Source organism: Flagellimonas amoyensis, assembly GCF_003058265.1.
GTDB lineage: Bacteria > Bacteroidota > Bacteroidia > Flavobacteriales > Flavobacteriaceae > Flagellimonas > Flagellimonas amoyensis.
The window spans coordinates 173015-220897 of sequence record NZ_QBUK01000010.1 but is presented as its reverse complement, the minus strand read 5'-3'; the positions used below and the strand labels follow the sequence as shown (position 1 = coordinate 220897).

The window sequence follows — 47883 nt, the reverse complement described above, 5'->3', positions numbered from 1 at the left end:
GATTACGGTTGCGGCACCCTGGGCGATATGGGGGTCCATATCTTCGATACCCCCTACAATGCCCTGCAACTGGACGTTCCGACCACCATAACCACACAGTGTAGGCCAACTAACGGTTTCGGATATCCAGAACAAAACACCGTGACTTACGAATTCCCTCAAACACCCTACACGACCAAGACCTTAAAATGGGTCTGGTATGATGGCCCCGGTGCGCCTGAAATGCACGAAGACCTTTTGTTACCAGGAATGGAAATGAAAAAGGACAAGAAATCGGATGATAAGAGCGTAAAAGACAAAATCTCACTGGATGCAGGCGTGGCCGCTGAAAATGAGCTTCCGGAACAGGGCGCCATGTTCATAGGGGAAAAAGGCAGGTTGTTGCTCCCCCACTTCATGCAGTTGCCCAAAAAAATCGTGAAGGGCAAGTATGTGGACATCTCCAAGGAGATCGCCAAGGTATCGGCGGCCAATAACATGGGGGAGCCCATCCGCAACTATGACACCGAGGGGCCAAAGCACTACCACCAGTTCGTGGATGCCTGCTTGGGCAAAGGAGAGACCACTGCGCCATTCGATTATGCGGCACGGTTGACCGAGACCATACTTTTGGGCACCATCGCGGGCCGTTTTCCCGGGGAGACCTTGCACTGGGATGCGGAAGCGGCACGGTTCAAGGAAGAAAAGGCCAACCAATACCTGTCAGGGGATTATCGGGATTTTTAAATCAGAATGTAAATGTCAACCACCCCAGAATATTGGCTAAGTGGTCCGATACCTAATATACCTCCGCTCTTGCAGCCTGCAGCACATGCATTGCTGCAGTCCGTTCGGGAGGTGAAGATCTATATGGTAGATTTCCCAGAGGACAGCCTTTGGGAAACTCCCATTGGCCGTGCCTCAGTTGGTTTTCATCTACGTCATATGACCGGGGTGTTGGACCGTATGCTGACCTATTCCGAAGGAAAGACGCTGACGGAAGAGCAATTTGAATTCTTGCGAAATGAAGGCAATGGACAAAATGCACCATCATCCCAACAATTGATTTTTGATTTTGAACATAAGGTCAACGAGGCATTACAGGTTTTCAAATCAACTCCTGAATCCATCTTGACCGAAGAACGTTTTGTGGGGCGAAAAAAGTTGCCCTCCACGGTGATCAGCCTACTTTTTCATGCTGCTGAACATAGCCAACGACATGTGGGACAAATGTTAGTCACCATAAGTTTTTTGAAAAGTCACCTGTAACATTTCCCCTCAATTTCATACTTATCTAACGCAAGTATTCCACTTTTTTAATACATTGAAGGACAAATAAACTAAAAACACTACCATGGATATTTTTGGAAAGATCAAAGAAAAACTCAGTAACGAGTTTATTGATATTATTGAGTGGCTTGACTACACCGACGACACCATTGCGTATCGGTTTGAGCGCTACCAGAACGAGATCAAGAACGGTGCAAAACTGATTGTCCGTGAAGGGCAGACGGCCGTTTTCATCAACGAGGGTCAACTCGCCGATGTGTTCTCACCGGGCACCTACGACCTCACCACCCAAAACCTGCCCATTTTGGCTACGCTGAAAGGGTGGAAATATGGTTTTAACTCTCCTTTCAAAGCTGAAGTTTACTTTGTAAACACCCATTTGTTCACCGATGAAAAGTGGGGTACGAAAAGTCCTATCACCCTGAGCGACGACCGTTTTGGTTTGGTAGAAATCAGGGCATTTGGTACGTACGCCTACAAAGTGTCCGATGCCGGCAAGTTCATCAAGGATATTGTGGGCACCGATAGCAACTTCACCAATTTTGAGATCAACGAACACCTGAAGAGCTTGATCGCCACCCGATTTACGGATACGGTGGGCAAGGCAAATCTTCCAATTGAATTATACGCGGCCAACACCACCGAGCTTTCCGATACGTGTCGCGAAGTGATGGCGCCGGAGTTCCAAACGGTGGGTATTTCCTTGGAGAAATTCTATATCGAGAACGTTTCGATGCCCGAAGAACTCAAAAAAGAGATTTTCGAATACAGCCGAATCGACAAACTGGATCTGGACAAATTGGCCAAGTTCAAGGCTGCGAAGGCCATCGAGGCCGCTGCCCAAAACGAAGGCGGAACTGCTGGTGCCGGAATGGGAATGGGAATGGGCTTTGTGCTTGCCCAACAAATGGGGAACCTGATGGGTGGTGCCACACAAGCGACACCACAAGCCACAGGTCAACCTGCTGCTGGGGCCATACCTCCACCAATGCCTGCGCAAACGCTTTACTATTATGCCGTGAACGGGGCTCAGCAAGGACCTGCAACCTTTGAGCAATTGCAATCCCTTTTTGCCAACAGGACCATCAATCGGGATAGCTTGGTATGGAAACAAGGCATGGCCGCTTGGACCGCCTTGAAGGATGTGGAAGAATTGAAATCGTTCTTGGGAGGCAATACCCCACCACCATTGCCAGGACAATAATTTGTTACTGTCATACTGAGCGAAGCGAAGTATCTCTTACAAACTACAGATTCTTCGCTTCGCTCAGAACGACACCAGCAAGCATTCCTTGAAAGGGACCCATCATTTCACCAGAATGACAAAAGGCTATTGGAAGAGACCGTAAAAAAATCAGAACTCAAAAAAGCCTGTGCCAATTGTGGCGCTGAGCTCAAATACAAACCCGGGACTACCCATGTCAGTTGTGAGTACTGCGGGCATGAAGAAGTCATTTCGGTCAACGAAAATGGCTTTGAAGAACTCGAACTATATCCCTATCTCAAGGAAATGGGGTCGCAACGGCATAGTGAGGAAATCTCAATGCTGCATTGCAAAAATTGCGGGGCCGACCAACATGTGGAGGAAAACTATAAATCGCTCCATTGTGTATACTGTGGCCAACCTTTGGTTGTAGAAGATGCCTACAAGGAAAGTTGGATCTTGCCAGGGGCCGTTTTGCCATTTCAGATTGATAAAAACCAGTCGTTTCGCATTTTCAAGAACTGGGTAAAACAATTGTGGTTTGCCCCCAACAACCTGAAAAAGGCTGCTTTGGATCCCCAATTTACCAAAGGGCTCTATCTCCCCTATTGGACCTTTGATGCGCAACTGTATGCCTCCTACATAGGTCAACGGGGGGAATACTATTATGAAACGCGAAGGGTTCGCGATTCCAATGGAAAAATGGTGACCCAGCAAGTCAGGAAGACACGTTGGTATCCTGCATCGGGTCAAGTTTCCGGTTTTGTGGACGATACCCTGATCAAAGCTTCGCAACAAAAATCGGGAAGGATTCCGGGAAAGATTGCCTATTGGGATTTAAAAAAATTGCAACCGTTCAGCAGTGGTTTTCTATCCGGTTTTGTGACTGAAAAATATACCATTTCTTTGGATGAAGGCCACCTGCATTCCAAGGAAGTCGCCCGTGACATTGCTAACCGATGGTGCATGCAGGACATTGGGGGCGATACCCAAAGGGTGACTTCCATGGACATGAAACTGTCCGAAGAAACTTTTAAGCATATTTTGTTACCCGTTTATGTAAGTGCCTATCGCTACAACGGCAAGGAGTACAACTTTTTCATCAATGGGGAAAACGGGAACATTTCAGGTACGCGACCTTATAGCTTTTGGAAGATTTTCTTTGCTGTGCTGTTGGGTCTGATTGTGATTGGAGTGATTGTTTTACTGGCTAAAAAGTAGCTCCAGGTCAGTTCGAATGATTTCAGAAGGAAATGGTACCTGCCTGTCGGCAGGCAGGTCGAGAACCTCACACATCTCGATACAAAATCGCCATGCGATTCCACTCGATGTGACAAATTGTTGAATTTCTTAATCCTCAAACACCAGACATACCGGATTGGGCAATGCAGTTTCGTTCAAATAGGTAAGGGTACCCTTTTCCGCATTCCGTTTAAAAACGGTAATGTTGCTTGATTTTTGATTGGCAACCAACAAAAATTCCCCTGTGGGATCCATGGAAAAATTACGGGGCCAATCCCCGTGAACGGATTCCCTTCCTGCCAAGGTCAATGTCCCATTTTCAGGATTTACGGAAAAGAATACGATGGTATTTTCTCCCCTGTTGGAACCGTACAGGAATTTGCCATCAGGAGACAAATGAAGGTCTGCACAGGCATTGTTTCCCTGATAATTGGAATCCGTTGTTTCAATCAATTGGGCTTCTTGATATTGGCCCTCTCCATCTTTTTCAAAAACGGAAATAGTACTGTTCAGTTCGTTGATGACATAGAGCATCTTTCCACCTTCACCAAAGGTGAAATGCCTAGGACCTGCGCCATCAACGAAGGGTAGACTTGGTTGGGAAGTTGGAACAAACTCTCCATTTTCCGCTTTGTATCTTTTTACGGCATCCAATCCCAAATCGGTAACCATCAACCCATCGGCTGTAAATTGGGCCATATGGGCATGGGCGGTTTTGGTGGTGTCCAATACTTTGTGATCGATAATTTGTGGGGCATCCCCCAATGAACCATCAGCGTTCAATTTGAAAACGGCCACATTGCCGCCTGTATAATTGGCCACGGCCAAATGACCATCCCCCGAAAGCGAAACATGGCATGGATGTGCCCCTTGGGTACCCATACTGTTCTGGATTTCCAACACCCCATCCTTCAAAGCAAAAGCGGTAACCCCGCCTCCCAAACTATCAAAATCGGCCGTTTCTTGAACGGCATACAGGTTTTTATGATCTTTGGAAAGGGCCAAATAGGAAGGATTGGTCAATTTGGCTGCCAACTGTTTTTGGGTCAACTCACCGGTTCCAGCATCGAAGGTATAGGTATAAATGCCTTCGCTATCGCCATCGGTATAGGTGCCAACAAAAAGGGTGTACATGGGTTTTTCTTCAGGTTTTTCTTTACAGGCCAATGCAAAAAGAATCATCAGACTGGCAAAAAATACATTTTTCATGTTTGTTCAGTTAGGCAACCAAATTACACATTCTTGTGAAAGAATTCCGTTACCCTAAATCCTTCTTTATTTCTTTGGCCAAATAAATGCCCGTGACCACTGTGGCTAACACATCGGCAATCGGAAACGAGAGCCACACCCCGGTTTCTTGAAAAAACTCGGGAAGCAAAAGAATGAGCGGTATAAAGAAGAATCCCTGTCGGGTCAAGGTCAGCAATAAGGCCGGAATGGCTTTTCCCACCGCTTGAAAATAGGCTGCCCCAATTAACTGGAGGGCAATGATTGGCGTGGCGGCGAAGACCAAACGCATAGCGAAAGGGGTATGTTCCAGTACAAATTGGTTGGTGGCCAGCTCTTCCGGTGACAACCCTGGTCGATTACTCAAGAATAAGGCTGCAAACTCTCCTGGAAAAATCATCAATACCACAAAAACCAAGGTGGCCACCAATGCTGCATACTTGATCGCCGTATAGATGGACTCCTTGACACGAGCAAAATAACTTGCCCCATAATTGTACCCTGCAATGGGTAAAAAGCCTTGTGTGACCCCAAAAACAGGAAATAGGGCAAACATCAACATACGCCCGATAATGGCATACACCGCCACCATGGGTTCCCCGCCCAGATTGTACAAGATGTTGTTCATCAACAGGTAGGTGATACTGGTAACAGCTTGTCTTGCCAAGGTTACAAAACCCAAAGAACTTATTTCACGAAGTATGGCCGGGTCCAACCCAAAATGGGATAGACTTATTTTCAATTCCGAATTTTTGGACAGAAAGAAGTAAAGAATGTAGCCAAAACATAATAAGTAGCCCACCGTAGTGGCCCATGCGGCACCTTCCATTCCCCAATCAAATATGTAGATGAATACATAATCCATCAACAAGTTGCCCACGGATGGAATGATCATGGCGATCATGGCAAACTTGGGTTTCCCTTCGGCACGGATCACTGTGTTTCCCATCATACAAAGGGCCAAAAAAGGCACTCCGTACAAAATGATGGTATAGTAGATTTTTGCAGGCTCAAAAATGGAACCCTTTCCTCCAAATGTAGGAATCAAGCTGTCCACATAATACAACCCAAGGGCCACCATGGTCACGGTGACCAAAAGGGTAAGCGTAATCTGGTTGCCGAAGGTTTTTAGGGCCTTTTCGTGATTGTTGGCGCCCAAAGCACGGGAAATGATACTTGACCCACCGATACCGATGGCCATCCCCAATGCGGCAATAAAAAAGGAAACGGGCAACACCACATTGATGGCGGCAATGGCAATGGAACCTATCCAATTGCCTACAAAAATGGAATCGACCAACACGTTCAGCGACATCACCAAAATACCGATGGATGCCGGAACGGCCTGTTTGATCAATAATTTTCCGATGGGCTCTTTCCCGAGTTCGTCAGAGGTAACTTTGGCCATGCCAAGGATTGTTGGTTATGTAAGACTAGAGTGAACTAACCGTTCGCTCAAATCTACAACGCATCCACCAAATTATCTTTGTTCTCGGTGAGTTTTTTGGCGATGCTGTCCCAAAGTCCAATTCTGCGTTCCAAAGCTTTTTTGCTAAAGTGGAAAACCTCTTCCCATTTTTGCTCATCGGAACCACAAAGGGCCTTGATCATTTTGACCGCCAAAGGTCCGTGTTCGTCACCGTCCAGCTCAATATGTCTTTTCAAGTAGTAGGAAAGTTTGGCGTATTTGCTTGGACCGTTTTCTCCGGATTGTTCAATGATGCCCAAAAACATATCCGGGATCAAATCTTCCCTTCCGAAGGTAAAGGCGGCAGCAATGATATGGGGTTGTTGGGTATTTATGGCCTCAAAGGTGAATTGCAAAAAATCTTTTTCCGCTTGGTCCAGATTGGTGTTTTCAATTTGATGGGATATGTGCTCCAAATCGGTAAATGTGGAGATTACCTGTAATACTTTGGATGTATCGGCCTCCACTTCTTCCATGGCATCCAAGTACATTTCAAAATGGCTTTTGGCCACGCCTAATTCGTTGAAATCACTTTCCTCTTCCAACACGATCTCGTTGATGAATCGGGCCACGGAAGCATCCGAAGCTGGTTTCCAAGGCAGGGCGGTACAGGTCAAATGTTGTTGCAAGGCTTTCAACAACGACATAAAATCCCATACGGCATACACATGGCTTTCCATGAAGGTCTTGATATCCTCCACCGATTCCAGTTGGGCATATAGGGGATGGTTTTTCAGTTGGTCGCGCACCGCTTTTAAGTGCTCCTCCAAGTGTTCAATTTTCATAAAGCAATTTTCTTTTTCCGGTATTATTGAATGTGGTATTCGGGAAGGACACCGCTTTTCTCCCATTGCTTGATCCATTCGGCCATCAATTCGGCCCAATCGTCACGGTCGTTCAAACAGGAAATGTGGATGTAATCCCCTCCCCCTGCTTCTTGGAACTGGTGCTTACCTTCCATGGCTATTTCTTCCAAGGTTTCCAAACAGTCGCTCACAAAGGCCGGGGTAATCACCGCCAATTTCTTGATTCCTTCTTTGGGCAATCTTTCAAATTCCTTGTCGGTAAAGGGCTGTAACCAAGGATCACTGCCCAAACGGGATTGGAAAGAGGAACTGACCTTTTCCTCGGGGAGTCCCAATTCTCTTTTTACCAATTCGGTGGTGTCCAAACATTGGTGCTTGTAACAGGTATGATGGGCAACCGAGTTGGTCTGGCAGCATTTGCCGTCCAATTTACAATGTGATTTTGTCGGGTCCGACTTCTTGATGTGGCGTTCCGGGATACCGTGATACGAAAACAGGATATGGTCGTAATCAAAACCCTTCAACCCTTCAGCGATACTTTTAGATAAGATCTTGATGTAATAGGGGTTGCTGTAAAATGCGGGCAGGGTGGTCAGTTGCATCCCAGGGAAAAATTCGGCCTGCACTTCCATGGCCTTAACCACCACGGTTTCGTAGGACGACATGGCGTAGTGCGGATACAAGGGCACCAAAAATACCTCATCCACCCCTTTTTCCTTCAATTCCTGCAATCCTTCCTTGATGGACATGGAGCCATAACGCATGCCCAAGGCAACAGGCAGGTCAACCTTTTCCTTCACCTTGGCCATAAACCGTTGGGAAATCACGATCAAGGGCGAACCTTCTTCCCACCAAATTTTGGAATACGCTTCTGCGGAACGCTTGGGGCGTGTGTTCAAGATGATTCCACGAACGATGATGTTCCGCAAAACGGGGTTCACATCGATGACACGCTCGTCCATCAAAAATTCATCCAAATACGGTTTCACATCTTTTGCGGTGGGGCTGTCGGGCGAACCCAAGTTCACCAATAAAACTCCTTTTTGCACGGCTTTCTATTTTGAGCAGCAAAAATACAACACGCTTCGGACTTGGGCCTTGGCCTTCCAAAATAGTTTTTAATGATGGAATAACGAATCTCGATTTTGTTCAAGGACAGCGCCTGTGGACAATTCTCCTTATTTTTGTGGATATGGAGTCTTTTTCTGATACCGTTTCCAAAGAATCCCTGATCTATTTGGGCAGTGCCCTGCTCGTTCTGGTGCTCTTATATTGGATGGTTTCCATAGCCCTCAAAAGAATGGGCAAAAGTCCCAAATATTTGTTGCCATCAGGGTCTTTCCGAAAATTGGCCGTCCCCTTGCTTTTGATTTTTCTCTCCGTATTCCTTCGGATGAAACCGCTCCGCGAGCTTTTGAGCCTGGAAGATGCCGGTTTTTGGTTCCGAAAGGCCAGTACACTGTTGTTCATTTTTGCGATGAGTTGGGCAATGATTGCTTTGCTGAAAATCGTTAAACAAATTGTGATCCGCAATTACGATGTCGGAGTCGCGGACAACCTGAAAGCACGAAAGGTCTATACGCAATTCACCATTTTGGAACGGATCTTCATTTTCATCATCATTCTGCTGGCCGTTGGTTTCGCGTTGATGAGTTTTCAGGAGATACGGGAATTGGGGATCAGCATCTTTGCTTCGGCCGGGGTAGCTGGGATCATTATCGGTTTTTCGGCCCAAAAATTCATCGGCACCATATTGGCGGGCATCCAGATTGCCATTGCACAGCCTATTAAATTGGATGATGTGGTGATTGTGGAAGGCGAATGGGGCCGCATTGAGGAAATCACCCTGACCTATGTGGTGGTGGCCATTTGGGACAAGCGCAGATTGATCGTGCCCACGCCCTATTTTATCGATAAGCCCTTCCAGAATTGGACCAAGACTTCTGCCGATATCTTGGGTACTGTGTTTTTGTTCGTGGATTATGACGTTCCTTTTGATAAACTTCGAGAAGAACTCACTCGCATACTCGAAAACACCGATCTTTGGGATGGCAAGGTGAATGTCTTGCAAGTGACAGAATCCAAACCTACCTGTGTAGAGGTTCGCGCTTTGATGAGTGCCAAGGACTCGCCCACCGCTTGGGACCTTCGCGTGCATGTGCGTGAGCATTTGATTGTTTATTTACAGAAAAATTATCCGGAAAGCGTCGCCCGAACAAGGGTGTTGCTGGACAACCAAAATGACTAAGCTCCTTCATTCTTCAACACTTTATATTACCATTCATCAAAAAAAATGGGGGTAACCTGATTGGTTTTTTATCTTTAGTGGGACTAAACCATGCACATGAAATATCCAGCAATTTTATTATTGGCTTTAACTGTTCTTTTTGCATCGTGCTCCAGCGATGGGACGTCTGACCCCATAATTGATGACAATGAAGATCCGACTGGTGAAAATCCTCAAGAGGAAGAACCAAAAATGGTCACTTACTTTACTTTTGAAGTTTTAGATAGCACCGCTGATACAGATGATTGGATCATCATCCACGATGAAAATGGTAACCTATTGGACTTTAAGCAGTTTGAATTCGATGACACTTTTGATTTTCAAGTTATGGAAGGAGAAATACAACCAAACAATTTCACCATAACTTTATTCAGTTACACAAATTCTATTGAAGGTCAGATGTTGCATACCATCAAATCGTATCCGAACATATCCTTAGGGTCACACTGGAAATATACCTTGAGTCCTGGAGCAAACAATCATGTTCCGAGAAACCCATCCACAGGCAGTTTCAATGTTACTGTGGTGAATGTAGTATCTCCAAAATACCAATGGATTTCAGATAAACAAGGGATTCTTGTTGCAACCAGTGGTCCTGTCCTACCAGGTTTTACCAGCACCGAATCCCATGAAAATATTCAGCTCTATGACAACCCCGACTTCTTCTATACCATATATGATTCTAGCAATGATCTAAAATACTATGTCATTGAAAATCCTACTGATGGGGAGGAAATAACCTTAGATTATTCAGACTTTAAATCTTTTGACAGTTATTTGGAAGTTGAATTGCCCAGCACAACTTCAACCTATAGTCTATCATCAATTTCAGCTGTTTTTGATGATGACCAACCAATCAGTCTGAGTGGTGGAAAATTTACTTCCTATTTTTTTGGAGATAATAATCCACCTGCCCCGCTCAAACTTGGATACTTAAATTCTTACTCGAAATATTTGAGCATTATAAGTTATAATACGGATGAGTTTGTATACGCCTACACAAAATTTGGTGATAAGCCCGATGAAATTGTTATCCCAGAGAACAAATGGATTACTGTCCTAAACGAATCCATTTACAATCATGAATTTGAAACCAATCTGGATTTTCAATTGAAAGATGTCTTGTGGGAAATTAAGGAGGGTGAACCCTTTGTGGATTTGGTCCAAACAACTTGGAACGTATATTCTTCCCCAGATTTTTCAGGAACAATCGGTCAAATCCCCGAAGAAATACAAGAAGCCTATCCGAACTTGAGGATCGAAGACCTGAATTTGACCTCAACATCCCTACATTTGGACTTTATCACCTACCCTGACTTAATACAGGTCGAGTTCATTGATCCAGAATTAAAAACATATTATAAACCCCATGAATATTTCAGGTTTAAGCATTAGAACATATCATATCGCTTTATGTCTACTCGTCGTTTGGGTGTTTTCACCTAATGCCTTAGCCCAACAAATCACTTGTTCCCCAAAGGACAAAACGCTTTTTGATTCGAAAATGGCTGCTTTGGAGAAGACCCAAGCCAGCAGTTTGGGCGATACGATCATGGTCGTTGGAAAATCCTTTTTGGGCATTCCCTATGTTGAAAAAACATTGGAGATTGGCGACACCGAAACCTTAGTGGTGAACTTTAGCGGATTGGATTGTACCACTTTTGTGGAAAATGTGATGGCCTTCAGCCTGATGTTGAGAGATCGGGAAATGGATTTTGACGCTTTTGTCAAGAATCTAGAGACCATTCGGTATAGAAACGGAAAAATGAAAGGATACTCTTCACGTTTACACTATTTTACGGAGTGGATTCGAAACAATCAGAAGAAAGGTTTGGTGAAGGATATCACAGCGGAAATTGGCGGTGTGGAACTGAAAAAACCCATCGATTTTATGGGAACACACCGAAACCTGTACCCCTTTTTGGCCAGTGACGAGAACTTTCAGGCCATGCAACAAGTGGAACAAGATCTCGCCCGGGAAACTTTGTGCTATTTGCCCAAAGAAGACATCCAAAGCAAGGAACATCTGATCCAATCTGGGGACATTTTAGCTCTGGCCACTTCCATCAAAGGGCTGGATGTGACCCATACCGGAATTGCTATCCATCAGCCTGATGGTCGGTTGCATCTACTGCATGCCTCCAGCAAAAACGGAGAAGTGGAAATCAGCGAACTGCCTTTGGCAGATTACCTCAAGAACATTAAAAACAATATTGGGATCATTGTGGCAAGGCCTACCTTACTTTCGCTTTAAACACCACTCGATAGCACCCAAAAGGTGTTGGCGAAAATCGGGTTCATCATAGGAAGCTTCGGTATGGCCCAAACCTGTATAAAAAACCCTGCCCCCATCGTATTCATGGTACCAGGCAATAGGGTGATTTTCCCCATTGGTGCCTCCTTTATAACTGGATTCATCCAATTTTAGGAGCACATGCACATTGGGATTCAGGTCCTTGAAATTGTACCATTCATCAAAATGCATCCAAACATCTTGTAAATGGACCGTGGAAGGATGTGTTTTGTCAATCACATCAATTTTGGCCTTTTGTTGCTCTGGATGGTTCACAAAATAACCCCCCACCAATTTGCCATACCAAGGCCAATCGTATTCGGTATCGGAGGCGCCATGTACTCCCAAATAACTCCCCCCATTTTTGATGTAGGATTCAAAGGCCTTTTGTTGGGCATCGTTCAGCACATCCATGGTCGTGTTCAAGAAAACGATCAGCTTGTAGTTTTTCAGGTTTTGTGGGGTAAAATCTTCACCGCTTTCTGTTTGCAGGGCGATAAAACCGTTTTTCCTCCCTATTTCACGAAAGGTCTGTACGCCCTTTTCTATGGATTGATGTCTAAAACCGGCTGTTTTGGTAAAAACGAGGGCCAATTCTGGCATTTTGGCTTCCTGGCTTTCTGTGGAAGGATTGTCCTGGGCGGCCGCTTGGATCATTAAGACCAGACCAAAAAGGAGCGATGCAATTTGTTTCATGTTGCTTTTTTATACGTTTGAAGTTACATATTTTTTGGGTGTGGTGCCGAACTTCTTTTTGAACGAGGCTATAAAATGGCTTGCCGTACTGTAACCGACCTTGAGTCCCACATCGTTCACATTGTGCTTGCCGGATTCCAACATTTTGCGGGCATACTCCATCTTATAATCGAACAAAAAGCCATAAACGGAATCGCCATAGATCTGTTTGAACCCCTCCTTCAATTTTTTAAGTCCCAGCCCCACTTCTTCGGACAATTCTGGCAACGTTGGGGGTTCCGCCATACGCGATATGATGATTTCCTTGGCCATTTTAATCCTTCTAACATTGTCCTCATCGGCCAGATAAGGGCATTGCTCCAGGTCGGCATCCTCGGTTTTGTTGAAATAAAGGGAAATCAACTCGAACACCTTTCCTTTTAAATACAGCTTTTTGATGGAAGGATGCAAGTTGTAGTTCATCAACTGGCTCAGGACCACGGCGATGGCCGGCGACACCATTTCTTGGGAATAGTATTTCTTTTCCTTGTTGTCATCGCTCAAAAATGGGATGTAATCCGCTTCATCGGAAAACAACGAATGGAATTTCCGGATCGTCATCACCACGGACAACAGCCACGAGTTGGGCGAAACCACCAGATCCAACGGAAGGTCCTTTTGGGTGTTGTACAGCAAAAGGGAGTTTTCCTCGTTCACCTCCAAATAATAATTGCCTTCGTTAAAATTGAACCGGGACCGGCCCTTCAAACAAAAATGGAATTGGATGTAGGAACTGTCGATATCCCTTGTGATGACCTTGGGCTCTTTGGTATCGTTCTGGATTTTCAGGATAAAAATCCCATCTTCCACCAAAATTTCATCATAGGAACCTTCAGCGATATTTTTCATATGGATTCTTTGCGTTTGTTTTCAAATCCGTTAATTTAGAATCGCTCTAAATTAAATCGTGTTTCATCAAATTTACCAATAAAATCAATGCATCAGCAGATTTTATGTAAAATTTAAACCTTGGATATCGACGCAATCCCTCTATAGTTCCGCTAGCGTTATTTTATACGAATGAACACTGTTAATTTTGTGCTGCGATTTTATCCTTTATGAGGAACTACCATATTTCAAAACATAATTCTTTCTACGCCGTCGGGTTGAGTTACAAGAAGGCAGATGCAGAGGTGAGAGGAAAGTTCAGTCTGGATGTTCCTGCCATTGACCAAATTTTGGTGAAGGCGAAAGAATTGGGAGTGGATGGCCTTCTGGCGATATCCACCTGCAACCGAACCGAACTGTACGGTTTTGCACAACACCCCTATCAACTCATCAAACTGCTTTGCGACCAAACGCAAGGTACCGTGGAAGAATTCCAGGAAGTGGCCTACGTGTACAAGAACCATGATGCCATTTCACACATGTTCAAAGTGGGCACGGGTCTGGACAGCCAGATTTTGGGCGATTTTGAAATTATCAGCCAGATCAAACAAGGGTTTTACAGGGCCCGAAAGTATGATATGGCCAACCCGTTTTTGGAGCGCCTGTGCAATGCGGTGATCCAAGCCAGCAAACGCATCAAAAACGAGACCGAGCTCTCCTCCGGTGCCACATCGGTGGCCTTTGCATCGGTAAAATATATCTTGGACAACGTTCCCAACATTTCCGAAAAGAACATTCTTTTGTTCGGAACAGGGAAGATCGGAAGGAACACTTGTGAAAACCTGATCAAGCATTCCAATAACTCCCACATCACCTTGATCAATAGGACCCGGGAGAAAGCGGAGGACATTGCCGGAAAGTTCCAACTGACGGTCAAGGACTATGGCGACCTACAGACCGAAATCCGCAAAGCGGATATTCTGGTCGTGGCCACCGGGGCCCAATTGCCCACCGTGTCCAAAGCCTTGATTCATCCCAAAAAACCATTGTTGATCTTGGACCTCTCGGTTCCCAAGAACGTTTCGGACGATGTGCTGGAACTGGAGAATGTTTCTTTGGTGCACCTGGACCAGCTCTCTCAGATCACGGACGATACGCTGGCCAAACGAAAGGCATATGTTCCCAAGGCCGAGGCCATCATAGAACAGGTGAAAAAGGACTTCCTCAAGTGGCTGGAAACAAGAAAGTTTGCACCGGTCATCAACGCTTTGAAGGAAAAACTCAGGACCATGAAGGCCGAAGAAATCGATTTTCATTCCAAAAAATTGACCGATTTCAACCAAGATCAGGCCGAGATGATTTCCGACCGTATCATCCAAAAGATCACCAAGCAGTTCGCCAACCACTTGAAGAGCGCCGATGCAGATACCGAGGACAGTCTTGAACTTATTCAAAAGGTGTTCCAGTTAGAACTCGATTCGAAATGAGCAAGATCATACGAATAGGCACCCGCGACAGCGAACTGGCACTGTGGCAAGCGACCACTGTACAGGAAAAACTTGAAAAATTGGGGTACGACACCACTTTGGTGCCCACCAAATCCATGGGCGATCAAGTGCTGGACAAACCCTTGTACGAACTGGGCGTGACCGGAATTTTTACCAAGGCTTTGGATGTGGCCATGTTGCAAGGGCAGATCGATATCGCCGTGCATTCCATGAAAGATGTGCCCACCCAATTGCCCAAGGGCATTGTACAAGCTGCCGTATTGGAGCGCGCCATCACCCACGATATTTTGGTCCACAAAGGCTCCTCTTTTTTGGAATCGAGTGCTCCGGCTACGATTGCCACTGGAAGCCTACGACGAAAGGCCCAATGGCTGAACCGGTTTCCCAACCATCAAGTTGTGGATTTAAGGGGAAATGTGAATACCCGTTTGATCAAACTCATTGAAAACGATTGGCAAGGCGCCATTTTTGCCCAAGCCGGGCTTGAACGTATCAAATTGCTGCCCAAGGATGCCATTTATTTGGATTGGATGATACCCGCGCCGGCACAGGGAGCCATGTTGGTGGTAGCCATGGAAACCGACAAATATTCACGCGAGGCCCTTGCCAAGCTGAACGACCCCGATTCAGAACTGGCCACCAAAATAGAGCGCGACTTTCTACGGACATTGGAAGGAGGCTGTACTGCCCCAATAGGTGCGTTGGCACAGATTAAAGACCAAAAGGTATTTTTTGAGGGCGCTGTATTTTCTTTGGATGGAAAAAAGAAGGTCGAGATCAAAAAAGAGGTGAAATTGTCCGAAGCCAAAGGCTTTGGGGAAGTATGCGCCAAGGAAGTTTTGGCCAACGGCGGGGACAAATTGATGCAGGAAATCAGAAATGAAAACAGTGCTCTCCACTAAAATACTCACCCCGTCCCAAAAAGAACTGTTCCTGAATTCTGGCCTGGGTCTGGTGGAATATGATGCCCTGAAAATCGAATTCCTCGACACCAAAATACCGTTGGACCATCAGAATTATATTTTTACGAGTAGGAATGCCGTAAGTGCCTTTCTCCAACAAACCAAAGGTTTGGACCTTTCATCTTTCAATGTTTTCTGTGTTGGGGAAAAAACCAAATCACTTTTGGAATCCAATGGACTGCAAGTAGTCCAAATGACCGAATATGCTTCGGATTTAGGTGAATTCATCGTGGAAAACCATTCAACTGAAGCCTTCGTGTTTGTTTGCGGGCAGCAACGAAGGGATGATCTCCCACATATCTTTTCTAAAAATAACATTTGGTATAAAGAAGTTGTCGTTTATAGCTCCATCCTCAATTCAAAAGCCTTTTTTACGGATTTTGAAGGGATCCTGTTCTTTAGCCCAAGGGGCATCCAAAGCTTTCTTTTGGAAAATACCCTGAAAAACAGCACCTTGTTCTGCATTGGGGAAACCACAGCATCCGAAGCCAAAAAATATTCGGAAAAAATTGTAATAGCCAACAAACCAACCGTGGAAAACGTGTTGGTCCAAGCCATAAAAGAATTATCAATTAAAGGGGACTGAGTGTAGTCGAAGTTCCCATACAGAGTCAAAAAGATTCCTGCCTACGCAGGAATGATAAATTAAAATATATGATCAAAAATGATTTGTTCCTTAGGGCATTGAAAGGTGAGAGCGTGGACAGGCCTCCTGTATGGATGATGCGTCAAGCCGGTCGCTATTTGCCAGAGTTCATGGAGCTCCGCAAAAAGTACGACTTCTTCACAAGATGCCAGACCCCGGAATTGGCTTCAGAGATCACCGTGCAACCCATCCGAAGATATGGTATGGATGCTGCAATCCTCTTTAGCGACATTTTGGTGATTCCGCAGGCCATGGACATCGAAGTGCAGATGAAACCCAATTTTGGACCTTACCTGCCCAATCCCATACGCACCAAGGATGACCTCGAAAAGGTCATTGTTCCCAATATCCAGGACACGTTGGGCTATGTGATGGATACCATAACCTTGACCAAGGAAAAATTGAACGATGATATTCCGCTGATCGGCTTTGCAGGATCACCGTGGACCATTTTGTGCTACTGTGTGGAAGGACAAGGGAGCAAAAGCTTTGACAAGGCCCGTGGATTCTGTTTCACCCAACCCGAACTGGCGCATCAACTCCTCCAAAAGATCACCGATACCACCATCGCTTATCTAAAAGCGAAGGTAAAAGCGGGAGTGAACGCCGTGCAGGTGTTCGATTCCTGGGGAGGGATGTTGTCCCCCACCGATTACCAAGAATTTTCATGGCCCTACATCCAACAGATCGTGGATGCGCTGAAGGATGAGTCCCCAGTCATTGTTTTCGGAAAAGGATGTTGGTTTGCCCTCAAGGAGATGGCGATATCGGGAGCTTCCGCTGTGGGCGTGGATTGGACCTGCTCTGCCAAAAACGCAAGGTATCTGTCCGGTGGCAACATTACCCTGCAAGGTAATTTTGACCCGGCCCGGTTGCTGTCCCCTCCCGAGAAGATCAAAACCATGGTACATCAAATGATCCGTGAGTTTGGAAAGGACAAATATGTGGTGAACCTGGGCCACGGTATTTTACCCAATATCCCATTGGAAAACGCGAAGGCGTTCGTTGATGCCGTAAAAGAATATCAGGAGTGAACCCATTTTCAATAGTAAAACGGGTTAATTTCAAATATATACTGAAAGGTATTTTGTTGGGGATGGGCAGACCATTGTTCATTGTCCCGACGATAAAGGCCACTAAAGACTGTATCAAAATTTCCACGGCGCATTATGGTAAGCTGCACCATAAAAATGGTCCGGCCAATGCCTTCAGGCACGCACTTTGGAATTATTTGATTGCAAAAAGGTGCCTGAAATGGAACAAAAAAGAAGCCGTGGCCACTGACTGGGCCAAAAAGGTCACCGATTGGCATGAAGAAGCTTTTCCGAACAAAGCATTGGCCAAGGCGATGGATTTGCACAACAATGCGGTGGGACGGTTCATTTTTGAAGGGAATTCCGAAAAATCAGAAAAGGAAATCATTTCCATTCTTCAAAAAATGACCTTGGAATCTATTAAAATTGAAGAGACTACCCATTTATCAGCCTTAAAAGACCAATTGGTACATATTATTGAATCATGAAGGAGAAATTTTACGATTACATTCAAAAACTACAGGACACCATTACTTCCAAACTAGAAGAAGTGGATGGAAAGGCCTTGTTCCAGGAAGATCTATGGGAGCGTCCGGAAGGTGGTGGTGGCAGGACCCGTGTGATAGAAAATGGTGCCGTTTTTGAAAAAGGCGGTGTGAACATTTCCAAGGTTTTTGGGGAATTGCCCAAAAGTATGCAAACCTATTTCGGGGTCGAGGATGCCGATTTCTTTGCCTGCGGTCTCAGCTTGGTCCTTCACCCCAAGAATCCGATGGTACCGACCGTGCATGCCAACTGGCGCTATTTTGAAATGTATGACAAGGAGGGAAAAATCGTTGACCAATGGTTTGGTGGCGGACAGGACCTTACTCCCTACTATTTGTTCGAGGAAGACGCCAAACATTTTCACCAAACTTGTAAAAAGGCCTGTGATGCCCATCATCCCGAATTTTATCCCGCCTACAAAAAGAAATGCGACGACTATTTCTGGAATGCACATCGTAACGAGGCCAGGGGCGTGGGCGGTCTGTTCTTTGACTATTGCAAAGCAACCGAAACCATGGGCATGGAAGACTGGTACAAGTTTGTCACTGAAGTCGGTGACAGTTTCCTTGAGGCTTATATACCAATTGTTACAAAAAGAATGGAACTTCCATATTCACAAGAGAATAGGGACTGGCAAGAGATACGCCGGGGACGCTATGTCGAGTTCAATTTGGTACACGACAAGGGCACCCTTTTTGGACTACGGACCAATGGTCGCATCGAAAGCATTTTGATGAGCCTGCCCCCCCACGTTCAATGGCGGTATGACCATCACCCAGAAAAAGGAAGTGAGGAGGAAAAATTGATCCAAGTGCTGCAAAACCCAAAAGATTGGGTTTAATACGTAGTTTTGTTCCAACGACCCATACATTAAAAAACCAAGATATGTACCCACTCATACGCACCCGAAGACTCCGTACCTCAGCTTCCATTCGAAGATTGGTTCGCGAGACCATTGTGACCCCAGATGATTTTTTGGTCCCCCTTTTTGTGACCGAAGGCAAAGGTATTAGGGAAGAGATTCCCTCCATGCCCAACTATTTTCGCCTCAGCTTGGACCAACTGGAAAAAGAAGTGAAGGAACTATGGAACATGGGATTATGTTCCGTGCTGCTTTTTGTAAAGGTCGATGACAAACTGAAAGACAATAAGGGCACCGAGGCACTCAACCCCAACGGATTGATGCAGCGTGCCATAAAAACCGTCAAAAATGCCTGTCCCCAAATGTTGGTGATGACCGATGTGGCCCTAGATCCTTTTTCCTCTTACGGTCATGATGGTATCGTGGCCGAAGGACAGATCTTAAATGACGAGACGGCAGAAGTATTGGCCGAAATGAGTGTGTCCCATGCACAAGCCGGGGCCGACTTTGTAGCTCCAAGCGATATGATGGACGGACGCATCCTTACCATTCGCGAAGCTTTGGAAGACGAAGGTTTCACCAATACGGGAATCATGGCCTATTCCGCCAAATATGCCAGTGCCTTTTACGGTCCGTTCCGGGATGCGCTGGATTCCGCACCTGTGGATATGGCCAATGTTCCCAAGGACAAGAAAACCTATCAAATGGATTATGCCAATCGGTATGAAGCTATTCGGGAAACCCAATTGGACATCGATGAAGGTGCCGATATCGTCATGGTAAAACCCGGACTGTGCTATCTCGATATCGTCCGTGAAATCCGTAACGAAGTGGATGTTCCGGTTGCCGTTTATCAGGTTTCAGGCGAATATGCCATGGTAAAGGCCGCAGCCGAAAAAGGGTGGTTGGACCACGATGCCGTTATGTTGGAACAATTGACCGCCATCAAAAGGGCCGGGGCCAACATCATTGCCAGTTATTTTGCCAAAGACTTTGTTCGCTCACTAGGATAGCCCATGAAGAAAATTATCGTATCGTTTCTGTTTTTTGTGCTTTGTTTACATTGGGGTATTGCCCAACATGAACTTATCCATGCCCTACCCTCAACATTAGGGTTCAACGAGGCCTATATCGACCAAAAGGTCGATTCCATCATGGAAATGGGTATCAAAAACGAAGCCTTTCCCGGGGCCCAGGTCCTAGTGGCCAAAAACGATACCATCATTTTTCACAAAGCATATGGGTTTCACACCTATGACAGCATCCAGCCCGTGGCCCTCAACGACCTGTATGACCTGGCCTCGGTGACCAAGATTACCGGTCCGTTGCCCGCCTTGATGAAGTTGGTGGACGAGGGCAAACTCAACTTGGATGTCCCATTCAGCACCTATTGGAAACCCTGGAGAAAACAAAAGGACAAAAAGGACCTCACCCTCCGTCAAATATTGGCCCATCAGGCCGGATTGGAACCCTACATTGTATTCCTTCAGAAAGTAATGCGAAAGGGAAAGCTGAAATCCCGTTTTGTGCAGCAGTCGCCCAACAAAAAGTTCATCGGGCAAGTGTATGATACCCTTTACATCAACCATCGCTTCGTGCGGAAAATGGACCGCATCATCAACCGCTCCGATGTTTCCGAGGAGAAAAAATACGTGTACTCGGGGCTTACTTTTCTCATCTTTCCCAGATTGATCGAACAAATCACCGGAGCGGACTATCAGACCTACCTCCAAGATAATTTTTATGGGCCTTTGGCCTGTCACACTTTAGGCTATTTGCCCAGTACCAAACACTATGCGAACGCCATTGTCCCCACCGAGGTCGATACCCTATTTCGAAAAACCTTGGTAAAAGGATGGGTCCATGACGAAAATGCATCGTTGATGGGAGGTGTTTCTGGCAATGCAGGGCTCTTCGGAACGGCCGATGACCTCGCCAAGATCATGCTGTTCTATCAACATTATGGTGCCACGAATGGTCAGCAACTCATTTCCGAGGCAACTGTAAAGGAATTCACCACGGTCCAATATCCTGAAAATGACAATTACCGAGGACTGGGTTTTGACAAGCCCCTGCTGGACAACGCCACACGTCCTTTGGAAGAAGCCTACCCTTCTCCTTTGGTATCACCGGAGAGTTTCGGCCATTCCGGTTTTACGGGCACTTTTGTTTGGGCAGATCCCGTTAAAAAATTGACCTATATTTTTCTGTCCAATCGCGTATATCCCAATAGAGACCACCGAAAATTGTATAGTTTGGATATTAGGCAGGCACTTCAGGATGTTTTTTATAAAGCCGAGGCCATCCAGCCTGAAAATTGATTCCTATTCGCTATCTTGGTACTCAAGCTATAACAATCCATGGGACTACTGATTTTTTACGCCCTGATTTCAATCTTTTTTTCCTTTTTGTGCTCCATTTTGGAGGCCGTGCTGCTCAGCATCACCCCAACGTTCATCAATGTGAAAAAACAGGAAGGGAAAGAGTATGCCTCCACTTTCGAGTTCCTTAAAAAGGATGTGGACAAACCCTTGATTGCCATCCTTACCCTGAATACCGTTGCACATACGGTGGGCGCCATTTTAGTGGGAGTGCAGGCCAAGGCGGCCTATGCTGAAATGTACGGAGCCACCGAACGCACCATCTTGGGGTTCCAGTTTACCGAAGACCTTATGGTGGGGCTTGTTTCCACCGTCATGACCATTTTGATCTTGGTCACCTCCGAGATCATTCCCAAGACCATTGGGGCCACTTTTTGGAAGCAATTGGCCAACTTTACGGCAAAATCCCTCACCGTCATGGTGTTCATCATGAAATGGACCGGCCTTTTGTGGGTACTACAGTTGTTCACCAAACTTATCGGGAAGGGCCACCATGGCAGTGTACTGAGCCGAGAAGATTTTACGGCGATGACGGAGATTGCCCATGAAGAAGGTGTCTTTCAAGAATCGGAATCCAAGGTCATCAAAAACCTGCTCCGTTTTGAACAGATTAAGGCCAAGGATGTGATGACCCCGAGGACCGTACTCAAAATTGCCTCGGAGGACATGACCATCAAAGAATTTTTTGAGGCGAACCGGCCTTTGCGCTTCTCCAGGATTCCCCTCTACAAGGACCGTATGGACAATATCACGGGCTTTTTCCTGAAAGATGAACTCTTGGAGGCCATCATCAATAAAAAAGGCAATGAAAGCCTCTCTACCATCCGAAGGGATATTTTGGTGACCATCCGATCCAAACCCATTCCCGAGCTCTTTGAGAAGCTCGTGGAGAACAGGGAACACGTTTCCCTAATTGTGGACGAATATGGTTCCGTGAGCGGTCTGGTGACCATGGAAGATGTGATAGAGACCCTCCTCGGATTGGAGATCATGGACGAAAGCGACAATGTGGAAGACCTCCAAGTACTCGCCAGAAGGAACTGGGAGACCCGCGCCAAGCGTTTGGGAATCATTGAAGGAAAAAATAAAGTGGACTGATGGAAATCGCTTATTTACAAACTCCTGTGGGAATTGCAGAGTTTCAAGGCGATGAAGAAGGACTTGCTTCCATATCCATTTTGGATGAAAATAAACCGATTGGGATAATTCCAGCCGTTCTGGAAGACGCCGTCTATCAACTCCAGGAATATTTTGAAGGTTCCCGCCGGCAATTCGACCTCAAACTGAACCCTTCGGGCACCGATTTTCAAAAAAAAGTGTGGGAGGCCCTACTTGAAATTCCTTTTGGAAAAACCGTTTCTTATTTGGACCTTTCCAAAAAGTTGGGAGACGTAAAAGCCATTCGTGCAGTAGCCTCGGCCAATGGCAAAAATCCACTTTGGATCGTGGTGCCCTGTCACCGCGTCATCGGAACCAACGGAGACCTCACTGGCTATGCAGGTGGACTGCATAGAAAAAAATGGTTGTTGGAACACGAGAGCCCTGCCAAGCAGACAGCTCTTTTTTAAATTTTTACCATGCTTTACAAACTTAACCTGGACCATATCCTCTTCTTGGATATTGAGACCGTACCTCAAAGCCGGCTTTTCACCGACCTTGATGAGACTTCACAAGTGCTCTGGGAACAAAAAACACAGTACCAACGAAAAGAGGAGATCAGTGCGGAGGATTTTTATGAACGTGCCGGCATTTGGGCCGAATTTGGCAAGATCTTATGTATTTCCGTCGGGTATTTTACCTTCAAAGGGGATTCCAGGAGCTTTAGGGTCACTTCCTTTCACGGGGAGGAGATCCAGATCTTAAAACAGTTCAAACAGCTTTTGAAGGACCATTTCAGTCAGACCAAGCACCTACTATGTGCCCACAATGGCAAGGAATTCGATTTTCCGTACATTGCCCGTAGAATGGTCATCAATGGCATCAACCTGCCCTACAAATTGGACCTTTTTGGGAAAAAACCATGGGAAGTCCCTCATCTGGATACGCTGGAGCTATGGAAATTTGGGGACTACAAGCACTATACCTCGTTGAAACTATTGGCCCATGTGCTGGGCATCCCTTCCCCCAAAGAGGATATGGACGGAAGCATGGTGAAAGATGTGTTCTACGAGGAAAATGGCCTGGACCGAATCATCACTTATTGCGAATTGGATGTGGTGACTACGGCCCAGATATTTCTGCGCATGCGGAATGAGGAACTGTTATCTGATGAGGAAATTGTTAAAATTATCCCCTGAAAAGAGATAGTTTGAATGGAGCTCGACTGCCAAACTCTTTATTAATTAGCTAATTTTAAGGTTTACTGTGTATTAGAGTTGTAGAACAGTTCAAAGCAAAAGGTAATAAACATTGGAAATTCAACAGCATTTATTCCTCTTTTCCGCGTTAATCGGGTTTTTGATTGCCCTCGCCTTGTTGTCAAGGATTTTTACATCGAAAAAAGGTGATTTCTTCATCGGAATTGTGGTATTGATACTTGCAATTGAACTACTTTTTTCATGGGGTGCCCAATCAGGAATCAATAATAGTCCCAATATATTTCCGTATTGGATGCTATTGAACTATCTGCTTATTCCACCCAGTATTTGGTTATTTATCAAATACCAAACCGATGATAATTTCAAATTTCAAACCTGGCATTTATGGCTTTTTCTGCCTGCTTTGATTGCTTATGCCTTGGATATTTGGTCTAAGGCAGCTTCCATTTCTTTGATCAATTACCCCATATGGGTTTGGTTTTCAGAATACGTGCCACTCATTGGATCGATATGGGTACTTGGCCAGTTTTGGGTCGCATATTATGCGTTGCATCTGGGAAAAGATTTCACGTCACAAAAAAACAGCATACTGCCCCAATTTCGATTTCTAATGCTAATGTCAAGTCTTTCCTTCGTTTGCCTTACATGGCTACTATTTGAATTTATAGGGTTCAAGCATTATGAAATAATTGAATACACTTGTATTATACTTTTTCTTGGTTTGGCCTTTTTAAATTTTCTTGAAAATCAAACCTTCCCCCCATTGGCACTGGAAGACAGAAACCGTGAGTTTCCAAATTATGATGACCAACATAATTTAGTTCTGTTGGAAAAGACCATGCAGGAACATAAACCCTATCTAAATCCCAATATCCCCTTGAAACAATTGGCACTTGAACTGAATCTTCCTGCCCGATATGTTTCTTTCCTCATCAATCAATACCACCATAAAAATTACAAAGAGTTCATCAACACCTACCGGATTGATGCATTTCTGGAAAAAGTAAAGTCTGGAGAAAACAAAACAAAGACCCTTTTGGGCCTGGCCTTGGAATGTGGATTCAGTTCAAAGTCAACTTTCAACCAAGTCTTTAAAAATCATATGGGCAAATCCCCTTCGGAATACATCACCTGATCTGATTTTTACCCAAATGTGTCCAAAAACACGTTTTCACACTTCCCAAAACACGTTATAGGTCGATTACCTCTATTGAATAGTATTTCTTTGACCAAAAACTAATGATGAAGTATCTAATTTCCATTTATGCATTCCTAATCGTTCTTGTAAGTCAAGCACAAGAAGACAATCTGAACATTCATTTCCACAAAAACATTGAATTCCTCGGGTATATTATTGAACTTGGGGACCCATCGGATAACGATCCCAATCATCCAATTTCAAAACTCATCCATCAATATCCGGAAAATAGAACTAAAAAGTCACTAGAAGAGATTTTCGGCATGGGAGCCGATATCGATTATGGTGTTTTCATTTCATTGATGTACAATTTACCCGAATTCCCACTTGCCCCAAACTATCTATTACCCGAAGAACAAGCAACTGAATTGGGTTTTGAAACCGAAGAGGAATTGACCTTTATTCAAACACTGGTCCAAAAAGTCGATGCATTTTATTCGGAATCCCATTTTGAAACGATTTGGGCCAATTTGAAACCCTACTGTGACTCTACTTTGATTCAAATACACGAATTCAATGAAATTCCATCAATTATAAAGGAAATAGAATCCTTTTACGAATCCTCTTTTACTCAATATGATATTGTACCAAGTCTAACCATTTGGTCAAGTCCTGGTTGGGGAGGAGCGAATGCGAATGGAAGCACTGCAAGGTTTATTCTTGGGCCCATAGAAAAGGATTATATTTTTAAAAAGGAAGGCTTTCAAAGCCTTGCCATCCATGAATTCGGGCATGCATTTGCGAACCAGATAGTACTTCAACATGATGCCGAACTTAAAAAAACAGAAGCGTTGTTTCTTCCTATTAAGGCGGATATGGCTCCTCAAGGTTACTCCAACTGGAAAACTTGTGTCATAGAACACTTTGTCAGGGCCGGGGAAGTCATAATCTTGGAACAATTGAAGAATCCAAACAGAAGCGAAGCACTGTTGCACGAATACAGAGATAATCGAAAATTTATATATCTCGACTCCATAGTCCAAAAGCTTAAGGAATATAGGATATCCAATAAGGTTGACTACAAAAAATCGGTAAAGTCTATTTTACTGGACCTTCACGATTCATATTTGAATCCCTAATCATAACCGACGATGAGATCAAAAAAGTATGACGGGATCATCGTCATGCTGAACTCGTTTCAGCATCTCACATATTGCACAATTTTAAGGCTTAGGAGGCCCTGAAATAAATTCAGGGTGACGGAAGGAAGCGAAAAATCTAAAAAAGAATGATCGGAAGGAAGATCAACTTCAGGAACTTTTCCAACTTTCGGGTTTCCCCATTAAAATGGGGATTGATTTGAAAGGATTCCATAGCAATCAGTTTTTGTAGAATTTGGTGCTCTTGATTCCAGAGTAATCCTGCACTACTAGCACATACAGCCCGGTAGACAGGGAGGACACATTGATGGAACCCTGCGTCTTGCCATTTTTTATGGTGTTTCCGGACGTGGTGACAATGGTGTATTGCGCATCTGGGGAAAGTTCTGCCTCCACGGTCAAATAGTCCACAGCAGGATTGGGGAAAACGGAAATGTTCAGCTCTTGGGGGTAGCTCAATGGCACCAACTCCATCATCTGAGTCCCTTCTCCCTGAAATTCAAAGGTGATGGTCTCCGAAAATTCGGAAACGGCGTTCTCGGCACAAATGGAGCGGACACGGGCCTCATAGACCTTGCCATTTTCCAATCCATTCAGTTCAATCTGGTTCTCCCACACCAACTCGGTCATCCAAGAATCTTCATCCAAACTTTTATACTGCAGTTCGAAGAGGGTCTCTTCTGCTTCCTCCCAAGAAAGGGTTGCTCCTTCATCGGTGGATGACGCCAATGCGAAATCTGTGGGCTGCTCTATGGAACATTTGGAAATTTGGGCCCCGGAAACGATAAGTGAAAAATCCTGAAATCCGTTCTTAAGCCCCCCTTTATGGGTAATGGTGATGGTATATATGCCTGAAGCATTGCCAATCTCGACCCTTTCGTAGGGGTCAACTTTGTTGTCCCCTTTGGTGGCGGCGTCGTTCGCTTTGGCGGGATTTAATTTCCAGGGCAAATACGTTTCGCTGTTTTTGGTGATCCTGATATCGAGATCGTTTGTCAAGGCAGCTATAGTACTGTTCAAGTCGCCCTTGTTCACATATTCGCTTTCGGGGTCTGTCCAAGAAATGGAAGCCATCAAGGGCTCGTTCCCGTTTGCCGATACGGTGATGGAAAAGCTTTCGCCATCGGCCAAGGTCTCCTCGTTCACCAATGTGGTGTATTCTTTGTTCTGTAGTACCTCAGCGGCCGTTTTTGCATTGATGACACCCCAACCCATTTTGTAATCGGGTCCTTTGGCATCCACATCATCTGCCGTATGGAGTGCAAGACCCTTCAGCGTGGCCGCTTTCATATAAGTGCCAAAAAGTTCTTCGTGGTATTGTTGCAAAAGCAAAAGGGATCCAGTGACACCAGGAGCGGCCATGGATGTACCCGAAGATACTTGATAGCTGCTGTTCGTGGACGAACTTGTGGAAAGGATATTGGACCCATCCCCGGCAAGATCCGGCTTCACCCGACCGTCATCCACTGGTCCAAAACTACTGTATCCTGCCACGGTGGCCTTGACCAATTCTCCTTTGCTGCCAATTTCTGTATTGGCCCCGGCAATCGTTAACCCATTTTTGGTGGTCGTGAATCCTAGCAACAGATCAAAACCATCTGCTGTCTTCCCAAAATTTGGACTTGCATTGTCGTTGGAGTTTTGGGCATTACCAGCAGCCGTTACCATAAGGTAATAGGGGGCATTGTACATGATCTTGTCCCAATCTTGCGTCACCTTGATGTAGGCGCCAAAGTACCAATCAGGGACACTTTTGGAAAGTATGCCATAGGAATGGTTGCTCAACAGCAATCCATTCACGGCCGCTTCCGCGACCTCAATTTTGTCCTTGGTCCAATCGTGGGTCATGGCATTGGCACCATAGGCAACTCCCTTGGCATTGGGCTCCACGCCGGAGGATATGAGGTTGCCCGTCACCAATGTCGCATGTAGGCTTATTTCACTGGACCCATCGGCATTGTTTGCCCTGGCATCGAACTCTTGGTGCGTGGTCAGTGCCACACCGGAATCCCAAACCCCTACTTCCATTCCGCCACCGTTCAATCCAAGGTTCAAAAGACCTTCATTGTACAGGGTGTGTGCTCGGGAAGTTTGCGAAGCTGGGTCGTTCAGGGTCGTGTAAAAAAGAGGAGTGCCATCGGTTCCGATGTCCCTCAACTCGATTTGGGAACCATCGTTTGCTTTTTCGGTCTGTCTGTATGCCTTTGAAGCAATCAGTTGACCGATCATCGTTTTCTTTGATTGATGTTCAGCTTCCCATTCAGCTATGATGGAAGTGATATTTTGTTGCTTATATGTAGCACGAATTTGGTCTTTGGCCTTTTGGGATTGACCAAAAGAGGAGAGAATGCCCAAAAATGAAACCAAAAAGAGTGAGATTACTCTTATAGTTTTAGTGGGTGTTCCGTAGCACATAGTTAAGTTTAGGTAAGGTTTGGACTACGAATGTATTGACATTTATCAACATTATCGACAAAGCACCATTTTTTTCGATGAAATGTCCTACACTTTTCTTAAAGCTGTGGTGAAAATCGGATTTTTTGATGTGTATTACTTTTCCTTCATTTGTCGTGGGCCTCTTCTAAAACCACATAAACGGGAAAATGATCGCTATACCCTCCCAAATACGTCTCCCCGGCAAAGGTCCTGAACGGATTTCCCTTATACTTTCCCTTCCATTCTTTCAGAAATCTTGGGGAGAAAATTGCTGCTTTGACAAAGCTGTGATTGTTGGGTAGATGATCCAAGAAGGTATGGGAAAGAAGGATCTGATCAAAAAGGCTCCATGTCCTTTTATAATTGGCACTGCCTGATGCCGGTGAGAGCAGTTTTTTCATAGGGTTGATGAATCGTCCGGTATCCATCAATGTCTGGATGCTCTCGGCATTGGGATCGTCATTGAAATCCCCCATGATGATACAGTTGGGGGCGTCCCCTTCGAGGGAATCCACTTTGGCAAGAATGGTCTCCGCTGCCTTCACCCTCTTATAGCTCGTGATCTCCGCCCCTTCCCTACGCGATGGCCAATGGTTCACGAACACATGCACTTCTTCTTGGTTCAGCTTTCCATGCACATAGAGAATGTCGCGGGTAAAATCCCGTACTCCGTTCACATTGTCCACCAATAACGGGAGCGTCTCCGCATTCAAAACCTTAAAATGTTTCTGCTGATAGATCAAGGCCGTGTCAATGCCACGTTCATCGGGCGAGTCAAAATGGACAAAGTCATACGGAATTCCTTTGAGTTCCTTTTGCTCCAAAACGGACTTGATCACAGCATTGTTCTCCACTTCCGCAATGCCGATCAGCACGGGAGGCCTGCTACTTTCCTCTTTTCCTATTTCCGATAGGGCCCTTGCAATTTTACGGGCCTTGTTCCGAAACTTGGATTCGTTCCACTTCCGAAAACCCTCTGGCGTAAAATCATCATCAAGACTGTGCGGATCATCCTTGGTGTCGAAAAAATTCTCAAGATTGTAAAATGCGATGGTAAACTTGTTCTCTGGACTATACAATTTGAAGTATTCTTTTTTGGGATTGGATCAATATTAGCCCAAAGTACAAAAATCAGCTTCCAAAACATTGTGTAGATTTGCACTTTAATCCCATTTGATGCTAGAAAAGAAGTCGATAGATTATGAGAAGGCCGTGCTGGTAGGTGTGATCAACCAAGCACAGGATGAATCCAAGGTAACGGAATATCTGGACGAGCTCGAATTTTTGACCTATACGGCCGGAGGCGAGGTCGAAAAAAGGTTTGTGCAACGCGTGGAAGTGCCCAACCCCAAGACCTATATCGGTGCCGGAAAAATGGAAGAGGTGGAGCGCTATGTCAATGAAAATGAAATAGGTGCCGTCATCTTCGATGACGAACTCACGCCTGCACAACAGAAAAACATTGAAAAGATACTCCGGTGCAAGATCTTGGACCGGACGGGGCTCATCCTCGATATATTTGCCCAAAGGGCACAGACCAGTTATGCCCGAACGCAGGTGGAACTGGCCCAATACGAATACCTTTTGCCTCGGTTGACAGGTCTTTGGACCCACTTGGAAAGACAGCGTGGGGGTATCGGGATGCGTGGTCCGGGTGAAACGGAAATCGAGACGGATAGACGGATCGTGCGGGACCGCATTGCCCTGCTCAAAAAGAAACTGGCCAAGATAGACCGCCAAATGGAAACCCAAAGGGGCAACCGAGGGGCCTTGGTGCGTGTGGCACTGGTGGGCTATACCAATGTGGGCAAATCCACCTTGATGAACGTCATCAGCAAGAGCGATGTATTCGCGGAGAACAAGCTTTTCGCCACACTGGACACTACAGTGCGCAAAGTGGTCATTGGCAACCTTCCCTTTTTGTTGAGCGATACCGTAGGTTTTATCCGAAAACTGCCCACTCAGTTGGTGGAAAGTTTCAAAAGTACCTTGGACGAGGTACGGGAGGCCGACCTGTTGTTGCACGTGGTGGATATCTCGCACCCCAATTTTGAGGAACACATTGACTCGGTGAACCAAATTTTGGGTGAAATAGACAGTATGGACAAGGAGACCATTATGGTCTTCAACAAAATAGACCAGTACACCGCCGAGACCATTGATGAGGACGACTTGGTAACGGAACGGACTTCGGCCCACTTCACCCTGGAGGAATGGAAGAACACCTGGTTCAACAAAATTGGGGACCGGGCCCTTTTTATTTCGGCACTGAACAAGGAAAATCTGGACGAGTTCAGGAAGCGGGTATATGATGAAGTCAGGGAAATCCACGTGACCCGTTTTCCCTACAACAACTTCCTCTATCCCGAACAACTGGACGAATACTAAAACCGTTCGGGACAAAGTGTCTCCCTTTTCCGGTCAAATGTTCCCCTAGCGCCTTTCCACCACAGTTTTTGGACAGTTCACAACAAAAATTTAGGGGTTAGCCATGTGCGGACTACTTTCACATTGTTTTTAAGTCATTTAGTGTCGAACCTTGATCTATATGATCTTAACCTACTTAGACCATGGTCTTAAAAACTTGAAAAATCATATTTCACCCCACAAAAAAGCCCTCTAAAAGAGGGCTTTTTAGTACCTGTAATTAGGCTTAGAACTTATAGCTCAAGCCCAAGGTCCAATACGTTTGCAGTTCATTATCAATTGTATCGAACGTGGCGGCCGGGTCAGGGGTCGGGGCATTGTTCACGATATAGTTGAGGGTTTCTTGCTTGTTGCTCCTCAATCCAAAATCAAATCCTACCCCGATCATCTTCCAAAGGGAATAACTGAAGGAATTGGTCCATGTCCAGTTGCTCAGATCACTGCTCTTATAGCTCTGGAACATGGAAAGGTTGCTCTTGAAGCTCACGGCGCCCAATTGCTTGGTATAATCGGCCACGATCTTGGCACCCATGGACGATTCGAAGATGTTGTCCTCGCTGCTGAACACAAAGTTGTAGTTGAGGGGATGGATCACCACGACAAGGTCGGATATGGGCGTCCAAGTGGCACCGACACCAAAATCCAGATAACCGGGATCGTTAAAATTGCTCAAAATGGTGGTGCGGTATTCTGCTAAAGCCGAAATGGCAAATTTCTCGCTCAGTTTCCTTCCGTAAAGGGATGAAATGTTGAAGACATCCGTGGCCTGTCTGAAGCTATCATCATCGGTCGGGTCGTCCTTATCGTCCAATTTTACCCAAGTGAGGTTCACATTGGCTGCATTTCTCCAAAAAAACTTTTCTTCCTGAAGGTTGGCAAAGGCATTTACCGTAAAGCCGATGTTCCCCGATGAGTTGTTGGGAATGCCTTGGGCAAACCAGTTGTTGAACTGGGAAAGGCTTCCTCCGATGGTACCAAAGGCACCTATTTTCCATCCGGGCAGGGCATCCAATTGTTTTTGCAGTGCGTTCACACGGGACTGGATGGCGGCAATGGAATCTTTTTTGGGGGCGATTTGGGCTTTCAGTTCTTCTTCGGTCTGCGCAAAGGTCAATGCCAAGACAAAGAAGGCCATAGCGGTCAAAAGCGATTTTTTCATAGTATGGAGTTTTCTGTTTAGACCGCAAAAGTAAGAAAAGTCACCTTAGGGACATAGCTACTTCCGCTTATAGAGCGGCACGGAGGAACAGGCCTCGCCATACATCACACTTTTGGCCACCTGTTGAATTTTGGTCATAGCCATGATATAGGCATTCGCAGGAACGGGTTTGTGGGAGCATCCTTTTATGATGACGGGCTTATCCACAAAATCCGAAACATCCAGATTCTCCAAAATGGTCTGGTAGAGTGCAGTTTCCAAATCTTCTGGACTACCAACCACCACTTTTTTGGCAAAGGGCGCCAATTTGGAGGAAACCAACATAAAAGCCCATCCGGGAACAATGGCATCGGTGGAGCAATGCAACGCAACATAAGCGTCTTGATAGAGGGTCCAATCGTGGGCCTCCACATGGTCCCTGAATTCCTTTTCCCGCAATATGATGCCCTCGTACAGCCAGTCCTTGATGTCCAGGGTCTTTCTTTCCCCTTTTGGATAATAATCCTCCAGGTCAAAAGTGACCAATTTACTCTGGGCTACCCTATTTATGATTTCTTCTTCCATCTTTTTCATTCCCGCGAAGGCGGGAATCTCCTTTAGCTTATTTAAATACGCCGTGCTCCTTCCCCAAAGTGAGGACAACTATCATAACACCCCTGAAGTCCCCTCAAGGGGACAATTACAGAAGTCCGAGTTCCAATTTGGCCTCTTCGCTCATCAATTCCTGCGTCCATGGGGGATCAAAAGTGATTTCCACTTCCACATCCTTGAGCTCATCTATGGACTTGACCTTCTCTTCTACCTCAACCGGTAAACTTTCGGCCACAGGGCAGTTCGGCGAGGTGAGTGTCATCAAGATCTTGACATCGTATTCCTCGTTTACGAAGACATCGTAGATCAACCCCAGTTCATAGATGTCCACTGGAATCTCAGGGTCATAAATGGTCTTCAGGACCCTTACTATTTTTTCGCCCAAGTCTTGGGTATCTATATTGGTTTCTTCGCTCATCTTGTCTAATTTATCTGTGTTTGATAGGCCACCGCATACAGTTTCATCTGCTTGATCATGCTGACCAGACCGTTGGCCCTTGTGGGGGACAAATGTTCCTTCAACCCGATTTCATCTATAAATGCTGTATCGGCATCTATGATGTCCTGTGGCTTTTGGTTGCTGAACGCCCGGATCAGTATGGCAATGATGCCCTTGGTGATGATGGCATCACTGTCTGCGGTAAATACCAGTTTGTCACCGTCCAGCTCAGCATGGACCCACACCTTGCTCTGGCACCCCTTAATGAGGTTGTCGTCGGTTTTATATTGTCCATCTATCAAGGGAAGGGATTTGCCCAGTTCTATCATGTATTCGTACCGTTGCATCCAGTCATCAAACATGGAAAACTCGTCGACTATCTCTTCCTGTATCTCTTGTATGGTCATGTATCCGTTTTGTTCAAAAGTACAACTCGGCGGTTTGTCCGTCAAGTCTTTATCATAAAGATAACTTCACGATCAGAGAAGCATCCTCTGGGCCCGTTTTACCCCTTCCACCAGCTTGTCCACTTCTTCTTGGGTATTGTAAAAGCTGAAGCTGGCACGTACCGTTCCCGGAATCTTATAAAAATCCATGATGGGCTGTGCACAATGGTGGCCCGTCCTGACCGCTATTCCCAGTTTGTCGAGAATGGTGCCGATATCATACGGATGGATACCTTCAATATTGAAGGAAATCACCGAAGTCTTGTGTTTTGCTGTCCCGTAGATCCGCAATCCTTCTATGGTGAGCAATTGCTGTGTGGCATATTGCATCAGTTCATCCTCGTATTGGGCAATGGCACCAAAACCGATGTTTTCCATATAGTCCAAAGCCGCACCAAAAGCGATACCACCACAAATGTTGGGTGTTCCGGCTTCAAATTTATGGGGCAGATCGGCATAGGTGGTCTTTTCAAAAGAGACTTCTGCGATCATTTCCCCTCCGCCTTGGTAAGGCGGCAATTTATTCAGCCATTCTTCCTTTCCATAGAGCATTCCCACTCCTGTCGGTCCACACATTTTATGCGCCGATACGGTATAGAAATCCACGTCAAGGGCCTGCAAGTCGGGTTTGATGTGTGCCGCAGCCTGTGCCCCATCTATCAAAACGGCTGCACCCACTTTGTGGGCCGCATCTATGATCTCTTCAATAGGATTGATGGTCCCCAGGGCATTGGACACATGGTTGCAGAACACCAATTTGGTCTTGTTGGACAATAGGACATGGTATTCCTCCATGATCAATTCCCCTTCCTGATTCATGGGGATGACTTTGAGAACTGCACCGGTACGCTCACAGAGCATTTGCCAAGGCACAATATTGGAATGGTGCTCCATGGCAGACACCACTATCTCATCCCCTTTCTTTAGAAAGGAAGTAAAACCAGTGGCCACCAGATTGATCCCGTGCGTGGTCCCTGAGGTAAGGATCACCTCGTGGATCTTGCCAATATTGAAATGCTTCTGGATCTTTTGGCGGGCCAACTCGTAGGCATCCGTTGCCTCCTGGGAAAGCGTATGCACCCCACGGTGGATGTTGGCATTATAGCGATGATAGTAGTCCACGATCACATCAATCACCTGTTGTGGGGTCTGCGAAGTGGCTGCATTGTCCAAATACACCAAAGGCTGTCCGTTCACCTCACGGTTGAGGATGGGAAAGTCCTTGCGGATGGTCTGTATGTCCAAAGCGGTCTGCAACATCGTATGCCTTTGTTTTTAGTTCTTTACAGGTCAAATCCGACCCGTACGCCCAGTTTGTTGGCAATGATCTTGTTCACCCTTGCCTTGAGTTCGGGAATGCGTACACTCTCCAGCACATTGTTGGCAAAAGCGTACATCAACAAAGCCGTGGCCTCCTTTTTCGGGATGCCCCTTGACCTAAGGTAGAACAGGGCTTCGTCGTCCAATTGACCGATGGTGCACCCGTGGGAACATTTTACATCGTCCGCAAAGATCTCCAATTGGGGCTTTGAGTTGATGGTCGCCTTATCGCTCAGCAAAATATTGTTGTTCTGCTGGAAGGCATCCGTTTTTTGGGCAATTTTGTCCACAATGATCTTCCCGTTGAACACGCCTGTGGAGCGGTCACCAAAAATTCCTTTATAATCCTGATGGCTCTCACAGTTGGGCTGCCTGTGGTGCACCAAGGTATGATGGTCCACGTGCTGCTTGTCGCCCAAAATGGTCACGCCTTTCAAGGTAGAATCGATACGTTCGCCGTTTTGAAAGAAGTTCAGGTTGTTGCGGATCAGCTTTCCTCCGAAAGAGAACGTATGCACCCGAACCACACTGCTGTCCTTTTGGGAAATATAGGTGTTGTCCACCAACGAAGCTGTTGCGGCATCGTTCTGAACCTTGTAGTAGTCCACAATGGCATCCTTGCCCGCGAAAATCTCGGTCACGGAATTGGTGAACACCTCATTGTCCGTCAAACTTTGGTGGCGCTCTATGATCTGTACCTCTGCATTGTCCTCTGCCACGATCAGGTTCCGTGGTTGGAGCATCAAAGCAGCTTCATTGCCCGTGGCCAAATGCAATATCTGGATGGGCTTTTTGGGCATTTTGTTCTTTGGGATATAGATGTAGGCCCCTTCCTTACTGAAGGCCGTGTTCAACGAAGTCAACGACTCATCCTGCGATGCCGCCTTGTTAAAATAGACCTCGATCACTTGACGGAACATGGGCTTACTGAACGCGGAACTCATCAAACAGACGTCTACCCCATCATGTGTGGTTTCCGACAGATAGGAGCTGTATACCCCATCCACAAACACAATTTTGTAGGTATCGATCTCGTGAAGGAAATATTTCTTAACATCCTTATATTCCAAATTGGTCTCTTCCTTTGGAAAGATGCTGAAATCGATTTTTTGAAGGCTATTGAGCGATGTATATTTCCAAGCTTCCTCCTTTTTGGACGGAAACCCTTTGGCCTCAAAGTTCTTGATGGCCTCCGAACGGACTTCGTGTACCGGATGATCTAGATCCACACTGTCCTCAAAAGCCAAAAAAGACGATACTAATTTTTCTTTCAAATCCATGCTTTCCATTCTTAAACGGCCGCTTCTTGTTTCAACCAGTCATATCCTTTTTCTTCCAACTCAAGGGCGAGTTCCTTAGTGCCGGATTTCACAATTTTTCCATTGTACAATACGTGCACAAAATCAGGAACAATATAATCCAACAATCGCTGGTAGTGGGTGATCACGATGATGGCATTGTCCTTGCTGCGCAGTTTGTTCACCCCGTTGGCCACGATGCGTAGGGCATCAATATCCAATCCTGAATCGGTCTCGTCCAAAATGGCCAATTTAGGTTCCAACATGGCCATTTGGAAGATTTCGTTCCGTTTCTTCTCCCCTCCAGAGAACCCTTCGTTCAGGGAACGGGACAAGAATTTACGGTCGATTTCCAAGAGTTCGGACTTTTCACGGATCTTTTTCAACATCTCATTGGCAGGCATCTCCTCCAATCCCTGTGCCTTTCTGGATTCGTTGATGGCGGTCTTCATAAAGTTGGTCACCGAGACCCCGGGGATTTCAACCGGGTATTGAAATGACAGAAAAACGCCTTTGTGGGCCCTTTCTTCCGGAGAAAGTTCTTCCAAGTCCTCCCCATCCAAAAGGATGGTGCCTTCGCCTACTTCAAATTCTTCCTGGCCCGCGATCACTTCGGCCAAGGTGCTTTTTCCTGATCCATTGGGACCCATAATGGCATGTACCTCTCCTGCATTTACCTTTAGGTCTATTCCCTTAAGGATTTCCTTATCTTCTACGCTTGCGTGTAAATTCTTGATCTCTAACATCTTGTATAATTGTATCCTGTCTTATTATTTGTGATTTCAACTTCGCTCAATCACCAAATCACATTGGGTAGTTGAGCATGGCCGAAGCTATCCTACCGAACCTTCCAAACTGATTTCCAATAGCTTTTGGGCCTCCACGGCAAATTCCATGGGCAATTTGTTCAAGACTTCCTTACTGAAACCGTTTACGATGAGCGCAATGGCCTTTTCGGTATCGATACCCCGCTGGTTACAGTAGAAAATCTGGTCTTCGCCAATTTTACTTGTGGTGGCTTCGTGCTCTATCTGGGCCGATTTGTTCTTCACCTCAATGTAGGGGAAGGTATGGGCCCCACAACGATTGCCCATCAATAGGGAATCGCACTGGGAAAAGTTTCTTGCATTCTCGGCACGACTGCTCACTTGAACCAATCCACGATAACTGTTTTGCGACTGGCCTGCGGAAATTCCTTTGGAAATGATGGTACTCTTGGTATTCTTACCCAAGTGGATCATCTTGGTCCCGGTATCGGCTTGCTGGAAATTGTTGGTCACGGCAATGGAATAGAATTCGCCGATGGAATTGTCCCCCTTCAAAACGCAAGATGGGTATTTCCAGGTTACAGCGGAACCGGTCTCTACCTGTGTCCATGAAATCTTGGCGTTCTTTTCGCAAAGTCCGCGCTTGGTCACGAAATTGAAAACGCCTCCTTTTCCTTCTTTATCCCCTGGGAACCAGTTCTGTACGGTAGAGTATTTGATTTCGGCATTGTCCAATGCAATCAGTTCCACTACAGCGGCATGCAATTGGTTTTCGTCACGTGACGGTGCGGTACATCCTTCCAAATAACTTACATAACTGCCCTCATCGGCAACCACCAAAGTTCTCTCGAATTGGCCTGTTCCGGCTTGGTTGATCCGGAAATAGGTGGAAAGCTCCATGGGGCATCTGACCCCTTTGGGAATGTAGCAGAAAGAACCATCAGAAAAAACGGCCGAGTTCAAGGCTGCATAAAAGTTGTCCTTTTTGGGGACAACGGTTCCGATGTATTTCTTCACCAACTCCGGGTGTTCTTTAATGGCTTCGGAAATGGAACAAAATATGATGCCTTTTTCGGCCAAGGTCTTTTTAAAGGTGGTGGCCACGGAAACGGAATCCATCACGATGTCCACCGCAACACCTGCCAATTTCTTTTGCTCGTCAATGGAAATACCCAACTTTTTGAAGGTGTCCAACAATTCAGGGTCTACCTCGTCCAAACTATCGTATTTTGGCTTCTTGTTGGGCGCCGAGTAATAAGAAATACCTTGAAAATCAGGTTTTTTATAGGTCACGTTCGCCCACTCGGGCTCCTCCATTTCCTGCCAAGCACGAAAAGCTTCCAATCGCCACTCCGTCATCCAATCGGGCTCTTCCTTCTTTTTGGAAATGGCAATAACAATCTCCTCGTTCAACCCTTTGGGCAGGGTATCCGATTCAATATCCGTATAGAAACCGTACTCGTACTCTTTGGTCTCCAGTTCTTTTTTTAATTCTTCCTCTGTATAAGCCATATCTTATAAGTTAGCCAATTGAAGGCTTTATGTCAAAAATTACAATGAAAAACTTTCACCGCACCCACAAGTGCGCTGTGCATTAGGGTTATTGAAGACAAACCCCTTTCCGTTCAATCCTCCGGAATATTCCAGTGTGGTGCCCACCAAGTACAAAAAGCTCTTTTTGTCCACGATGATCCGCACGGCATTATCTTCAAAAATCTTATCTGTGTCTTCTACGGACTTATCAAACTTAAGTTCGTAAGACAATCCGCTGCAGCCACCACTCTTCACGCCCACACGGACATAATCGGTAGTTGCATCAAAGCCTTCCTCGGCCATGAGCGACACCACTTTCAGCTTTGCTGTTTCCGATACTTTAATCATCTTACTTGAATTTAATCTAAATAGCCTACAAATATACTATTTAAGTAGGGTTTTACCATACATACTAACATTATAATAACGAATGATTCCATAGGGGTTTTCTATGCAGGGCGCCCTATCGTTCGCGCAGGGTCGGCTACATGGGTTTTTCACCTTTCTCCGTGTCGTCTTGCCAAGTTCCACCGATCCTGTTTACTTTTGCAAAATGCTAGAAGACAAGAATCCACAACGTACCTCATTGGAAGAGCTCGGCGAGTTTGGGCTCATTGACCATTTGACCCAAAATTTTGAACTGAAACAGCCATCGTCCCTCGTTGGCATTGGTGACGACGCCGCGGTAATGGACTTCAAGGACAAAAAAGTGATCGTTTCCACCGATATGCTGGTGGAAGGGGTACATTTTGACCTCAGCTATGTGCCCCTCAAGCATTTAGGATACAAGTCGGTGATGGTGAACCTTTCCGATATCTGCGCCATGAATGCCCAGCCGACCCAAGTGACGGTTTCCATTGCCGTTTCCAATAGATTCCCCCTTGAGGCCCTGGAAGAGTTCTACGAAGGAGTGGCCCTGGCCTGCAAACTGTACCATGTGGACTTGGTTGGGGGTGACACCACATCGTCCAACAAAGGGATGATCATCAGTGTTACGGCCATGGGAGCGGCAAATGAAGATGAGATCGTTTACCGAAAAGGAAGCAAACCAAACGATCTTTTGGTGGTCACCGGCGATCTGGGTGGCGCCTATCTGGGGCTTCAGGTGTTGGAACGTGAAAAGGAAGTCTTCAAGGTGAACCCCAACAGCCAACCGGACCTGGAAGCCTATTCCTATCTTGTGGAACGACAGTTGAAACCAGAGGCACGTAAGGACATGGTGGCGCTTTTGAAAAAACTGGAGGTAAAGCCCACTTCCATGATCGATATCAGTGACGGGCTTTCCTCTGAAATCCTCCACCTCTGTAAGCATGGGGATGTGGGTTGCAATCTTTTTGAGGACAAGATTCCCTTGGACCCATCGGCCATTGCCACTTGTGAGGAATTCAAAATGGACAGTACCATGGTCGCATTGGGCGGCGGGGAAGACTATGAGCTCCTCTTCACCATTGACCAGGCCGATTTTCCCAAGATCAAGGGAAATCCGAACCTAACGGTGATCGGGCATATGACGGAGAAAAGTGAAGGGATACATCTGATTACCCGGGCGGAGACCAAAATTCCCATCACGGCACAAGGATGGAACTCGTTCAACGAAACAAAATAAAAAACCCCGAAAATCAAGAATTTCCAACTCCATGGCTTTGGGGCACGCAACCAATAGCAGTAGGTACTCGTTTGAGTTTCCGGGATTAAGATTTGGGCTTTTTGTAAAAAAAGAAAGGGTTAGGCCACTTGGTGCACTACCCTACTTCTTCTTTTTCGGTACATATCTTCCAATGTACTGTTGATTTCTTGCATTTGGGGCGTCAAAGCGGATAGCTTTCCGCTGACATCCGTGGTTACCTCTTTGTGGCAATGGGTACATTTATACTCCTTGATGTGTTCCGTCACCTTTTTGGAAACCGTATAATGGTGTCCGAACAAGTTGCAGAAGAAAGAGGAAAATTTGTTGCCTTGGTGATGATGGTGGTGAGAAGTAGAAATTTTCATAGGCCGGTCGTTGTTTAAGTAAGCATGGATACGATTTGGGGAATCGAAAAATGCCGTAAATTGGTTAATAGTAGTTTTTTGTTATATCAGATTGTTTTGGTTGAACTTTCTATAGCAACGGATGTTGATAACTTTTTATTTTACGAACGAATGCACAAATCCTTTTTTTCGATGAAATGCACGCTATTCGACAAAAAGTCAGATAATTCCGCTGAATTACGTTTTCGAAATATACCACATTGAAAATAATTTATCAACACCCCATGAATAAAAAATCGTTAACGATTACCTCTTTTGCTCTTTTTTCCCTCTTTTTTGGCGCCGGGAATCTCATCCTACCCCCTCTTTTGGGTTTCAAGGCCGGAAATCTCTGGTTGTTGGTAGCCTTGGGGTTCTGTATTTCGGGTGTCGTGGTGCCTTTGTTGGGCATTTTTGCACATGCCAAATTGCAGGGTACCATGTTCGATTTTGCCAAAAAGGTATCTCCCCTTTTCAGTTTGGTGTATTGCTATGTGGTCTATTTCATTTGCATTGCCCTACCATCACCAAGAACAGCATCGGTAACGCATGAAATGGCCATTCAACCTTTTTGGGACACTCCTTACTTACTTACGAGCTTCATTTATTTCCTCTTGGTTTTTCTGTTTGTGATCAATCGATCTAAAGTATTGGACCTTTTGGGCAAACTGTTAACTCCAGGAATTCTTATCATTCTACTATTGATGATTGCCACGGCCCTGTTTACCATGGATTTTGAATTTGTTTCTTCTGAATTGAAATCCCCCTTCAGCCATGGGGTTTTGGAAGGGTATCAAACTTTTGATGCCATAGCTGCCATTGTTGTGGGTGCCGTAATCATCATTTCCATCAACCTGAAAGAAAAAGAAGCATCTTTCGAAGAGAAAAGGAAACTGATCCGAAAGGCCGGTTTTTGGGCCGGTATGGGGTTATTTTCAGTCTATGCAGGACTTATTCTTACCGGTGCCCTGTTCAGCGATCAATTTGAAGGGGACATCTCTCGCACATCACTTTTAAGTGAGTTGAGCATAAAGATCTTGGGAGGCACAGGCAGTATATTGTTGAGTATTCTGGTAAGCTTGGCTTGTTTCACAACAGCGGTGGGAATCATTACAGGCACCGCGGATTTCATCAAAGGCCGATTCAATAATTCCGACCTTGCCTATAAATTCACCGCATTGGTATCTTGCATTTTCGGTGTTTTGATGGGCCAGTTCAATGTTGACTATATCATTGCTGTGGCCATACCTTCGCTGATGTTCATTTACCCCATCACCATCATCCTGATCATATTGAATGTGCTTCCGGACAGATTTACCCCTCCGACCGTGTTCAAGACCGTGGTCTGGACCACCATTTTGTTCAGCATCCCTGATTTTTTGGGGAGTATTGGTCTGGGAGAAGCCATCACGCCTTACATTTCATGGATTCCTTTTAGCGCACATCAATTGGGATGGGTGTTGCCCGCACTTCTGGCCCTGGTCCTATCAAATGTTATCCAGCAAAAAACAAAAATCGCCTAGTAGAAAACGGAATCGAAGAAAGATTTCATTTCTGCGGCATAGGGCACCCCATATTTGGCAAAAGTGGCACGGGTCTGTGCGTCGGGCTTCCAATCAAAAAAAGCATGTCCGGCACCTTCCACCACCAGATATTCGACCGTTTGTCCGTTTTGCTTCAAAAGGTCCACGTAGGGCTGTACCAGTGCATCGTTGATCAAACCATCTTCCGAACCCCTTACAATAAAATGGGGAATGGCCCTATCCGCCACATTGGGCACATGTTGAAAAGGGGAAACGGCACCCAGATAGCCTTGGTCCTTCTGTTGGATGAAGTTGCTGAAATCCTTGGCGTCAAATGGTCCATAACTGGGTGCGGCCACTTTAATGGCATCCGTGATTTCATTTTTAACGGTCTCGACCGTTTTCCCTTGAGGCATGTAGGAGGGCATAAATTCGTAAATGCCATTTGTCCCCTCAAAACCTCTATCGCCTATCATCGGAGAAAGTATTGCCGCGGCTGCGGAAAGGTGCCCGCCTGCACTGTCGCCGGTAACGGCTATCTTGGTTGGGTCACCCCCATAGGCCTTCGCATGCTCTTGAATGTGGGCAATGCCCCCGAAAACATCCTCGATCAAATTGTGCATGTAGTTGGGCGATTCATCACCATCCAAATTGTTCACCCAGCGGTAATCCATGCTGAAGACCACATATTGGTCTCCCTTGGTGAGTTCCCTGGCCAACCCTCTCATGATGTCCTCATTGTTGGAAGACCACCCTCCGCCATGGATAATGACCACACACGGAAGGTCCTTTGCCCCTTTAGGGGCATACACATCATATTTCAATGGTTTTACGCCCGGTTGGGCATACACCACATCGTGGGTCACGTTCAAGTTTTCCACTAGGTTGTTCTCCACAAAAGTGGCTCCGATGGACATGTCCTTATCCACAACAATTTTCAAGGTCGGCACAAAAGTCTCCACACTGGTAGTTCCCCACATGCCTCCTTTAAAGGTATAATAGACCGCATCCAAGCTATAGCCTTCGGATGGTGTGGCAGTGACGGTCAGTTCGGTGCCCGAAGCCACCTTTCCATCTGCTGGAAGTTCCGGGGATACCGTATAGGATCCATTTTCCGGGGAGACCAAGGTCACCAAAAAGGTATCTTGGGTCTGTCGGGTTTTTGTTGAGGTTGATGCCATGGCATTGCCAAAAATAAAAAATGAAAATAGGGGCAATGTGCTCATCACCATCCATTTATGCGTTGAGTTGAAAATCGTGTTCATTGCAGTTTGTTTAGATTCAACTACAATATATCCATTAAAATGTTCCCTTGTTGATCTTGGAAGATTTTTTTACGCACAACAACAATGCTTGTCACTTTTGGCCTTTTCAAAACATTCCTTGCCCTCCTTAAACGCAAAATAGGCCAACCCCAGTGTTCCCAAACTATCGATATAAGGAACACGGAAAAATTCGTATATGCCGCTGCTGATCAACAGGATGATGGACATGTACACACAGACCAAGGTGCAATTGGCATCGGCCAAAATAGGGGCTGAATGGAGTTGGTTGCCCACTTTTCTTTTCCACCAAACCAAGATCCACATGATCAAAATGGAGATCAAAGAGATGACAACGCCCCAAAATGTGGTCAATGGCCGGTGTCCTATCCAGATATTGTAGAGGCTGGTTGCCACAAGCCCCATTACCAACAAGTAAAAAGCGGTGCCGGTGATGCGAAGTGCGGTACGTTCAAAATTATCCCGATTGCTCTCTGGATTTTTCCGGATGCGCAGGATCATGTGCGCAATGCCCAAGCCCGAAATCACCTCAATAAAACTATCGGTGCCGAAACCGAACAGGGCCAAACTTTCATCTTCAAACCCCAGATAGGTGGAAATGATGCCTTCGGCCACATTGTAAAAAATGGTGAACAGGGCCAACCCAAAAGCTGTTCTGTATAATTGTTGTTGTTTTTCCATGGGACAATGAATTTCGGGGATTTTGGAACAAAAATCAAATGTTTTCAACAGCGGGCCAATTCCGATTTCAATTTGACCAGTTCGCCCAACAGTCTGGTTTCCTGAACCTTTTCCGACAAATTCAAGGCCTGTGCCATTCGGACTATCTCAAAGTTCAGGGTGTCTATCTCGGTCTCTCTTTTTTGGTTGATGTCCTGAAGGGTCGAAATAAATTGTCCATCCGACATTCGGCTAATTTTCAAAACCTGATCTTCGAGCTCATAAATCCCCAAATCGATTCCTCTTTTATTGGCAATCAGTGCACATTCGACAATCACTCTTTTGGCCATGGACATGACCTCTTCATCCCGATGGAAAATGCCATTATCCACTTCCAACAGAGGACAAATGGAGTTGAACACACAATTGGCAATGGCCTTCTTCCAAATGATTCGTTGAATATCCGCCTCTCCAACAAACTTGAAATTAGGGGTGTCGAGTAGGTCCACCACCGTTTTCAGATTCGAGGACTTTTGGGTGATGGTCCCTATTGGCGATTCGGCTACAGGTTTATAACTGATCGTGTTCTCATCCGAATGTTGGCAGGTTACAAAAAGGACACAGCGGTAAACTTCGGAGAACCCTTTTCCCAAAAACGGTTGCTCCACCCCAAGACCGTTCTGCAAGAGCACAATGGGCATATCTTTGGCCTTTGTCACCAATTTTTCGGAAAGTGCCTTGTTCCCAAACGATTTGTTGGTGAGCACCACAAGTCCGTCCAACAGATCGTGATCCTTCAAAGTGCTGACCTGAACATCTTCCTGAATTTGGGTCCCATCCTTAAACTGAAGGGCAATCTTCTGCTTTTGGGGAACGCCATCTTCCACATGGCCACGAACCAGTTTCACATCTTTGCCTTGCTGTTGTAGGCAAACGGCCAGGGCTTTCCCAACCGCTCCTGCTCCAATGATATAGATTTTCATACCTCTAAAGGTACCAAGATTTGAGGTGTTCTCAATCTACTGTATTGGCGTCCAGAATTATTTTCGCTATTTCCCGGGTCACCTCCGTAGGTGAATTGCAGTCACAGTTGCTCAGACCAATTACGTAAACATCTTCTTTAGGCAGGTACACTCCCATGGACTTGAACCCAAAAATGGAGCCTCCATGTTCATAGCTCAAAACGCTCCCGAATTCCTTAATGTGCCACCCGTAACCATAATTTATGGGTTTACCATTATTTAAGGTATAATTGGTGAAGGCCATTTGGGTGGTTTCCTTGCCGAGCAGCACATGGTTTTTGATGGCTTCTTCCCAAACAAGCATATCTCCCACTGTGGACATCAACGCACCCGATGCGTAGGGGATGGAAAAACTGATGTGCCGGGCATTGCTATAATCTTCCTTTTTGTGATAGCCCGATGCTCTTTTGGGCACCACTTCACTATGACTTGCATATCGTGATGACGACATCCCCAACTTTTTAAAAATGCGTTGTTCCACAAAATCTTCGTAGCTCATTCCCGATACCTTTTCAATGATATACCCCAACAAGACGTAGCCGGAGTTGTTGTATCTGAATTCCGCTCCCGGCGCAAAATCCATGGGTTCGTCCTTGAAAAAATCAATGACCTGCATAGGCTCCATTTCATTTTGGGCAATAGCATTCAGCCCTTTCACGCTGGTGAAGCTTTTGATCCCGGAAGTATGTGTCAACAAGTGATGTATGGTGATTCCGTGACCATGGGTGGGATATTCTGGAATGTATTTGGTGATGTCGTCCTCCAGTTGCAGTTTTCCTTCCTCCATCAACATTAAAATAGAAACCGCCGTAAACTGTTTGGTCATGGAACCAATCTCAAAAACATTATCGGTCTGCATAGGAACCTGAAACTCTAAATTGGATAGGCCAAAGGCCTTGTTGTAGACTATCTTTCCGTTTTTAGTGGCCAAGAAAACAGCTCCGGTGCCACTGTTCTCAAATTTGGCCTCCAAAACTCGGTCTATTTGGGATTCCAAATCTTGGGCGGTCAATATGGGTTGAATTCCGAGGATTAAACCTGAAAGTATGACAAATAGCTTCCCCCTGAAAAAGATGTTTTTCATTTTTACCTTCCGTTTTTTTGATTTGAAAGGTTGGACGCCTTTAATTAAAGCCAGGTTACAAGTATCCCGTCAATCCGTTGATTGATAATTACTTAATCCAAAATGGCGACCACTCTGGCCGGTGCTGCCGAAGCTCCCACTATTTTCATGGGAAATGCGGCCACTTTGAAGCCTGTCAACGGAAGGGCATCCAAGTTTACCAACTGCTCCATATGGCAATATTCTTTTCGCTGTCCCACCAAATGTGCTTCCCAAAAATATTCGGAATCCCCGCTTTCCTTGGCCTTTTTCAGCATATGGGGCAACGGAAGGTCCCAACCCCATGAATCTATTCCCATTACCTTGATCCCCTGGTCAATGAGCCATTCCGTGGCAGCGGCACTCATCCCCGTGCCCTTTTTATGAAAATCCTTGGTGCCGTTGAATAAGTCCCTGCCCGTTTTGATCAAAACGATCATTTCGGGTTTTAGGCCCAACCCCTTTTCATCCAAAAAGGATTGGATGTCAGCAACGGTGATCGGGTCAAAATCCTGTTTGTGTTTCATATCAATGACGATGCCCTCGCCATAACACCAATCCAACGGAATTTCATCTATGGTCTTGGATTTTTTGCCGTTGGTGGTCGGGGAATAGTGCCAGGGCGCATCGATGTGCGTGGTGGCATGAACGCCCATTTTTTTTATGGTGTCATCCGCCCACCCTTTGAACCCCTTCGGGAAAAATTTAAAGGGTAGGCCCATGGCCCTCAAAAGCCATTTTGCCCTTTGGTGCGGTTTATGCTTGATTTTGACCTTCATAAACCAAGGGTCGGCCTTATTGTATTGAATAGGCTTGGAGAGATCTACAATTTTCATTTGTTTTTTGATTGATGATGAATGATTGATGTCGGGGCACTGTTAGGTTCAGTCCGAGCCCCGCTTCTTTTTGTTGTAGTGATAAATGGCATAGGCAATACCAGCCAAGACCACAAAGGGCAGATAGCTCCCGATAACGACCCCAATTTCATAGGAACCGTCGGGAGCTTCCTGCATTTTCTTTTCGATATCGACCTGAAGCAATAAAAAAAGGTGTTTCATGCCATTCTGTTATGTTCCTGATGTCCTGCTGAACAAAGTGAAGCATCCCTGGATACTTCGCTTCGCTCAGTATGACAGCACTGATTCTTATTTGTTCATCAAGTCTTCGATTTCCTCGATCTCAATGGGGATGTTCCGCATCAAATTGAAGGGTTCGCCCTTTTCTTGGATCACCACATCATCTTCCAAACGGATGCCCATGCCCTCCTCGGGGATATAGATGCCCGGTTCCACGGTAAAGACCATGTTGGCCTTCATGGGGGTCTTCAGTTCGCCGTAATCGTGTGTGTTCAATCCGATATGGTGACTAGTGCCGTGCATAAAATACTTTTTGTAAGCGGGCCAATCGGGGTTTTCGTTTTGCACATCGGCCTTGTCCAAAAGTCCAAGTCCAATAAGCTCCGAGGTCATGATCTTCCCGACTTCTTTGTGGTATTCGGCCCAAATGATTCCGGGCACCAGCATTTTGGTGGCTTCGTCCTTTACGCGCAGTACGGCACTGTACACCTGTTTTTGTCGGTCCGTGAACCTGCCGCTGGCGGGAATGGTACGGGTCATGTCACTGGAATAATTGGCATACTCGGCTGCCAGATCCATCAAGATCATGTCGCCGTCCTTGGCCTGGCGGTTGTTCTCCAGATAATGGAGCACATTGGCACTGTTCCCTGCTGCAATGATGGGACTATAGGCATACCCCTTGGAGCGGTTTCGGACAAACTCGTGCAGAAATTCGGCCTCTATCTCGTATTCCCAAACACCGGGTTTCACAAACTCCAAGATCCTTCGGAATCCTTTTTCGGTGATGTCACAGGCGGTTTGCATCAAGGCTATTTCTTCGGGTTCCTTGATTCCCCTAATCTGTTGCAAAATGGGGTTGCTTTTCGCCCACTGGTGT

At 45.8% G+C, this 47883-nt stretch carries 47 protein-coding genes and 1 pseudogene (1 of these 48 running past the window's edge); 23 read left to right on the top strand and 25 right to left on the bottom strand.

The genetic code is table 11. The features are described from left to right. From DB398_RS14985 to DB398_RS14970, 4 genes and pseudogenes are all read left to right on the top strand, one after another. Positions 1 to 726, top strand: a pseudogene (locus DB398_RS14985) (gfo/Idh/MocA family oxidoreductase); the annotation flags it as partial. Positions 727 to 738: 12 nt separating this feature from the next. After that, positions 739 to 1248, top strand: coding sequence for a DinB family protein (locus DB398_RS14980; protein WP_108425254.1), 510 nt, complete (start codon positions 739 to 741; stop codon positions 1246 to 1248). 85 nt (positions 1249 to 1333) lie between these two features. Next, positions 1334 to 2473, top strand: a complete 1140-nt coding sequence (locus tag DB398_RS14975) for an SPFH domain-containing protein (protein WP_108425253.1) — start codon at positions 1334 to 1336, stop codon at positions 2471 to 2473. A 129-nt stretch (positions 2474 to 2602) separates the two neighbouring features. Beyond that, positions 2603 to 3694 carry a TFIIB-type zinc ribbon-containing protein gene (locus DB398_RS14970; RefSeq protein ID WP_108425252.1) on the top strand — a complete coding sequence of 364 codons (1092 nt, stop codon included), beginning with the start codon at positions 2603 to 2605 and terminating at the stop codon, positions 3692 to 3694. A gap of 129 nt (positions 3695 to 3823) precedes the next feature. Here the strand turns inward: DB398_RS14970 and DB398_RS14965 are convergent, their stop codons facing one another. From DB398_RS14965 to hemH, 4 genes are read right to left on the bottom strand one after another with little or no spacing between them, the layout of a single operon-like run. Then, positions 3824 to 4924: a lactonase family protein gene (locus DB398_RS14965; RefSeq protein WP_108425251.1), complete on the bottom strand. Its 1101-nt coding sequence runs from the start codon at positions 4922 to 4924 to the stop codon at positions 3824 to 3826. A 49-nt stretch (positions 4925 to 4973) separates the two neighbouring features. Next, on the bottom strand, positions 4974 to 6350 hold the full coding sequence (locus tag DB398_RS14960; RefSeq protein ID WP_108425250.1) for an MATE family efflux transporter: 1377 nt from the start codon (positions 6348 to 6350) through the stop codon (positions 4974 to 4976). A 53-nt stretch (positions 6351 to 6403) separates the two neighbouring features. Beyond that, a complete protein-coding gene (locus tag DB398_RS14955) occupies positions 6404 to 7195 on the bottom strand; it encodes a DUF3050 domain-containing protein (RefSeq protein WP_108425249.1) in 792 nt (263 codons plus the stop codon). A gap of 23 nt (positions 7196 to 7218) precedes the next feature. Further along, positions 7219 to 8265, bottom strand: coding sequence for a ferrochelatase (gene hemH, locus DB398_RS14950; RefSeq protein ID WP_108425248.1), 1047 nt, complete (start codon positions 8263 to 8265; stop codon positions 7219 to 7221). A gap of 143 nt (positions 8266 to 8408) precedes the next feature. Between hemH and DB398_RS14945 the strand changes: the two genes are divergently transcribed. The 3 genes from DB398_RS14945 (at position 8409) to DB398_RS14935 (ending at position 11757) form a co-directional block, all read left to right on the top strand. Continuing rightward, complete coding sequence (locus tag DB398_RS14945; protein ID WP_108425247.1) at positions 8409 to 9464, top strand: mechanosensitive ion channel family protein; 1056 nt, start codon at positions 8409 to 8411, stop codon at positions 9462 to 9464. Positions 9465 to 9560: 96 nt separating this feature from the next. Next, on the top strand, positions 9561 to 10898 hold the full coding sequence (locus tag DB398_RS14940; protein ID WP_159076458.1) for a hypothetical protein: 1338 nt from the start codon (positions 9561 to 9563) through the stop codon (positions 10896 to 10898). Between the two features lie 109 nt (positions 10899 to 11007). Further along, positions 11008 to 11757, top strand: coding sequence for an N-acetylmuramoyl-L-alanine amidase-like domain-containing protein (locus DB398_RS14935; RefSeq protein ID WP_234416332.1), 750 nt, complete (start codon positions 11008 to 11010; stop codon positions 11755 to 11757). On the opposite strand, the gene DB398_RS14930 is transcribed toward DB398_RS14935, so the two are convergent. Continuing rightward, entirely contained in the window at positions 11743 to 12492 is a 750-nt protein-coding gene (locus DB398_RS14930) for a ThuA domain-containing protein (protein ID WP_108425244.1), read from the bottom strand. The genes DB398_RS14935 and DB398_RS14930 overlap by 15 nt on opposite strands. A 9-nt stretch (positions 12493 to 12501) precedes the next feature. Then, positions 12502 to 13380 (bottom strand): helix-turn-helix domain-containing protein, encoded by an 879-nt coding sequence (locus DB398_RS14925; protein ID WP_108425243.1) that lies wholly within the window; start codon positions 13378 to 13380, stop codon positions 12502 to 12504. A 209-nt stretch (positions 13381 to 13589) separates the two neighbouring features. On the opposite strand from DB398_RS14925, the gene hemA reads away from it, so the two are divergent. The 13 genes from hemA to DB398_RS14860 all read left to right on the top strand — a co-directional run bounded on the left by hemA (position 13590) and on the right by DB398_RS14860 (position 25893). Then, positions 13590 to 14846 carry a glutamyl-tRNA reductase gene (hemA, locus tag DB398_RS14920; protein WP_108425242.1) on the top strand — a complete coding sequence of 419 codons (1257 nt, stop codon included), beginning with the start codon at positions 13590 to 13592 and terminating at the stop codon, positions 14844 to 14846. Then, positions 14843 to 15769 carry a hydroxymethylbilane synthase gene (hemC, locus tag DB398_RS14915; protein ID WP_108425241.1) on the top strand — a complete coding sequence of 309 codons (927 nt, stop codon included), beginning with the start codon at positions 14843 to 14845 and terminating at the stop codon, positions 15767 to 15769. Before hemA ends, hemC begins: the two co-directional genes overlap by 4 nt. Continuing rightward, a complete protein-coding gene (locus DB398_RS14910) occupies positions 15747 to 16415 on the top strand; it encodes a uroporphyrinogen-III synthase (protein WP_108425240.1) in 669 nt (222 codons plus the stop codon). Before hemC ends, DB398_RS14910 begins: the two co-directional genes overlap by 23 nt. A 68-nt stretch (positions 16416 to 16483) precedes the next feature. Then, positions 16484 to 17509, top strand: coding sequence for a uroporphyrinogen decarboxylase (gene hemE / locus DB398_RS14905; protein ID WP_108425239.1), 1026 nt, complete (start codon positions 16484 to 16486; stop codon positions 17507 to 17509). Positions 17510 to 17571: 62 nt separating this feature from the next. Further along, positions 17572 to 17997 (top strand): DUF6973 domain-containing protein, encoded by a 426-nt coding sequence (locus DB398_RS14900; RefSeq protein ID WP_108425238.1) that lies wholly within the window; start codon positions 17572 to 17574, stop codon positions 17995 to 17997. After that, complete coding sequence (gene hemF, locus DB398_RS14895) at positions 17994 to 18896, top strand: oxygen-dependent coproporphyrinogen oxidase (RefSeq protein WP_108425237.1); 903 nt, start codon at positions 17994 to 17996, stop codon at positions 18894 to 18896. The genes DB398_RS14900 and hemF overlap by 4 nt, the downstream gene beginning before the upstream one ends. A gap of 44 nt (positions 18897 to 18940) precedes the next feature. Next, positions 18941 to 19930, top strand: coding sequence for a porphobilinogen synthase (hemB, locus tag DB398_RS14890; RefSeq protein WP_108425236.1), 990 nt, complete (start codon positions 18941 to 18943; stop codon positions 19928 to 19930). 3 nt (positions 19931 to 19933) lie between these two features. Further along, a complete protein-coding gene (locus tag DB398_RS14885; protein WP_108425235.1) occupies positions 19934 to 21238 on the top strand; it encodes a serine hydrolase domain-containing protein in 1305 nt (434 codons plus the stop codon). Positions 21239 to 21277: 39 nt separating this feature from the next. After that, entirely contained in the window at positions 21278 to 22396 is a 1119-nt protein-coding gene (locus DB398_RS14880) for a CNNM domain-containing protein (RefSeq protein ID WP_108425234.1), read from the top strand. Then, on the top strand, positions 22396 to 22866 hold the full coding sequence (locus tag DB398_RS14875) for a methylated-DNA--[protein]-cysteine S-methyltransferase (protein WP_108425233.1): 471 nt from the start codon (positions 22396 to 22398) through the stop codon (positions 22864 to 22866). The genes DB398_RS14880 and DB398_RS14875 overlap by 1 nt, the downstream gene beginning before the upstream one ends. Before the next feature lie 9 nt (positions 22867 to 22875). Next, the gene (locus DB398_RS14870; RefSeq protein WP_108425232.1) at positions 22876 to 23595 is read left to right on the top strand and encodes a 3'-5' exonuclease; all 720 of its coding nucleotides are present in this window, start codon (positions 22876 to 22878) and stop codon (positions 23593 to 23595) included. A 784-nt stretch (positions 23596 to 24379) separates the two neighbouring features. Next, a complete protein-coding gene (locus DB398_RS18385) occupies positions 24380 to 24751 on the top strand; it encodes a helix-turn-helix domain-containing protein (protein ID WP_159076457.1) in 372 nt (123 codons plus the stop codon). A gap of 104 nt (positions 24752 to 24855) precedes the next feature. After that, complete coding sequence (locus DB398_RS14860) at positions 24856 to 25893, top strand: DUF4932 domain-containing protein (RefSeq protein ID WP_108425230.1); 1038 nt, start codon at positions 24856 to 24858, stop codon at positions 25891 to 25893. Positions 25894 to 26133: 240 nt separating this feature from the next. Here DB398_RS14860 and DB398_RS14855 read toward each other — a convergent pair whose 3' ends face one another. Together DB398_RS14855 and DB398_RS14850 are read right to left on the bottom strand one after the other, a co-directional pair. Continuing rightward, positions 26134 to 28143 carry a S8 family serine peptidase gene (locus DB398_RS14855; RefSeq protein ID WP_234416329.1) on the bottom strand — a complete coding sequence of 670 codons (2010 nt, stop codon included), beginning with the start codon at positions 28141 to 28143 and terminating at the stop codon, positions 26134 to 26136. A 332-nt stretch (positions 28144 to 28475) separates the two neighbouring features. Then, positions 28476 to 29429 (bottom strand): endonuclease/exonuclease/phosphatase family protein, encoded by a 954-nt coding sequence (locus DB398_RS14850; protein WP_108425228.1) that lies wholly within the window; start codon positions 29427 to 29429, stop codon positions 28476 to 28478. 97 nt (positions 29430 to 29526) lie between these two features. On the opposite strand from DB398_RS14850, the gene hflX reads away from it, so the two are divergent. Then, positions 29527 to 30738 (top strand): GTPase HflX, encoded by a 1212-nt coding sequence (gene hflX / locus DB398_RS14845; protein ID WP_108425227.1) that lies wholly within the window; start codon positions 29527 to 29529, stop codon positions 30736 to 30738. A 265-nt stretch (positions 30739 to 31003) separates the two neighbouring features. On the opposite strand, the gene DB398_RS14840 is transcribed toward hflX, so the two are convergent. The 9 genes from DB398_RS14840 to DB398_RS14800 form a co-directional block, all read right to left on the bottom strand. After that, positions 31004 to 31936 (bottom strand): DUF3078 domain-containing protein, encoded by a 933-nt coding sequence (locus tag DB398_RS14840; protein ID WP_108425226.1) that lies wholly within the window; start codon positions 31934 to 31936, stop codon positions 31004 to 31006. Positions 31937 to 31993: 57 nt separating this feature from the next. Beyond that, complete coding sequence (locus DB398_RS14835) at positions 31994 to 32500, bottom strand: DUF2480 family protein (protein WP_108425269.1); 507 nt, start codon at positions 32498 to 32500, stop codon at positions 31994 to 31996. A 115-nt stretch (positions 32501 to 32615) separates the two neighbouring features. Continuing rightward, positions 32616 to 32945 carry a DUF59 domain-containing protein gene (locus tag DB398_RS14830; RefSeq protein ID WP_072876727.1) on the bottom strand — a complete coding sequence of 110 codons (330 nt, stop codon included), beginning with the start codon at positions 32943 to 32945 and terminating at the stop codon, positions 32616 to 32618. A 5-nt stretch (positions 32946 to 32950) separates the two neighbouring features. After that, the gene (locus tag DB398_RS14825; RefSeq protein WP_108425225.1) at positions 32951 to 33373 is read right to left on the bottom strand and encodes a SufE family protein; all 423 of its coding nucleotides are present in this window, start codon (positions 33371 to 33373) and stop codon (positions 32951 to 32953) included. Positions 33374 to 33445: 72 nt separating this feature from the next. Continuing rightward, positions 33446 to 34672, bottom strand: coding sequence for an aminotransferase class V-fold PLP-dependent enzyme (locus tag DB398_RS14820; RefSeq protein ID WP_108425224.1), 1227 nt, complete (start codon positions 34670 to 34672; stop codon positions 33446 to 33448). A 23-nt stretch (positions 34673 to 34695) separates the two neighbouring features. Further along, positions 34696 to 36012: a Fe-S cluster assembly protein SufD gene (gene sufD / locus DB398_RS14815; RefSeq protein WP_108425268.1), complete on the bottom strand. Its 1317-nt coding sequence runs from the start codon at positions 36010 to 36012 to the stop codon at positions 34696 to 34698. Positions 36013 to 36023: 11 nt separating this feature from the next. Next, a complete protein-coding gene (gene sufC / locus DB398_RS14810) occupies positions 36024 to 36776 on the bottom strand; it encodes a Fe-S cluster assembly ATPase SufC (protein WP_108425223.1) in 753 nt (250 codons plus the stop codon). Positions 36777 to 36863: 87 nt separating this feature from the next. Then, positions 36864 to 38309 (bottom strand): Fe-S cluster assembly protein SufB, encoded by a 1446-nt coding sequence (gene sufB, locus DB398_RS14805; protein ID WP_108425222.1) that lies wholly within the window; start codon positions 38307 to 38309, stop codon positions 36864 to 36866. 39 nt (positions 38310 to 38348) lie between these two features. Beyond that, positions 38349 to 38678, bottom strand: coding sequence for a HesB/IscA family protein (locus DB398_RS14800; RefSeq protein WP_072876713.1), 330 nt, complete (start codon positions 38676 to 38678; stop codon positions 38349 to 38351). A 205-nt stretch (positions 38679 to 38883) separates the two neighbouring features. Here DB398_RS14800 and thiL point away from each other — a divergent pair, with 205 nt between their 5' ends. Continuing rightward, on the top strand, positions 38884 to 39936 hold the full coding sequence (gene thiL / locus DB398_RS14795; protein WP_108425221.1) for a thiamine-phosphate kinase: 1053 nt from the start codon (positions 38884 to 38886) through the stop codon (positions 39934 to 39936). Positions 39937 to 40055: 119 nt separating this feature from the next. On the opposite strand, the gene DB398_RS14790 is transcribed toward thiL, so the two are convergent. Next, positions 40056 to 40322 (bottom strand): hypothetical protein, encoded by a 267-nt coding sequence (locus tag DB398_RS14790; RefSeq protein WP_108425220.1) that lies wholly within the window; start codon positions 40320 to 40322, stop codon positions 40056 to 40058. Between the two features lie 263 nt (positions 40323 to 40585). Between DB398_RS14790 and brnQ the strand changes: the two genes are divergently transcribed. Continuing rightward, on the top strand, positions 40586 to 41863 hold the full coding sequence (gene brnQ / locus DB398_RS14780) for a branched-chain amino acid transport system II carrier protein (RefSeq protein ID WP_108425218.1): 1278 nt from the start codon (positions 40586 to 40588) through the stop codon (positions 41861 to 41863). Here brnQ and DB398_RS14775 read toward each other — a convergent pair. The 7 genes from DB398_RS14775 to DB398_RS14750 all read right to left on the bottom strand — a co-directional run. Further along, complete coding sequence (locus tag DB398_RS14775; RefSeq protein WP_199913412.1) at positions 41860 to 43128, bottom strand: alpha/beta fold hydrolase; 1269 nt, start codon at positions 43126 to 43128, stop codon at positions 41860 to 41862. The genes brnQ and DB398_RS14775 overlap by 4 nt on opposite strands. Positions 43129 to 43197: 69 nt before the next feature. Further along, positions 43198 to 43827 (bottom strand): cation efflux transmembrane domain-containing protein, encoded by a 630-nt coding sequence (locus DB398_RS14770; RefSeq protein ID WP_108425266.1) that lies wholly within the window; start codon positions 43825 to 43827, stop codon positions 43198 to 43200. 44 nt (positions 43828 to 43871) lie between these two features. Continuing rightward, positions 43872 to 44789, bottom strand: coding sequence for a ketopantoate reductase family protein (locus tag DB398_RS14765; protein WP_108425217.1), 918 nt, complete (start codon positions 44787 to 44789; stop codon positions 43872 to 43874). 31 nt (positions 44790 to 44820) lie between these two features. After that, on the bottom strand, positions 44821 to 45912 hold the full coding sequence (locus DB398_RS14760) for a serine hydrolase domain-containing protein (RefSeq protein WP_108425216.1): 1092 nt from the start codon (positions 45910 to 45912) through the stop codon (positions 44821 to 44823). A gap of 92 nt (positions 45913 to 46004) precedes the next feature. Continuing rightward, positions 46005 to 46766: a cyclase family protein gene (locus DB398_RS14755; RefSeq protein WP_108425215.1), complete on the bottom strand. Its 762-nt coding sequence runs from the start codon at positions 46764 to 46766 to the stop codon at positions 46005 to 46007. Positions 46767 to 46814: 48 nt separating this feature from the next. Beyond that, positions 46815 to 46988 carry a hypothetical protein gene (locus DB398_RS18485; protein ID WP_199913411.1) on the bottom strand — a complete coding sequence of 58 codons (174 nt, stop codon included), beginning with the start codon at positions 46986 to 46988 and terminating at the stop codon, positions 46815 to 46817. 87 nt (positions 46989 to 47075) lie between these two features. Further along, positions 47076 to 47883, bottom strand: the 3' portion of a protein-coding gene (locus tag DB398_RS14750) for an aminopeptidase P family protein (protein ID WP_108425214.1). 485 nt of this gene lie beyond the right edge of the window; only the last 808 of its 1293 coding nucleotides appear in the window; the start codon falls outside the window, past its right edge; it ends in the stop codon at positions 47076 to 47078.

Bases quoted from the DNA above. Each gene is read 5' to 3' on its own strand.
- DB398_RS14980 (WP_108425254.1), top strand. From the start codon at position 739: ATGTCAACCACCCCAGAATATTGGCTAAGTGGTCCGATACCTAATATA.
- DB398_RS14975 (WP_108425253.1), top strand. From the start codon at position 1,334: ATGGATATTTTTGGAAAGATCAAAGAAAAACTCAGTAACGAGTTTATT.
- DB398_RS14965 (WP_108425251.1), bottom strand. From the start codon at position 4,924: ATGAAAAATGTATTTTTTGCCAGTCTGATGATTCTTTTTGCATTGGCC.
- DB398_RS14960 (WP_108425250.1), bottom strand. From the start codon at position 6,350: ATGGCCAAAGTTACCTCTGACGAACTCGGGAAAGAGCCCATCGGAAAA.
- DB398_RS14955 (WP_108425249.1), bottom strand. From the start codon at position 7,195: ATGAAAATTGAACACTTGGAGGAGCACTTAAAAGCGGTGCGCGACCAA.
- DB398_RS14945 (WP_108425247.1), top strand. From the start codon at position 8,409: ATGGAGTCTTTTTCTGATACCGTTTCCAAAGAATCCCTGATCTATTTG.
- DB398_RS14940 (WP_159076458.1), top strand. From the start codon at position 9,561: ATGAAATATCCAGCAATTTTATTATTGGCTTTAACTGTTCTTTTTGCA.
- DB398_RS14935 (WP_234416332.1), top strand. From the start codon at position 11,008: ATGGCTGCTTTGGAGAAGACCCAAGCCAGCAGTTTGGGCGATACGATC.
- DB398_RS14930 (WP_108425244.1), bottom strand. From the start codon at position 12,492: ATGAAACAAATTGCATCGCTCCTTTTTGGTCTGGTCTTAATGATCCAA.
- DB398_RS14925 (WP_108425243.1), bottom strand. From the start codon at position 13,380: ATGAAAAATATCGCTGAAGGTTCCTATGATGAAATTTTGGTGGAAGAT.
- hemA (WP_108425242.1), top strand. From the start codon at position 13,590: ATGAGGAACTACCATATTTCAAAACATAATTCTTTCTACGCCGTCGGG.
- hemC (WP_108425241.1), top strand. From the start codon at position 14,843: ATGAGCAAGATCATACGAATAGGCACCCGCGACAGCGAACTGGCACTG.
- DB398_RS14910 (WP_108425240.1), top strand. From the start codon at position 15,747: ATGAAAACAGTGCTCTCCACTAAAATACTCACCCCGTCCCAAAAAGAA.
- hemE (WP_108425239.1), top strand. From the start codon at position 16,484: ATGATCAAAAATGATTTGTTCCTTAGGGCATTGAAAGGTGAGAGCGTG.
- DB398_RS14900 (WP_108425238.1), top strand. From the start codon at position 17,572: ATGGGCAGACCATTGTTCATTGTCCCGACGATAAAGGCCACTAAAGAC.
- hemF (WP_108425237.1), top strand. From the start codon at position 17,994: ATGAAGGAGAAATTTTACGATTACATTCAAAAACTACAGGACACCATT.
- hemB (WP_108425236.1), top strand. From the start codon at position 18,941: ATGTACCCACTCATACGCACCCGAAGACTCCGTACCTCAGCTTCCATT.
- DB398_RS14885 (WP_108425235.1), top strand. From the start codon at position 19,934: ATGAAGAAAATTATCGTATCGTTTCTGTTTTTTGTGCTTTGTTTACAT.
- DB398_RS14880 (WP_108425234.1), top strand. From the start codon at position 21,278: ATGGGACTACTGATTTTTTACGCCCTGATTTCAATCTTTTTTTCCTTT.
- DB398_RS14875 (WP_108425233.1), top strand. From the start codon at position 22,396: ATGGAAATCGCTTATTTACAAACTCCTGTGGGAATTGCAGAGTTTCAA.
- DB398_RS14870 (WP_108425232.1), top strand. From the start codon at position 22,876: ATGCTTTACAAACTTAACCTGGACCATATCCTCTTCTTGGATATTGAG.
- DB398_RS14860 (WP_108425230.1), top strand. From the start codon at position 24,856: ATGATGAAGTATCTAATTTCCATTTATGCATTCCTAATCGTTCTTGTA.
- DB398_RS14855 (WP_234416329.1), bottom strand. From the start codon at position 28,143: ATGATCGGTCAACTGATTGCTTCAAAGGCATACAGACAGACCGAAAAA.
- hflX (WP_108425227.1), top strand. From the start codon at position 29,527: ATGCTAGAAAAGAAGTCGATAGATTATGAGAAGGCCGTGCTGGTAGGT.
- DB398_RS14840 (WP_108425226.1), bottom strand. From the start codon at position 31,936: ATGAAAAAATCGCTTTTGACCGCTATGGCCTTCTTTGTCTTGGCATTG.
- DB398_RS14835 (WP_108425269.1), bottom strand. From the start codon at position 32,500: ATGGAAGAAGAAATCATAAATAGGGTAGCCCAGAGTAAATTGGTCACT.
- DB398_RS14830 (WP_072876727.1), bottom strand. From the start codon at position 32,945: ATGAGCGAAGAAACCAATATAGATACCCAAGACTTGGGCGAAAAAATA.
- DB398_RS14825 (WP_108425225.1), bottom strand. From the start codon at position 33,373: ATGACCATACAAGAGATACAGGAAGAGATAGTCGACGAGTTTTCCATG.
- DB398_RS14820 (WP_108425224.1), bottom strand. From the start codon at position 34,672: ATGTTGCAGACCGCTTTGGACATACAGACCATCCGCAAGGACTTTCCC.
- sufD (WP_108425268.1), bottom strand. From the start codon at position 36,012: ATGGATTTGAAAGAAAAATTAGTATCGTCTTTTTTGGCTTTTGAGGAC.
- sufC (WP_108425223.1), bottom strand. From the start codon at position 36,776: ATGTTAGAGATCAAGAATTTACACGCAAGCGTAGAAGATAAGGAAATC.
- sufB (WP_108425222.1), bottom strand. From the start codon at position 38,309: ATGGCTTATACAGAGGAAGAATTAAAAAAAGAACTGGAGACCAAAGAG.
- DB398_RS14800 (WP_072876713.1), bottom strand. From the start codon at position 38,678: ATGATTAAAGTATCGGAAACAGCAAAGCTGAAAGTGGTGTCGCTCATG.
- thiL (WP_108425221.1), top strand. From the start codon at position 38,884: ATGCTAGAAGACAAGAATCCACAACGTACCTCATTGGAAGAGCTCGGC.
- DB398_RS14790 (WP_108425220.1), bottom strand. From the start codon at position 40,322: ATGAAAATTTCTACTTCTCACCACCATCATCACCAAGGCAACAAATTT.
- brnQ (WP_108425218.1), top strand. From the start codon at position 40,586: ATGAATAAAAAATCGTTAACGATTACCTCTTTTGCTCTTTTTTCCCTC.
- DB398_RS14775 (WP_199913412.1), bottom strand. From the start codon at position 43,128: ATGAACACGATTTTCAACTCAACGCATAAATGGATGGTGATGAGCACA.
- DB398_RS14770 (WP_108425266.1), bottom strand. From the start codon at position 43,827: ATGGAAAAACAACAACAATTATACAGAACAGCTTTTGGGTTGGCCCTG.
- DB398_RS14765 (WP_108425217.1), bottom strand. From the start codon at position 44,789: ATGAAAATCTATATCATTGGAGCAGGAGCGGTTGGGAAAGCCCTGGCC.
- DB398_RS14760 (WP_108425216.1), bottom strand. From the start codon at position 45,912: ATGAAAAACATCTTTTTCAGGGGGAAGCTATTTGTCATACTTTCAGGT.
- DB398_RS14755 (WP_108425215.1), bottom strand. From the start codon at position 46,766: ATGAAAATTGTAGATCTCTCCAAGCCTATTCAATACAATAAGGCCGAC.
- DB398_RS18485 (WP_199913411.1), bottom strand. From the start codon at position 46,988: ATGAAACACCTTTTTTTATTGCTTCAGGTCGATATCGAAAAGAAAATG.